Here is a 57,671-nt window from a genome sequence, read left to right as displayed (position 1 = left end):
TCGCCAACGCAATGCCAACGTCCCGATTTTTTTAATGGCCGACCGCGCCGCAAAACAAACGCTCACCGTTGAAGCGATGGAGCTGGCCGATGAATTTGTGTGGACGCTGGAAGACACAGCACCATTTATTGTTGGCCGCGCACTCGCCGCAGTAGATCGCTACTTTGATAAACTCCTGCCGCCCTTTACCGATGCACTCTTGCGTTACAGTCAAAAAGACGAACACTCCTGGGCGGCACCCGGCCATCAAGGTGGAATTGCCTTTACCAAATCACCCGTTGGCCGTGTCTTCTTTGATTTTTTTGGCGAAAATTTATTTCGTACTGATGGCGGAATCGAACGCGAGGCGTTAGGTTCTGTACTCGATCATACCGGGCCAGTAGAAGAGTCAGAAAAATTTGCTGCGCGTGTTTTTGGCGCACATGAATCCTATGCCGTTCTCAATGGAACTTCCGGCTCCAACCGTACCATTTTTATGGCTTGTGTCGGCGAAAAACAATTTGCACTCTGCGACCGCAATTGCCACAAATCCATTGAACAAGGTTTAGTGCTCTCCGGTGGTATTCCGGTTTACCTAACTCCCACACGCAATCGCTACGGAATTATCGGGCCGATATTGCCAGAAAAATTAGCGCCGGAAACTATCGCCGCCAGCATCGCCAATCATCCATTACGCAGTCAGGCCAAACACGAAAAACCTGTATACGCCGTAGTAACTAATTGCACCTACGACGGTATTTGTTTGCATGCTGAGCGCACTGAGGGAATTCTTGCTGAATCAGTAGACCGCATTCATTTTGATGAAGCCTGGTACGGCTACGCGCGTTTTAATCCTATGTACCAAGGCCGCTATGCGATGCGCGGCGATCCGCGCAGTCATGCAGAAACATCGCCCACGGTGTTTGCTACTCACTCAACCCACAAATTACTCGCGGCTTTATCGCAAGCGTCTTACATTCATGTGCGCAATGGTCGCAATCCGATTGAGCACAGTCGTTTTAACGAATCCTTTGTGATTCAAGCTACAACATCACCGCTCTATACCTTGTTTGCATCGAACGAAATTGGTGCAGCGATGATGGAAGGCGCGAGCGGTTACAGCCTCACACAGGATGTGATTCGCGAAGCAATTGATTTCCGTCAAGCACTCGCGCGTGCACATCGCGAATTCACTGAAAAAGGTGATTGGTTTTTTCAGCCGTGGAATACACCGGAAATACGCGATGCAAAAACCGGCAAATGGGTTGCCTTTGCCGATGCAGACCCTGAGCAACTGGCGACTGATCCTGAATGCTGGATACTTGAACCCGGTGCCGCATGGCACGGCTTTGAAGGACTGGAAAAAAATTGGGCGCTGCTCGATCCCATCAAAGCTGGAATCATGGTGCCCGGCATGGGTATTGATGGGCAGATGCAACCTTTCGGAATTCCTGCACCGGTGCTGAGCGCATTTTTATATCGCAACAATATTATTCCATCGCGCACCACCGATTTTATGGTGCTGTGTTTATTCAGCATCGGCATCACCAAAGGAAAATGGGGCACGCTAATTAATGTGCTGCTCGCATTCAAACGCCATTACGATAAAAACACCTTACTTGAACAGGTGCTGCCAGAATTAGTTGCCGAAGCACCCGCACGCTATCGCGATCTGGGGCTGCGCGATCTCGCTACCGAAATGTTCGACTACATGGGCACCAGCCATATGGATGCACTGCAAGCCAGCGCGTTCGATAACCTGCCAACAATTGCTTGCACACCGCGTGTAGCTTTCCAGCAATTACAAGCGGGCGATGCTGAATTATTGCCACTCAAACAAGCGGCAAATCGTGTTACTGGCGTGGGGATTATGCCCTACCCACCGGGGATTCCGATTGTAATGCCCGGTGAAAATCTCGGCCCAATTGATGGCCCTTGGTTGGGTTACATTGAATCAGTACAAGAGTGGGGCAAACGTTTTCCCGGTTTTGAAAAAGAAGTAGAAGGCGTGGTGCGCAAAGATGGCGACTACCACTTCTGGTGCTTGAAGTAACCACAGGTAATGTATTTGATGTGAAGATTGTAGTGAAATGTTTGTGTGACGTTGGTACGTGACATGTTGGTGCGTGACATTTTGTCTGTAAACAAGAGCGGAACAGGATGCAGGGAGTCTTATGAAGCAGCTTAAACCTAAGATATCTGACAATGCGGTTAATAGCATCGCTAAACCAGTTAATCAAAAAAGTGCTGCCACTCTGGCAAGTGAAGAAGCGGAGAATATTGCCAAGCACTTTTCCAATTATTTAAAACCGCAATTAGCATGGAACCCACAACTCAAGCAGCAGGTTTACCAACTGCGCTACCAAGTGTATTGCGAAGAATTGCATTTTGAAGAGATTAATCCCGATCACACTGAGCAGGACGAGTTCGACTTACGCTCAATCCATTGCTTTATTCGTCACCTGAGTTCTGATGCGCTTGCGGGAACCTTGCGCTTGATTACTACGCGCAATGAAGACGAATTATTGCCAATGGAAAAATTCTGCCCCCATGCCATTACCGACGAAAAACTTCGGCCGCGCAATTTTTTACCGCATCAAATTTGTGAATTATCGCGCTTGGCAGTACCGCTCGCGTTTCGCAAACGGCAAGTAGACCAATTCAGTGGTGGCGCAACCGGTGCCATTAACGAACAGGCATTTTCCACGCAGGAGTTGCGCTTCTTCCCCTACATCGCCATTTGCCTTTACATGTCAGCGGTGGCCATGTGCTACAAAACCCGCCGTGTGCATATTTTTGTGATGATGGAACCGCGCCTTGCGCGCAGTTTGAGTTTTGTAGGAATTAAATTTACCCAAATAGGAGCGCCGATTGAGTACCACGGCAAGCGTGCGCCTTTTTATATAGACGCACGCGAAGTTCGCAAAACCTTGAGCACTGGTTATCGCAAACTGCTTTCCATGATTGAGAAAGAATTATTTCGTTAAATACCTTGGGGTCATCGGGTGCCTGACAAAACAACAGACTCCCGCCATACCCAATAGAATCAACATTAGCAATCCGATGCTTCCACCACCTCCCCCTCCACCGCTGGAGCCTCCTCCATTGCTAACACCATTACCTGACTTTACTGAACTGGTGGACGCGCTTGAAGCAGCTTTTGAAGATTGAGGAACAGGATCAACAGTTACTATCTGGATTGCACTTGCCCGATTTCCCGCTTTATCTGTAGCAGCCCATGTAATCTGATGAGTTCCTACCGCAAAAGGCCCTACATCGCTTATATAAAACATGAGCGGTCCGTCAACCAAATCAATAGCACTCGCTTCACCTAACAGCACCTGCGTCAGCTCGCCTGTTGCAGATACACGAATATCTGATGGAATATCTAGTGTAGGCGGCGTTGTATCACGAATTGTCAGCCCTTGGATTGCACTCGCTTTTTTACCTATTGAATTGGTTGCGCTCCAACGAACCACATGATCACCAACACCATAAGGGCCAAGGTTATCGGCCTCCGCCACTATTTTTCCATCCACCTTATCGTTGGCAATCACAGGAGGCAAAATGTAGTTCGTCAGCAGCCCTTCAGCTTCAACAACAAGATTTGGTAAATTTTCAAAAACTGGTCGTAATGATTCAGCGGTGGGAACATCCGTACCTAAAATAGCAATAGAATTGAGTATTTGCTCAACTTTAATACCATTGCCATTATGTAACACAACTCGCAACGAGAGTTTATGGGCACCCGATACCACCGGAAGTTTGGCAAAATACTCCACACCTGATCGAGCAGCGTTAAGTTGAATCCAATTTATATCATTATCTAATTTATACTCAATTGTCGCTAATTCTGGTGGGATATCTGCAAATCCGTAACGACCGGCCCGAGCCTTAAAGCGCAACTCAACGTCATTACCATTTAACAAACGTGTAGCAATACCATCACTGAGAAAAATCAATTGCTCTAACAGAGGTGATTCAGCAAGATAATGGTTTTCTGGATTTGCAACATTGGTATCAATGGTTAGATGTACTTTCGAAGTATTTTTTTCTCGCTGAAAGCGAGTGGCCATTTCAAGCTCGATTGATAAAACCGAACATTCACCCACCTCAAAAGTAGAGCTAAAATAGACACCTCGTGTTTGATCTTCTTTTAATACCCGACCATCACATAATTGCTTGTAAGGCATCGAATCATAGAAGCTATTTTGTTCGTAGTCTTTTTGCACATTAGAACTACCAAAACTATTTGCAGAATCAGCTACTACAAAGTTTTTTGTAATTGGATCAAAAATAAAATAACCAGAAAAAAAATAACCATTATTTTCAATTACAAGATCACGATTTGAACTGCGGTAGGCGCTCTGCTGTAAAGACGTAAGTGGACCTTTTAATTTTGTGTACGATTCCTTATCTTCAAAGGCTATCAGACCACTGCGAAAGTGCTCAATTTCCCAAGCAAATGGATCATTAGGATTTGCTAAATTAGTACCCACCAGTGGATAGGATTCACCGTTGGCAAAGGTTGAGAGCGAAGAGTATACGGTTACCTCTACAGGTTTGTAGCGCGGTGCGATGGATCGTGTAGACAAGAGCCCAATTGATAAGTGAGGACTGGACAGTGAGCGAAGCTGCTGATAACCAATACTAAAGGTTACTCCTTCGGCCAACTTATCAACATCAGCGTAACGAAAATTAAACCCACCAGATTCACGCAGATCAAGCTGAACAGATTTTCCCGCTGAAACTCCTGATGGAACAGAATCCTGAATAAGGTAATAAGTTGATGGATCAGCATCGTATTTCGGAAACTCATAAAGCAATGCTGTAATATTCATCGCAATTTTTTCCGAGGTATTCGAAACCTTCATGATATTCGAGGTCATACCACTTGATGATATAAACTGCCCAACAGACGCAGCCTTGTGCGCCCAGCTAATTTCTTTAGCGGTAACGCCGAGTTGGTTAACGTCGATTGGGGTTCCTGCCTCAGAGATTATTTCCGCCAGCTTCAATTCATGCACAGCCATCGAAGCACTTAAATCAAGTTGAGTGATGTGATTGACGTGAAGATTTTCTTTAAAAACCAGCGCAGTTGTAGCACAGTAATCACTCACAAATGAAACCGCTAATTGATAAGTGCCTGGTTTTACATCAACAGAATAAGCAGATTGTGGTTGATCGCAGAAAAAAGAAGTGCTGTGAAAATAAGTTCCATCTTCGTTAAAAATCAACAGTGTATAAGGCTGGTTAGCAAATCGAATATCAAGTAAAGCAGACTTTGAAAAAATTAACGGCAACCGCAGTGAAGAGTTATCGATACGTAAACTCGCGACGGATTGATGATAAAGTGATTTGGAATCTGCATAGGGCAAGCTAGCCGTGTCAACATCCAGCTGCAGAGAAAACTCAAACTCTTGCCCCACAGCCAGCATCTGTGTGGATGACGCTGGACTGACTTTTGCGCCCGCAGGTAAATTAACTGGAGCTGTCAGCTCCACAGGCAAGGACATGCGTGAAATATTTTTTACTTTAAAAGGTACTTGTGCGCTGAACTGAGGAACGGATATATCAATCCGGCCAGCGGATAAAAGCATAGGTGTAACCAATGCTTTTGCCGTCGCAGCAGACATCAACTTCATCATACCCGCACCTTGTGCAAAAAGATCTTTACCAAGATCCGCTGCACTGGAAATTAATAGCGCTTTTATGTCCGACGCAGTTAGCTCAGGCTTTAATTGTTTAATTAATGCCGCACCACCGGCAACATGCGGTGCCGCCATACTGGTTCCGCTTTTGCGGATGTATCCTCCACCAGGAGCAGCGGAATTAATTTCTACACCAGGTGCAACTACCTCTGGTTTGATATATTTTTTCCCTGCAATCGGGCCACGTGAACTGAAATCGGCAATTTCACCCATATTATTGCTGGCACCTACCGTCAATACCTCCTCGGCATTACCGGGGGAGCCGATTGTGGAATAATTGCTTCCCGAATTTCCAGCAGCAACAACAATCAAGGTTCCGGCTTCCATTGCATTATTGGCTGCTTCAGACAAAGGAGAGTCAGGAACACCCACCCCCCCTAAACTCATATTGACAATATCAATCTGGTCGTCGGTCAATGGATCGCCATCAGGATCTACTGCTTTTTCTAACGCAGCGATAATTGAGCTATCCATGCCGTTGCCATAGTCATTCAGCACTTTATAAGCATATAGTTGTGCATCTGGTGCAACACCGGTCAAGGTGCCCTTTGCAGCGACGATACCGGCGACGTGCGTACCGTGACCATTTTTATCCATAAAGTTGGCCGAATCTTCACCGAGGATAAAATTATATCCCGCAACAACCTTGCAGCCGGTGCCGACACATCCACCCAAATCCGGATGCGTGTAATCAACCCCCGTATCAAGAATTGCGATAGTAATACCTTTGCCTGTCACAGCATTACCTTGCAAATCCCGCATGGCCCACAGGGATGGAGCTTCAGTCAGTGAAACGCTATCCGTCAGCGATGCCGAAACCTTATTATCAATAAACACAGCGGCTACTTCCGGCAAGCGTCGGATTGCGTCGACACTATCGGCGGCGGCAGTGACACTGAGGGTATTGGTTAATTCGGTAAATCGATAATGGACATTTACCAGATGCTGCTGGCGATGCAATTGATCCAACACCTGACTCTGGCTTTTTTGCAACCGCTGGCGATAGTTAATAGAAGTCTTGGAAAACTGTTGCTGCGCTGCGCGGGACATTTTATTAGTTGCCCCCATCTGCGCACGCAATTGTTTCAGCTTCGGCTGCAATGCAGGATCCCTCAATCGGATCAACAGACGCTGAGTTTGTGCTGGCTGGGTAGAAGCTATGATTGGGGACTGGTTGCCCGTTGTAGTAACAACAGCATTAGCGGATATATCGATTACTTGCGATTCAACTGTGGAGGTTGATCCTCCGGCGGCGCCTTGCAAGTATATTGATCGTGTTGTTATAGGATTTGTCTGATTACCTTGCTGATCTGCAATTGCTACTGAACTCAGAACCAGCGCCGAAAAACCGAAAACGTAGAACCCCTTGCGCATAATAACTCCATTATTTGCTTTATTTTGTCGCTTAAATTTTTGTTATCCAAGATAGCAGAAACTTGTACGCAAGGAGAAATAAAATCTGAAACGCCACGCTATATTGTTTAGTTGTATTTTTACAGATGAATTATTAGCCTAATAATCTTCGCACTTGGCTTAGCTGCAGGGCTATCAACCTATTTTCCCACCGCTACATACCCCTGAATCTCATCAATCACTTTCAACGCATAATTACGCCCGGCATCAATCGCTTCAATATCCAAGAAGGGTTTTGCCTCAGCCCCTATCGATGAAAACTCCTTATTCAAAGCGCGCTCAAAACGAGCGTAGTCTTTTTCGTAAAAAGAAAGTGCTTCATTAATTTTATCAGGGCTGAATCGGGCAAGATCGGTATGACCTTGCAGAAGGCTATGGAGTGTCGCAGCTGAGCCCAATACCGATAGATTATTTGTCTGGAGGGCATTCTGGTATTGATAATTAAAGTGTTGCGCCGCAGAACCCAAACGTAGGTTTTCGCGCACAGTAGCGCCGTGGATGGGATGATTTGCAAACGCGCTAGCTTCAGACAACACTTTGGCTTGCGTCTTTTTTTGGAAGTTAATGCCTTCCTGCAATAAATTACTTAATGCAGACTTGAGATCATCAGGTGCATCAAAAAAATTTATAGCATCGCGCGCTTTTTGGTGTACGTAATTGAAATAAAGAACATCGTCAGCCGAATAAAAAACATTTCCTGACTCAGCAAGGGCATTGGCTACAGAGCCAAATAAATTAGCCCGGTCTTGCGCCCCTAAAATAGTTGCCGAGTTGTTTTCTAATGCATCAAGCCGGTCTTTGAACGGCTGTAGATTCCCCTGACTTGCATGAATAAAATTATCATTGTCATCAAGACGGAAAATATGGGTTGTTAATGGGCGAACAATGACAGCCGTTGATTCATCCAGGACAAAACCGGTATTCAACAACTCAGGCCCTTTGAGGTCTGGATTATCCTGCAACACTATGTTCAAACCGATCAAAGGCTCTTGGACTTGCTTAAAGTGTTCAGCTGCTTTCTGTTGTAGCGGATCGCTGCCTTGTGAGAGATACGCAAGAACCTCCGCGCGCTCACTGTGCTCAAGCCCCGAAAGATACTTATTTATCTCAAAAAGATATTGAGCTTCCGCGCTGATATTTAAATTGGATTTGGGCGGATCATTAGGCACATCAACAGATTCCGACCGCACTGGAGCAGCCGATGCTACCTGATGATGAAGATTGCTAACACTGGAGGTCGTCGCTTGTATTTCACTCATAAACTGCTCCTTTCTAACACTGCAATAGTGCGCTGGTAAAATCCATCTACTGAATATCGGCGTTATCAAGAAAACCTTTAGCCTGCGGCAAAAATCATCAGGCGCCCGAAAACTTTTTAGCTAATTCCGCCTGCCGAAAATGCTCCACAATAAAATCGACAAAGGCGCGGGTTTTGGCTGGCAGCAATTTTGAACTCGTAAAATATATCGATAAGGGGCCGACATCACCGTACCACTTGGGCAGCAAGCGCACCAAACTGCCGTCTTGCAAATAGTTAAAGGCATGGGGTGTTGGCACCAGAGCAGCCCCCAAGCCCATTCTGGCTGCATCGCATATTGCTTCCGGGTCGTTAAGAATCAGCCGCGCTTTGGGTTCAATCAACATTTGTTCGTTTTGTTTGTCGCGTAGCTGCCAGGGTTGGATGCGCCCTGTGTTGGAAGAGCGGCGCACTATGGCATCCCAGCCAGCAACATCGGCAAGGGTCTTTGGCAGTTTTTTATCCGCGAGAAATTGGGGCGATGCCACCAACACCAGATGTGGCCGCGCCAGTTCACGAGCGACAACACCGCGCGCTAATTCGATACCACCGCCAATCGCAGCGTCTATCCCTTCGTTGATCAAATCGACCTGACGGTTTTCGAACCGCCAATCAGGTTGGATGTCGGGGTAGCGCCGCATAAATTCCGTTAGCAACGGCAGTATGTATTGCCGCCCGAATCCGAATGCGAGACTGACCTTGAGCGTACCCGAAGGCTGGCCGCGATGACTGCTGGCGTTGGCCAACGCTGCTTGCACGGTATCCAACCCGCCACTCACCTCCAATAAAAAGGCTTCGCCCGCTTCGGTTAAGGTCAGCCGGCGGGTGCTGCGCTGGAACAGGCGTATGCCCAGTTTTCCTTCCAGGGTCGCAACATTTTTGCTTACCGCCGCAGGTGTTAGCCCCAACATCCGTGCTGCGGCAGAGAAACTGCTGGTCTCTGCACTGCGTACAAATGATTCGATACTGGCCAGAGTCTCCATGTTTCCTCACTGTCTATATTCAACTTTTAGTTGAAAATGATTGTACAAACTACCCACTACAAGTAAAGCAATAAAAATAACAAACTGGCTCCGTACTAAAGACTTCCCCTAACAAATTTACCGGAGCAAATATTATGAGCACTCAATCAAACATCGCAGTTCAAGCTAATCAATCACTGTCTGGCAAAGTAGCGCTGGTTACTGGCGGATCACGCGGTATTGGCGCAGCTACAGCCAAACGCCTCGCCAGCCAAGGCGCTGCCGTCGCCATCACTTACGCAAGCAACAGTGCCAGTGCAGAAGAAGTAGTTCAGCAGATTCGTGACTCAGGTGGCAACGCAATTGCGATCAAAGCCAACAGCGCCAAAGCCGATGAGATCCGCCATGCAGTAGCAGAAACCGTAAAACAATTGGGCGGGCTAGATATTCTGGTCAACAACGCCGGTGTGGCGACCATGGCCGCGATTGATGATTTTGCGGAGGCCGATTTCGATCAACTAATCGCGGTTAACGTCAAAGGGATTTTTATTGCGGTACAGGAAGCAATTCGCCACATGAAGAGCGGCGGACGCATTATCAATATCGGCAGTATCAACGCGCAGATTGTGCCCTTCCCCGGTATGTCGGTGTATAGCTTGAGCAAAGGAGCCGTCGCAACTTTCACTCGCGGTCTTGCGCGGGATTTAGGTTCACGCGGGATTACCGTTAACAATATCCAACCAGGCCCGGTGGATACCGATATGAATCCTGCTGATGGTGACTTTGCTGATACATTGCGCGGCATCATGGCTTTACCACGCTACGGCAAAGCAGATGAAATTGCCGGATTGGTTTCGTATCTGGTGAGCGATGAAGCAGCCTATGTGACTGGCGCAAGCTGGAATATTGATGGTGGATTTGGTTTGTAAAATGATGATGTAAACACATCGGATAAAAGAGTGGATTGCCGTAGGCTCCACTCTTTTTTATTGCGTCAATAATTGTGCATTAATTTTTCGGAGCAAAGAAACGCTTGTAGCACTTCTCGAATAGTTTAGGCTGGTACAAAACCCAACCGCCGATAAAGCCAATAAAACTGCCTAAAACAATATCCAGTAAGCGCGCATCCAAGAGCACATCAGGGCTGATTTTTATTGGTGATGCCTCGGCAAACAAAACCGTTAAAGGCGTAATAAAAATCACTGCCAAACCATAATTGCGTACTACCAAAAATTCCACGATAAAATTCAGCACCACAATTACCGCCACCATTTCCCAAGCGTTCAATTGCAGTTTAAAAATACTCCACGCGAGCCCCATCCCAACCAGAGTACCGACGATGCGATGAATTTTGCGTTGCCATACCATTCTGAAACTAACGCCTTGCATAATGGCAGCGGCAGAAATCGGCACCCAATACGGATTATGCAACCCTAATAACAATGCGATTAAATAAGAGCCACCGACAAAAATGCCGATCACCGTAGCTTCCATTACCAATACCGGCGTGCGCTGTTCTTGTTGCACATCCGGCACAATTACTGCGACCCGGCGAATCGCCCATAAGCTGTAAAAGAAAACCATCAGGCAAGATAAAATTCCGCCCAGCGTCATCAAGCCCACGCGCATCGGCAAGATCGCCAAATCAAACGGCAAAGTAATGCCCATCACTGTGACTAAAATAAAAAAGAAGCTCGCCGGTGGCGGCATCGCATACAGGCGTGTGATGAATGCAGCCAAGAGCGCAACAAATGCCAATACCACTGCGCCGAGGTAAGGTGAAAAGCCGACGCTTAACCCCAGCGCAAAACACACAGAAAAACCAAATGAACAGACGACCATAGTCGCCATGCGATGGGGAATGCTGGTTGGGCGAATGTACAAAAAAACCATCGAACCCAAACAGCCGATAAGCCCTAAATCCAATCGTCCGAAATAAGCGCCCAATAACGCGGGAATACCCACGCAGAGCGATGCCATAAAAGGAACATGCCAGGGGCGGTTTGCCTTTTTTAGCGCGAGCAATTGTTTAAGGTGCAGCAACACAATACGCACAATCATGATTCCTGATTAATCAAAACAGATTACTTCTTCTGGTTTTGCAAAATAACGCGCGGTTCAGCTACGGGCACCAATTTGCCATCGCGCAATTGAATTGCCTGCGAAGCACCCATGGTCGGCCAAATTTTCAAATCGTGACCTTTTTTCTGTAGCGCTTGCTGGATTTCTGCAGGAATAGCAGCTTCTACAAATAACAGGTTCGGATTCCATTGCTGATGAATACGCGCTTGCGCCATGGCTTTTTCGACCGGCATGGAATCATTGAGTGAATACAAAAGTGTTTGCACAACTTGCGAAATAATCGTCGGGCCACCTGCCGCACCGAGTGCCATTACCGGTTCATTATTTTTAAACACCAAGGTCGGGCTCATACTGGACAGCGGACGTTTGCGCGCCGCAATTGCGTTCGCATCCGACCCCACTAAACCAAATGCATTAGCAGCACCGACTTGCGCGGAAAAATCGTCCATCTGGTTATTCAATACCACACCGGTTCCCGGAATAACCACTTTGCTGCCGAAACTGGTGTTCACCGTCGATGTAATCGCAACCCAGTTACCGTCTTTATCTGCTGCGGCAATATGGGTGGTGTGTTTGTTCATTAAGTGTTGTATATCCACATCCGGATTGCCGTGGGTGATATCAGCAGTGGTTTTATCAAGGCTAATTTTTTTCGCAATTGTTTGGGCATAACGTTTATCAGTGAGTGCAAGTGGCACTTTGGTGAAATCACCATCACCCAACCAATAAGCGCGATCCGCAAAAGCGAATTTCATTGCTTCGGCAATTAAATGGTAGCGCTCGGCAGGCGCTAATTTATCCAGATCAAATTGCTCAAGAATATTCAGAATCTGCGCAACATGGACACCGCCGGAGCTGGGCGGAGGAAAACCGTAAAGTGTATAACCTGCAAACTCCGACACTATAGGCTTGCGCATTTTGACTTGATAATTTGCAAAATCTTTATCCGTGATAATGCCGCCGTTTGCGGCCATCCAACGACCGGTTTTTTTAGCAAAATCGCCCTGATAAAAATAACGTGGCCCCTGCTTCGCGATTGCGCGATACGTCACCGCTAAATCTTTTTGTTGCAAGGTTGAAAAAGCAGGTAGCGGTTTATTATTTTTATCTAAAAAGATAGCAGCGCTTGCAGGAAACTTTGCCAAATTATCCGCCGTCGCTGCGATCCGTTCAGCTAATGCTGGCGAAATAGAAAAACCTTTTTCCGCTAAATCAGCAGCAGGCAAAACCACATCGCGAAATTGCAATTTACCGCCCTGCTTTTGCAATCGTTCAAGTGCAGCAACAGAACCGGGAATACCTGAGGCCAATGCACCAGTCCGGCTTAATTCAGGATTCGCTTTACCATCCACTAAAAACATATCGCGCGATGCAGCTGCAGGTGCCATTTCACGACCGTCAATTGCCAATATTCGGCCATCTGCCGTGCGAACCAAAATAAAACAACCACCGCCGATTCCGGAATTGTGACCATCGACAACCCCCAATGTAAAAGCTGCTGCAATTGCGGCATCTATCGCATTACCACCCCGTGCCACAACGTCCATGGCAATTGAACTTGCATAAGGATTTACCGTAGCGACCGCGACACGCCCGTCAGGGCTGGTTTGCGCGTAATCACCGACTGATCGAGCTGCTTGAGAAACGCCAGAAAGCAAAAAGAAAAACAAAATAGCAGCTGTTTTATTCATAGACTTTTCCAATACTTGTTATCGTGAGCGGTGACAAAAACGGCAAAAATAATTAGGGGTATTAGATTTTTTACAATTTACTACCACGGAGTCCTTTACAATCAGAGCAGACACAACAAACATGAAAATATAAAGTTGTTCCGCAACCACCTCAGAAATCCCATCTTCCACTAAGGAGGTGCTTTTAATGGTTGTTACCTTTATGACCTTAGCTATGACTGTCTTGAGCAAGGGTAATATAATGAAGATCAGTGCAATGAAGTAATAGTGTTAATTGAAATAGCACAAGGTTTTACATTCCCCCACATGATAGCCCCGTCATAATCACCCATCAAGAAATCAAACCCTTAAAAAGAAGGAGAAATGCTATTTACCTAAATTCCCCTATCCAAGCTGTTAAACCTACCATCCTGCTGTTAACACTAAATTTCGAATTATTAAATCTTTTTACAATTCAAAAATTTTCATCAAATTACAATTGGCGCCGTCATATTTGACACTCATAATTGACATAAACATGGAATTGAATTTATGAAAAGACTTATCATAGGACTAGTTGTATCAACCTTTTTAACTGCCTGCGGTGGCAGCGGTAATGGTAATACATCAAAATCGTCGAGCTCTCCAGCGTCCTCTAAACCTGCCAGCTCACTCGCTTCTTCCAAACCAACCAGCTCACAAGGTTCATCCGCTACCACCTCATCAAGCATTGTTTCGAGTACAAGTAGCACAGCAACATTGAGCAGCAGTAAATCCTCAGCGTCATCAAATATTTCATCCGCCGCAACCAGCAGTGCAGCCAACTCAAGCTCGGGTAATGGCAACGGCAACTTAGGCCTACTTCCTACAGGCGTCAACTCTATGACCGCCAAAGATGTCATATTGATAAACCCCAAAAATCCAACATCTCCACTACAAATTGCATCATCAATCCAATCAACATTTCTTACACTGCCACAAGCTGACTACAACAGTACATCAGGTTTGAGCAATTTACGGCCTGCTTACGTTGTATTTATTAAAGATGGAAAACTTTATAAAACAGATCTTAATACCACTACTCCTACACCAGTACAATTTAGCAACGAAACTCAAGTAGCAGTAAGTTGCGAAGATGGCTCATCTGGCAGCGGGGTATTAACCAGTTTCCCGGATTATGTCCCAACCTCATCCGTAATATTTTATAGCGCAAAATCGGGTAACACTTGCACCAACAAAGCAGTAACAGTAGCAATGGATATAAATAGTGCTCCGATTAATCTGGGAACAAAAGAGGTATTAGCTCCGTACATGAATAGCGATAGCGGCAGAATAGCCGGATTCATTGTCAGAGACGGCAGCAACTACGGTTACGTGAACACGCAATTTAATAATTTTGTATCTCTAGGTAGTGTTGTTGATGAAGTTAGCGTCATTAACGGCAGCAGAAAATCACTTCTTATCGCTGTAGATGGAGCAATCAAACGCTTTGATTATTCAACAAAACAACTATCCTCTTCGATCATTACCTACCCCGACAATAATTCTACAATCGGAATAAGTGATAATTCAGATTACTATTGGTCTGCCCCAGAATTAAACTCCCAAGGCGCGTCGACAGGAAAAACCACTATCAATAAGTTGACAGATACTGCAACCCCACAATTATCAACACTTTTTACCAGTAATCAGCCATTCATGACATTGCTTGATTTAACAAATACCAAGCTTGTACTGAGCGACCCTACAGGATACTCAACGTTAAATAAAACTGGCGGATCTCTATCAGCTTTAAATATACCTGCGAACGCAGTAACACTTGGTGCAAATAATGAACGTGTATTTTATTTATCAATTAACGTGACAGACCAGTCACAATCAACCTTCGGATCGATACTCAGTAATAACACTTCCAACATCGAACACAAAAATACTGGATTGATCTCACTCTACGGTGCTGCAATAAGTTTGTACGATTCACTAAGTATCGATAGATATGTTGTAGTCAAATACGCAGATGACCGCTTAACCATGGCTAAAGGTACGGTTAGTATGATTAGTGGCACCACAGGCCAAAGCCTCAATACCTTAGGTTCATTGCCAGATGTGGGCTATGACTTGGCAGATGCAGACACATTCCGCTTTGGTGCTACAAGCCTGTGCAAAACAACCACGATGAAATGCGATGCTTTCTATTACAACGATCAAAGCAATAGCTTAGTTAGAGTTACTAATTTGGTTCAATAAAACCTCTTGAAATATAGCCACCAGCGCTCTAACTGTCGCCGGTGGTTATTTTATTTATAGAATCTATTCCACTAATCAAGACGTGATGAATTTATAGGTCTTGAATCATCTTATAAACTACACTCCAGCAAGAGATTCTATCCATCACCAGCAGGAGTTTGATTATGCGTTTAATGACAAGGTTATGTCTGTTAGCAAGCGGCGCATTGATGTCGCTGCCATCAACCGCAGCAGAAGGCATGTGGACATTGGACAATCTTCCGCTCTCCACATTGGAGAAAACCTACGGTTTCAAGCCCACGCAGGCATGGCTGGATAAATCCATGCGCAGCGCAGTGCGTTTGGCAGGCGGATGTTCCGGCTCATTTGTATCTGCGCAGGGTTTGGTACTGACCAATCATCACTGCGTAGCCGGTTGTGTAGAAGACTTATCCAGTCAGGCGCAGGATTTGGTGAATAATGGCTTTCTCGCAAAAACAACTGGCGAAGAAAAACAATGCCCCGGCGTGGAAATAAATCGACTCGAAAAAACAGAAGATGTCACTGCACGCATGCAGAAAGCACTTGAGGGTTTATCAGGTAAAGCATTTAGCGATGCAAAAAAAGCTGAGCAATCGCGTATCGAAAAAGAGTGTGTTGGTGAAACAGGTGATCAACTGCGCTGCGATATAGTCGAGCTGTATGGCGGTGGTCAATATCATGTTTATCAGTATGCGCGTTATCAGGATGTGCGCCTGGTCTTTGCACCTGAATATGCGTCAGGTTTTTTCGGTGGCGATCCCGATAATTTTAATTTCCCCCGCTATAATTTGGATATGAGCTTGTTGCGTGTTTACGATAAAACAGGCAAGCCGCTCGCGAATAAAGATTGGTTCCAAATCAATCCAAAAGGCGCGCAAGAAGGCCAACTGGTGATGACACTCGGCCACCCGGGCTCAACGCAACGTTTATTGACCATGGACGAATTGGAAACCCAACGCGATTTGGTGTTGCCATTCCGTTTATTAATCGCGGCGGAATATCGCGGACTTTTGCTGCAATACTCGTCAGAAAGTGAGGAGCACGCGCGCATCGCCCAAACTGAATTAACCAATGTTGAGAATGGAATTAAAGCGCGTACCGGCATGTTCCAGGCGCTGTTATCCAAACAAGTCATGCAACAAAAACGCGAGCAGGAAAGTGCCTTCCGCAATTGGGCGACGAGCGATGCAACTCGCGTAAGCACTTACGGTGATCCGTGGAAAACCCTGAGCGATGTGCAAACTAAATGGCGCAACCTCTACGTGGACTACATGATGGTCGAGACCGGCTTTGGAGCCATGTCGCAACACGTGCTGTGGGCGCGTACTTTAGTGCGTGGCACAGCCGAAAAAGAAAAGCCGGACAATCAGCGCTTGCGCGAATTCTCTGACGCAAGCTTGCCCACAGTGCAAGCAGGATTATTTGCAGAATCACCGTTATACCCGGATTTTGAGCGCATGAAATTAGGCTGGTCGCTGAGCAAACTGCGCGAAAGATTGGGCGTGGATAATCCTGCGGTAAAACGTATCCTCGGTAAACAATCTCCGGAATCGCTGGCGAATGACATAGTGTCAAACAGCAAACTGGGTGACATTGCGACGCGCAAAAAACTCTGGGAAGGTGGTGCAACTACTGTTAAGGCCAGCGATGACCCTGCAATAAAACTGGCATTTTTGATCGATGAATACGCTCGGCAGTTGCGGACTGAATACGACCATAATATCGAGCCAGTACAGAAAGCGGCGGCCAATCAATTGGCAAAAGCCCGCTTCGCATACCAAGGCACTCAAGTAGCACCGGACGCAACCTTTTCGCTGCGCTTATCCCACGGTGTAATTCGCGGCTGGGATGAAAATGGCAAAGCGATCAAACCCTTCACCGACATTAACGGATTGTTTGAACGTGCAACAGATTACGCCCCCTTTAAACTTGCTGATAGCTGGGTTGCTGCCCAGAAAAAGCTCGACAAAAAAGCGCGCTTTAATCAGGTTTCAACTAACGATATCGTCGGTGGAAATTCCGGTAGCCCGCTGATCAACGCAAAAGGCGAAGTAGTCGGGCTGATTTTTGATGGTAATATTAAATCACTCGGCGGCACTTACTTTTTTGATGAAACCGTTAACCGCGCTGTATCAGTACACCCCGCCGCAATCAGTGAAGCATTAAAGCGAGTGTATAAAGCGGATCATTTAGTGAAAGAATTAAAACTCTAGCGAAGGGTAAACTTCTGGCACACATATCAAACACGTAAAATAAAATGGGGCAGATTAACTGCCCCATTTTTATTTGTATATTTGGTTTAACTATTGGGAGCAGGCATTAGCGGTAATTCTGCCATTATGTCGATACTGGAAAGTTTAGTGCGCGCTTTATCGCTCAGGTTTTGTAGGTTGCTAATCACATCGTTTGCCAGCCAGCTCACAGCGGGATCAGGATCATTAACCAGCTGTTCAACCACACCGATATGGCTTTGATTTCCCGTTGCACGCAGCGCTAATAATGCATCCAACTTCACGCTACTGTCACTATCCTGCAGCAATGGTGTGATTGCATTAGCAGCACTGACATGACGGGTTTTCGCCAATTCAATCAGTGTTTTTTGTCGCACCGAAGGACTCTCGCTACGCAACCCCGCTTGCGCCTCGGCAACTTGTTTTTCCATTAGAATGTTATCGCCACGCGCGGATGCTACTTGGGCAACAACCCGCTTTATATCCGGATTGTTTTGCCCATGGTAAAGCACATCCAATTCAGAATCGGACAAGGTCTCGCGACTCTCTGCTAAATCAAAAACACTCTTGCTAACAATGGCAATATTTTCTGCGCTGGAATTGGCTGCGAGAAGATCATTTACTTTTACCGAAAAAGAACGCGGGTCGCGATCAGATTGGGTAATCAAGTCTCTCTGTATTTGCTCACTCGGTGTTGGGTTGCTCATGCCCAATGCCTGGTTAACATCATCGGATTGCTTACCACTTTCCTGCTGCGCCGCCTGAGCCTCTACAGTTTGTTTAGGCTTGCCAGAATTACTCATGTTTAATGATGATGCACGGGTCAGCTCGGCATTTTTCTGTGCGAGTAATTCTTCAAGTTGCTGGACTTTGTTTTCCAGTGCAACAACGTCTTGATTCTGACCAGATTCTTTGTCCGCCATCCATGTGAGAAAACCGTAGGTTATGGCTGCACCTATAGCAGCGGATAGCAGCAGAGGTTTTGTGCGTTCAAAGGTAATGTTCATTTGTCAGCTCTCGTTATTATTTTTTTAATCTTATCGATCAAATTTAATGTCGACTAAATTTGTTAACGATTAATCATTTGATTAAAAAGAGGCGGATAGCCCGCCTCTTTCTTTGCGAACTTACATCTACAAATTGAGCGAGAGATTAAAGGTTGCCGTAACCAATAGCGCCATTGCAATGCAACCATTCGCTCATACCGTTACCACCACCGCAGGCTCCACTTTGGTAAACACCGGTGTTGTGACTCTGCGCTTCCGATTGACGAACGCTGCCGTTAACACTGATGTAATCCACTTGCACATCGCGACCAGTTGCATCATTGGTGTATTCAACTAACGAGCCACCAGATAAATTAGTGGTCGCGGTGTAATTGGCCATGCTGGTAGTCAATGTCCAGGTTTGCACAACGGTGTTGTTTACTTTGAGGCTAATACTTTCCTGCCCGGTAACACCGCGTGCGCGCACTACTATCGTTTTGCTACCGGTTGATGGTGCAGAACTGGAGCTACCACCGCCACTGCCGCTACCTGCGCTTACAGTGATATCTGAAGTACCCGTGCTTTGATAACCCTCAGTCGCCAATACTTGATAATTATGGCTACCCAAATTCAAACCTTTGCTCGCCCAAAAATTAACGTGGTTCGCAAAAGTAATGGTGCCGGAGATATTGCCGAAACCTTTTTTCGGATTTCTCACACTGAAGTATTGATAGAAGGTTTGATTACCATCGATTGAAGGTTGGTTGACGCGCTGGCAGCGACGCACATTGTAAGTAGCACCATCACTTTGAAAGCTGCCGTAGTCAGTGCCGCCGGAACAGCTGGCAGGATTGTATGAACCGTAGCTCTCGATAATGTAGTACTCAATCAACGGGCTTCTGGTCCAACCATAAAATGCCAGGTAAGAGTTTTGGCTAGCGGTAACACCGTAGTTGCCGGAATAACTGACTACACGTGAACTCGTCCCCGGATTCCAGCCTTTGCCACCTACCCAGTTGTTAGTGCCGCTATTCCATTGCGAGGTGTAACGACCACCGGATTGCAATGTCATTGAGGCATTACCGGAATCTTTCCAAAAGGTGTAATAAAAACCGTTGTTAGTGCCAGTTGAATTGGAAGTTAACGTCTGTGCACTTACTGCTGTTGCACACAGAGCTGCAGCGCCGATAAGCGCGGTAAACATAGTTTTGCCGGTGTTGGTTAATTTCATTATTAGTCTCTCTGGATTTTAGCCTTTCAACCAATACCACCTATAGAGGAGGAAGGACTGTTGGAAGGTTGATCCTGCCCATTGCAAGCAGGCGTTTATCGAGCGCCATATAGCATTGCTGTTATTGTTAAAAACGGCGTGGCCACTCAACGTATACTTGTATACATCCAGATCTATTTATTGTCAAATAAACCATAAGCATATAGTCACATAAACCATTTATCGGATTTTTATCGCGTGCTTAGTGAGTAGATGGGTATCAGCCCTATCGCTGGCGATGAAAGCCAAAGCAGATAGGACTTGATGGAAAGAAGGGATTTAGAGCGAGTAAATTAATTATCGAGGTTGTAAGCGAGAACCTTATCGATACGACGGCCATCCATATCGACAATCTCCAATTGCCAGTTCTGCACTATCACCTTGTCGCCAGTAGCGGGAATACGCCCCATCAACATCATGATCAGGCCATTCAGGGTTTGGTAATCGCCCTCTTCGGGGAGATCTTCAATTTCAAGGCAATCCTTCAAATCTACAATTGCCAACATGCCATCCAGCAACAGCGAACCATCATCGCGGCGAATCACGTAGGCATCTTCACCCTCGCCCATTACAAATTCGCCGGTGAGTGCTTCGAGCAAATCCTGCAGCGTGACTATGCCTCTGAGCTCACCGTATTCATCGACTACAAATACCATTTGGCTGTGCGATGAGCGGAAGAATTCAAGCAGCTCCATACCAGTCAGCGATTGAGGCACAACATGACACGGTTGCGCCATGGATTCGAGATCGACCGAACTGCCGCGAATCGCTTCGGCCAATAATTCTTTTGCGTTGATCACACCAATTAAATTATCGATTTGTTTGGTGCACACAGGAAAACGAGAGTGAGGTGACTTGGTCACGCGTTGATAGTTTTCAGCGAGCGATAAAGACGTATCGAGATAAATAATATCTGCACGCGGCACCATCAACGACACTATGCTGCGCGCTTCAAGCCGCAATACATTTTTCACCATCGCATGTTCTTGCTCTTCAATAACGCCAGAGCTTGAACCTTCATCGAGAATTGCGTGGATATCTTCCTGGGTGACTTGCGAGCTTTGCGTTTGATGAAACCCCAGCAAACGCATCAACGTGCGAGTGGAACCTGATAATAGATACACGAAGGGTTTAGTAACGATCGCCAGTATTTGCATTGGCTTGGCAACATAACAAGCAATGCGCTCCGCACTGATCTGGCCGATACGCTTGGGCACCAATTCACCGACAACGATGGATAAATAAGTCACCACTACTACCACCAAAATCGTGGCGAAGTTATCGCTGAAGTGTACTGGCACACCAAAGGTTTGCAGCCATAGCGCAAAAGGTTCAGCAAGGATGGACTCACCGAAAATACCGTTCATGATGCCGATGGACGTAATGCCGATTTGAACCGTGGATAAAAACTGGGTGGGATCTTCTGCAAGTTTCAGTGCAGCTTTGGCTGAGCCATTACCTTTGCTGGCGAGCGCCATCAAGCGGGATTTTTTTGCGGTAACGATGGCGATTTCCGACATCGCAAAAAGGCCGTTCAAGACAATCAGGCCCAGCAATATAAAGATTTCCATAAGGTCCTACTGACCAAGGCGCATGTGCGCGGGACGCCGAGTATAGCATTGGGATATGCGGTCAAAACCAGTTTTACTGACGACAATTGTTATAAGTGCAGAAGTTTTATACGTCAGTGGCGCTTAATCGATTGCCTAAATCAATGAGAAACATTATCATTAGCGCCACCTAATTATTCGCAGCTTCATTCGATTCTCATAGCAGTAGCCAATGCAATCCAAACATTCTCCGTTAATTTCCTTATTGATAGTCATCGGCGCTCATGCCGCTGTATTTGCTGTTGTGCTACTTGCACCTTCAGCACCCAAACCCATTGAAATTGTAATGCCGACTATTCAGGGGACGATTGTGATGTCCCAACCTGAAGAAACACCGCCGCCGCCGGAGCCACCACCTCCACCGCCGCCGGAACCAAAACCCGAACCGAAACCATTACCAAAACCGCCACCGAAAGCACCACCGTCGGAGCGCGCAGTAAAAGCACCAGAGCCACCGCCGCCTCCGCCAGTACAAGAACCAGCGGAACCCAAACAGGCTGAGCCAGCACCACAACCGGTTTTACCACCGCGTGCTGAAGCAGGACAACTCAGCAACCCGGCGCCGGTATATCCAAACTTGTCACGTCGTTTACGTGAAGAAGGAATTGTAGTGTTAGAAATCCTGATCAAAGCCGACGGCACCGTAGGCGAGATCAAGATAAAAAGTTCCAGTGGTTACAAGCGCCTGGACGATACCGCAGTAAAAGCAGTGAAACAGTGGCGCTACCATCCGGCCACCCAAGGCGGTAGCAAAATCGATTTTTGGTACGAACAACCAGTTGAATTTAATTTGCACTGATTTGGTTGGTCACTTTTTGTTTTAGTAATTTTTATTTTTGCATTTTGAGGTTTATATGGATTCTTCCCCCTACGGCATTGCTTCAATCTGGGAGCAAGGCGACTTTCTCATCAAAAGCGTCGCGATTATTCTGTTAATTATGTCCATCGCCAGTTGGTGGGTTATTGTTGTGCGCGCCTGGGGTTTGTGGCGTTTGCGTCGCCCGGCGCAAGGCCTGAATGATTTCTGGCATGCACAAACTTTCGCTGAAGGCTTGCGCACTCTGGGTGAAGACCGCAGCACGCCATTCCGTCATTTGGCAGAAGAAGGCCAGGCAGCGCTCGACCATCACAGCAACCATAAAGATGACCTGCACGGTCACTTGCCATTGGCTGAATGGCTCACCGCTTGTCTGCGCGGCTCTATCGATGAAAGCGCAGAGCGTTTGCAGCGCGGCTTGGCAATTTTGGCATCGGTTGGTTCTACTGCTCCGTTCGTAGGATTGTTCGGAACAGTATGGGGTATTTACCATGCGTTGGTAGGTATCGGCGTTTCCGGTCAGGCGAGTATTGATAAAGTAGCTGGCCCGGTGGGTGAAGCACTGATCATGACCGCGTTTGGTTTGGCAGTAGCGATTCCAGCAGTATTGGGTTATAACGCCCTTTCACGCGCGAACAAAGGTGTGCTGAACAAGCTCAACCGCTTTGCTCATCAATTGCATGCTTACTTTATTACTGGCAGCCCAATGCAGAATAAAGGCATCATCACCAAAATCACTCCACGCAAAGAGAAAGAGGTGTAAGCCATGGCTTTCGGCGGTGGACTCGACGATGACGTCGATGTAATGAATGAAATCAACATGACACCACTTGTGGATGTCATGTTGGTATTGCTGATTATTTTTATCATCACTGTACCTGTATTAACCCACTCGGTAAAAGTCGATTTGCCGCGCGCGGATAACACGCCCAATGAATTAAAACCGGAGACGGTCAATCTGGCAGTAAATGCCGATGGACATGTTTACTGGAATGAAACCCAAGTGACAATGGAAGAATTGGAGTTGCGTTTGGCTACCGAAGCAAGCAAGCAACCGCAACCGGAAGTGCATATTCGTGGTGACAGAACAGTAGACTACGAACACGTCATCAAGACGATGGCTGCAGTGCAACGATCCGGTATTTTAAAATTAGGATTTGTTACAGAACCCGGCGCATAGCCGGGTTTTTTATTTCTCACTTAGGCTCAGGTCGCATCCACAACCAGGCAAGCACCACTGCCATCACCAAGCTAATCACTTCCGCGATCCATAACTGCGGCGCGGTAAAAAATAAAATAACTGCGCACAACAGCATAGTCACTGTTGCACTCCATTTTGCTTTGCGGCTCACACTGCGCGTCTCGCGCCAATTGCGTAGCATAGGGCCGAACAGTTTATGGCTCTCAAGCCAATGGGAAAATCGCGGCGAACTTTTTGCTGCTGCCCAACCCGCCATCAGAATAAATACCGTCGTAGGCAAACCCGGGACAAAAACTCCAATTATTCCCATCGCCAAACAGCACCAGGCAAAAATCAACAACAGATAACGCTTTGCTACAGACAAAGGTCGCTTCAGCATTGCGGTGGAAATATTTTCAGGCACATTCATAAGGCAATCCAATTCGCCGTTAATCAATACATTCGAACACACTATTTAATGTTCGCAGATGTATTGTAGTTGCAGACTAAATCTTCTCCAATGCAAACTTATCTATAATCCCAATATAGAAAACCAGAGCCTCGATAAAGTGATCCCCCAAGCAACCAGCCATCGCGCCATTATCCACATGGCGATTCCGATTATTCTCGCCAATGCCGCCGTACCACTACTCGGTCTCGTCGACACCGCCGTAATTGGCCACACCGGAAATGCTGCCGCTCTGGGCGCGATTGCATTGGGCTCGCTGATTTTCAGTTTTGTCTATTGGGGTTTTGGATTCCTGCGCATGGGCACTAGCGGTTTTACTGCGCAAGCTGCAGGCGCTGGTGACCAGGTGCAAGTGCGCAGCGCATTTACGCGCGCGCTGTTACTCGGCATCGCCATCGGAGCGATATTGGTCATTGCACAATATCCATTGGCATCAATCGCCTTCTGGTTATTGGATGGTAGTGAAGCCGTTGAACAAAGCGCGCGCGAATATATGCAAATCCGCATTTGGGGTGCACCAGCTACATTGGGCACCTATGCGATCATCGGCACACTGGTTGGGCTTGGGCAAACGCGCCGATTATTGTGGCTGCAATTATTGCTTAACGGCCTCAACTTATTATTGGATATTATTTTCGTCGTGGTATTGGACTGGGGCGTGCGCGGTGTTGCGCTAGGAACCTTAATTGCAGAGTGGATCAGTTTTATTGTGGGCTGCATGCTGCTATTTAAATCGCTGCATCCGGATGCAGCAACCAAAGATATGTTTTTCCATTGGGAAAAAATTCTGGATCGCACTGCCCTTATCAATACCTTGAAAACCAATAGCGACATTATGTGGCGCACGCTATTTTTATTGACCGGTTTCGGTTGGTTTGCCAATGGCGGTGCACAATTTGGTGATGTAACACTGGCAGCCAACCATATCCTGCTGCAGTTTATTTCCTTCTCTGCTTTCTTTCTGGACGGTTTTGCATTTGCGTTAGAGTCACTAGTAGGAAAAACAATTGGTGCGCGCAACCGCGTTTTATTTGATCGCGCAGTAATTGTTTCAACCCAAATTGCGGCCGCTTGTGCGCTGGGGTTAATGGGCTTAATTCTGCTGTTTGGCTCGCCTGCGATCGATGCACTCAATCCACTGCAAGCAATCCAACAGGAAGCTAAAACTTATTTACCTTATGCGGCAATTTATGTGTTGTTATCCTTCGCTGCATTTCAGTTGGATGGGATTTTTATTGGGGCCACGCGCAGTTGTGCGATGCGAAATGCATCGCTGTTTTCGCTGCTGGTATTTTTAGCGGCGGTGTGGTTGTTGGCACCGATTGCAGGCAATCATGGACTGTGGATAGCCTTTATCATTTACGTAGTCGCGCGTGCGATTTGCCTAGGAATTTATTTCCCATCGCTGCAAAAAAGCGTAGGCGATAAATAAATTACCAACAGCTATCCAGACTAATTCGCGCGATATTCTTTATATTGCGCGAGATGCTTTTTGGTCAGCTCCATGAATCGTGGAGTAGGACCTACATCCTCGTAAATAGCATCACCCATTTCATCGGTCGCAACTACAGCGGTGCCCTGCACATAGGGAAAGCTTGCTTCCAATTGGCCGAGCGCCGCCGATAATAATTCGCAGATCAACTGCTCCTTCGAGCGTTTGGGATACATCTCTGCCAGTGCATCAATTTTTGCGGCATCTTCCGCGCGCAAATGAACTGCGTAGGTATCTTTTGTCAACACACCCTGGGCATGGGATTCCCACTGATTTACCAATTCTTTCAAGTGCATAACTAACGCCTCCACCAAACTAACTAATACAGAAACTTTTTGCTGCTGATCCAGCTGTTTCCTGATTTAAGTGTAGTCCAGAGTTTAGGCGCAGATACAAAAAAACAATGTGCGCAGGGGCACATTGTTTTTTCATTAACCCGAGAATTAATTATGTATAAATCGATTAATTACAGCTGGTTTTAATATCGTTTAATGCACTACGACTCATGCCGGAACGCGATGTAAGTTCAGCCGGGCATGCGACTTCTTTATATTTAAGTGCGGGGTTATCAGCAGCCTGGAACCAATCGGCATACCAGGTACAGGCGCGCTGCAACTCGGTTAATCCACGCGAACCAAATACGCTATTGCAGCGATTGGTCAAACAGGATTTGTACTGCGCAAGGCTGGCGTTATAACCCAGCTCTTGTTTGCATGCCGCCAGCAATCCACCGTATTGCGCACCCAATTCCGAATTGGAAACACCCCACTGCGCCGAGCAGGCATTAAACGCCCCAACGCCACCGCCCGGTACAAGAATATCGAACTGCCCGCCACCTACGTCGTAACCAATGTTGGTAGCTTGCACGATCATGGTTTTACCGGCGAGCGCCGCCGAGCCAGGATCACCCGGTGAGTTGTGTGAGCTGCCCGTAAATTGCAATTGATAACAGCGGCCACACACATCGCCACTGGATGTAGCAGCAAAGCCGTAAGCGAGCGTATCGCTCACTGCAAACGGTGCCATGCCCCAACACATATGTGCATTGCCACCGTCGCAACTGCTCGGCAAGGTTAAATCACTCAAGCGCGAATTATTCGCCGCACAACTTTGCAAAGGCGCAACCAGTGCCGGCACATTGCCCGACCATCCACAATGCGGTTTGCAACAATCCCAATAGCGCGTCGCGTAACCGTCGCATCCACCAACAATAGGCGGAATGCTGCTGGTTGAACTGCTCATTGCACTGGATGAACCGCGCGATGACGAACCCGGTATTGATGATGGCGCAGAGCTGGCAAGGCTCGATCTACTTGAAGATGTTACGGCGGAAGAAGCGATACTCGATGTCGCACCAACAACGCCATAAGGTGCCGGTTGCGCGCTACAAGTGGAAACTGCAACGCAACTTTTGCCGTTCTCATAACCCCAGCCGTTGGCGGTAGTTGCGCAGAGTGGCGTGAGCGTGCCATACCAATTACACGCTTGCCCCGCTGCCGATGTAGCAGTGGAACTACGAATGGAAGAAGCAACGCTGATACTTGAAGATGAACGTAAACTCGAGCTCGGTACCACTGACGATGGCGCACTGGAACTGGATCTAACACTTGAACTCGCTGGCACACTACTGGGCGCGGCGATGCTTGATGTTGCAACGCTTGACGTAATCGCGCCGGAACAAACTGTGCCAGCAACTGTTGGCACTTGCGCCCTACTCGCACCATTGGTTCCCTGCACACCGAATTCAACACTCGAACCCACTGCAATATTGCTATTCCAATTCAGCGGCGTAGCAGCGTAAGCATTGGCGCCAGACAATGTGGCATTCCAACTACTGGTGACACGCGAACCATCGGTGTAATTCCAATTCACCGACCAGCCAGATACAGGTGCGTTACCATCATTAGTGATGCGAATAGTTGCGGTAAAACCACTGCCCCAGTCATTTGCAATTTTGTATTCGCATTTGGCTGCCAATGCAGTATTGCCATAGAGCGCTAGCAATACACAACATCCCGTTAAAATCCTACCCAAGGATAGCTTCACAAATAGTGGCTTTATAAATAGTGGTTTTGCAAATAATAGTTTCATAAATAATTCCTCCACGAAAAATAGAGTATGCAGCCAACAAAAACCCGGTGCGCAAGGCGCAGTGGTTGTTGGTAATCATACGAATCAATCCCCTGTTCTATTCGTCACGCAAATAAACAAGGAACATCAAAGGGTTGATATTTAACGGAGAGATTTTTTATAAACTTTATTGTTATGGTTTTACTACAGAAAAACTGATTTTTAGTGCGGTAAGACTACAACAAATTAACACGCAAGAGTAAAGCCGGTATCACACTTGGCAAAACGAGTTGTTTGACAGTAACAACCGTGCTCACCCACCGAGAAGAGTGTGTGAATATTTCACAAATCTCCGCGCTCATTCCTCACATCGGCATTTTACCTATGGATGTAATCTGAAAATCCCGGCGCTCATCAAATGTACTAACGATAAACGCGGGTAGCCATTAAGGAGAAATGCTATGAAATCGCTCAGAGATATAACAGGAACTTTGCTCACACTACTTTCATCGCCGGTGATATCGACGCTGGTAATTTCATCGGTGGTATTGCCGTCACTGGTGGTTTCGCTATTGTTACTAACGTCGTTGTTATCATCGCTAACAGCAGCACCGATAGTAGCAGTCTAAATAGCAACTGTATCGGTAACCTAACAAGATTAAGAGAAATGAGCGCATAGGCGCGCTCATTTTTTGCTGGCATTAATTACCGCCGCCAGAGTTGCAATGTGCTGATCCATTTCGCCCTCATGCACCTGTGCATAGCCGAGTAATAAACCGTTACACATAATTTCACCCGTTGCCAGACGACTTAATGGTTGGGTGTATATTCCCTGCGCTAATGCAGCAACGCTGATATCCACATCATTCAAGGCTTCCGGTAAAGCGATGGTGATATGTATGCCGGATGATCCACCGCAAATAGTAGCAACCTGCGAAAGATATTTATCAATTGCCGCTACAAGCGCATCGCGACGCACAGCGTATAAACGGCGCATCTTTTTAAGGTGCGTAGCAAAATGACCCGCGCGTAAAAATTCCGCCAGTGCAAGTTGATCGGCACTGCGCCCGCGTAAATGCCCGAGCTTTAACATTCCCGCGAAAGGTTCAGCCAATCCTTTAGGTACCACTACATAGCCAATCCGCAAAGCTGGAAACAATGTCTTACTAAAAGTACCAAGGTAAATGACCGGCGCATCGGCAACCAATCCTTGCATCGCTGGCAGTGGCGGCCCATCACGGCGAAATTCGCTGTCGTAATCATCTTCAATAATTAACGCCCCGTACTTTTTAGCTGATTCGATTAATGCAATCCGCCGCTCAATACTCATCACACTGCCTAATGGAAATTGATGTGATGGTGTGGTGTAAATTAATTTCGGCGTAAATTTTTCCCAATCACTTTCACTGGGCGCAATACCATTAGCATCCACTGCAATTCCACGCACATTTAGCTCAGCAGCTTTCAAGGATTGAAACGCACCACCGTAACCGGGATTTTCCATCCACACAACATCACCCGCGCTTGCCAATGCGTGAGCGCAAATACCGAGACTCTGCTGTGTCCCATCGGTAATAAAAACTTGCGCGGCAGTACACAATACTCCGCGCGTACTGGTGATGTGCTCGGCAATCGCCGCACGCAACACCGGCTCACCCGCAGCATTGGCATAATCGAGTTGCTGAAAATTTATCTCTCGCCAAACGCGATCCAGGCAGCGGCGCCATTGCGCGATAGGAAAATGCGAAAGCGCTGGAGCACCTGACATAAATGCCGTAAATGAACCATGCGGATCAGACGGCCAAGGGGTGAGCTGCGCACGCGCAGACAATTGCAGGGGTTTGTTCGCCTCCGCATCAGTTGCAGCCGTTGTTAAGCTGGGCAAACCACTGGCGACAATGGTGCTGCGACCGGAGGAAAGCAATAAACCTTCCGTGATCAATTGCTCGTAAGCGTAAAGCACGGTATTGCGCGATAGTTTAAGCTCCGCCGCCAAACTGCGGCTGCCGGGCAAAGATGTTCCCGCTTTGCACTGCCCGCGCAAAATCGCATCGCGCAGGCAGTGATACAAACGGCGCTGTTGCGATTGCTTTGTACCAGATTGCTTGGCGTTGTATTGATCGAACAGGAACTGGTAATCCATATGGCCCTAAAAATTTTATTGAATGTGGATCTTATTATAGAGCCAGCAGCAGGCTAATCTACACCTTCAAACCGTGTAATTTATCCATTCAAACAAGGACCACAATGAACCAGCAGTCACCCGGTGCACCATCCAAACGTACGCGCGTCCGCCGCTTGGCCGAGCGAGCGCACTACGATCAGAAAACACTTTATGAGATTATCGATGCAGCCTACTTATGCAACATCGCCTTTAACGATGGCGAAAGTACGCATTGCATTCCCACCGCTTGCTGGCGACAAGAAAATTATCTGTATGTGCATGGATCAAACGGCGGCCGCTTGACCAAAGTGTTAACCGCTGGAATACAGGTTTCAATTGCGATTACGCATCTGGATGGATTGGTATTGGCGCGCTCTGCGTTTAATCACACGATGAATTATCGTTCTGCTGTTATCTACGGCACATTTGAAATTGTGGATGGCAGCCAACAAAAAATGGCAGCGCTGGATGCATTTATGGACAAAATTGCCGCTGGCCGCAAACACGAAGCGCGCCCCGGTGATGCCAATGAATTAGCAGCTACCAGTGTGTTGCGAATTTCGCTTGCTGAAGCAGCAGCAAAAATTAACAACACAGGGCCGGAAGATAAACCGGAAGATCTTGATCTGCCCGTGTGGGCCGGAATATTGCCAATGTCCGTCAAATACGGAGAGCCAATACAGAGCAATGCAGATCAACATAATTCTGGTGATATACCCACGCCCGCTTATGTGCAGGAATGGACAAATAGATCCTAACGTATTTTTCAATGCTCAATTAATTTCCCAGCAGCTATCAAACATATTTGCTAACTGCCGGGATTTATTTGCCACTCAACGTTTAAATAAAATTAAATTTTAATAATCCCTACGCTTATCGCGCGCTCGTGCCGCAGCAGCTTTGTGTAGCACTTTCCATTTCGCACGTTCATCGATGCGATCCAATGCGGTTTGTTGGCTACGGCGAATTTCGCGCAACAGTTTTTGATAGTTCAGCAATCGATCCTCATCAATCACATCCCGCACTGCACAACCTGGCTCTTCTTTATGCTCGCAATTGCGAAATCGGCAATTCTGCGCAAGCGTTTCAATATCATCAAATGCAATTCCCAGCGATTCTTCATCTGCATCCGGACTCCAGCTGCGCAAACCCGGGGTATCAATAATGCATGCTCCATTCGCACACTGATGCAGTGAACGCGCCGTAGTGGTATGTCGCCCTCTGCCGTCACCTTTGCGAATGCCGCCGGTTTTTTGTGTGCTGGAAGCAAGGATATTTGTCAGCGTTGATTTGCCCGCGCCCGAGGAACCGAGCAGGACCAGCGTATGACCGGGATTCAACCATTGCGCCAACACTGTTGCCGTGGTTTCACTGAGTGCATTCACCGCAACAATAGGAATGTGTGCTGGCAACCGCTGTTTTATTTGTTCCAGTTTTTGCGCAACATCGGTAGCAATATCTTGTTTGGTAAGCACGATTACCGGCATTACTTGCGCCGCTTGCACTATGGTGAGATAGCGTTCCATGCGGCGTAAATTAAAATCGTGATCAAGCCCCATAACCAGTAATGCAGTGTCAACATTGGTCACCAATAGTTGGCGATTACCCTCCTGTGAGCGCCTTGCAATTTGTACCACCGGCTCCATACGCTGGCTGATCCAATATTCGTTGTTCGCATGAAGCTCAACAATTACCCAATCACCCACCGCGAGAAAAATTCCCGGCAATGCACGCGCGCGAAATTCACTTTCGCCGTTGTGCAGCAACATCCACTCGCGCTGGACTTCAATGACGCGAGCAGCAAACTCGCCAGTGTTAGCAGTATCTAACTGCAGCAATTGTTGCGCGATGTAGGGTGTAAGCCCAATAAAACGCAAAGAATCAAAATCGATTTCGATCATGATAGAAAATCTTCCAATTTCGTTAAGCTCGCAGGCACGAGCCAATGCATCGCAATTGTCTGTTACAACAATGATGCGACAGTAAAGAAACGAACTGAAAGTCGGCGCGCGATTATGCGGCCATTAAGAAACCCGAAAAGGAAATTGGACGCGGGTAATCAGGCAGCCGACAGGAGTGCAATATCAAATGCGGTCATAATTGAGGCTCCTGTAGGTTGTGGAAATGCAGGTGAAATATATGGGTATAAAACAGATGTCAGTCTGTCACTGGAATCACAGCGAGTCAACGGTGAGTTACAACTATTAACAACAATAAAAAAACCGGAGCCAATTTTCATCAGCTCCGGTTTTCCATACATCAATCAATTACTGATTAATTATCAGGATTAGTTACCCCAGAGTAATTTCAGCAGCGCAGTTTTGCGTGCATCAAAACTCAACCAGGTGCCCCAACCGGATTCATTGCTAACGGGATCGTAAGAGTGACCATACCAGCCGTGGGTATCACCCGATTCAGGGTTGATAGACCAATAACATGCCTGGATATTTTTCTCTTTCATGTATCCAACAAATGCTTGTTGCCATTGTTGATCCACGTTGGTGGTGATGTGGTTCCACTTGCTACGATCAGAGATGCTGCCTTTTTGTGGCCAGTCCATATTACCGCCGAACTCACCCACAACCATTGCATAACCTTGCGCACGCAAGTAACCGAAGTGCTCATCCCAACCCGCTCTGAGTTTGGTTTCGTCGATCACAATATTACAATCGGCGTTGCCCGCTGCATCACCTTCCAAACCTTCACAAGCTGGTTGACGTGGGTCCATGAAATGCTTCTGTACAAATACAGATGGACCATAGGTGTGTGGCGAGTAAACCAAACGGCTCTTCGGAATGTTGAGTGGGCTGGTGCCAGCTTCAAACAAGTTTTCGCCCCAGTTTGGATTGTATTCTTCCGAACCGTGCGGAACCTGGGTAATGGTTTCCGGTGTGCCGTCTTGGTTATTTGCGGTTGCGGAAATACCTTCTACGAAGATCAGCATATTCGGATCAACCTGGCTGATCGCGGTGTACGCATTTTCAGATAATCTTTTCCAATCTGCCCAGGTGTAATCCCATGGCTCGTTGAAAATATCGATACCGATAATGTTGTCCACGCCCAGCTTGGCAGACAGGCCTGCAATTTCACGCAGGTTCGCTAACCATTTGGTTTCGTTATATTCCTGCACCACTACGCCTGGAGTATTAACCGGTGCGCAAGAATAACCTTCGCGAGTGAACTCGTAATTTTCGCGAGTTGCATCAACATAAGGTGGGCGCGCATCCAGACGGCCTTTTCTCCAACCAACATAGTTAGAGCAAGAGTGGATATCGATCAATACTTCGATATTGTTTTGGTCAGCCAGCTTGATGAAATCTTCCAGCGCTTGACGCGCATTGGTTTGACGCACTGACGGGTGGTTTTTCAACACACCGCCTGCACGGATATCGCCTTTACCTTGCGGATCGTTTGCATCAAGAGTTTGCGGAGCAATTGGCAAGCGGATAGTGTTAATACCTTGCGCTTTGATTTCAGTCATCGTCTGCTGGATGGTACGGCCGGTATTAGCCCACCACATGTTGCCTACGTACAATTCCATCGGTGCGCCATCTTTATTGTTTTCCGCATCTTTTGGTTCATGCTGGCCTTCAAGACCGAACCAGTTTCCGCAACGTACCGGGAAGACTTCACCATTTTTGGTGATGTTGCCGGTTGCATCAACAGCGAATACACCGCCAGGGCCACTCACCGAACTGGTGCTTGATGAAGATCTGCTGGATACGCTGGAAGAGCTAACAGAACTGCTAGTCGTCACAATGCTTGATGAGCTGCTGGATGGAGGCAACACCGAGGATGAAGAGCTTGAACGGCTCGACGGTGTAACGCTTGAACTTGAAGATACACCGCAACCCGCTGCCGCAGTCAAACCAAATGGTGACGGTTGTGACGTACAAGTAGATCTGGAAATACAGCTCTTATTGTTTTCATATCCCCAACCACTTTGAGTCGTCACACACACAGGATAGAGCGTACCGTACCAATTACATTGCTGCAGACACGCTTGCAGCGAACTTGAAGAAGAGCTCACAGAGGCGCTTGAGCGCGATGAGCTGGTTACCGCAACAGAAGATGATGACACCGCTGGCGTCGATGAAGTATTGCCACCGGAACAGATTGTGCCGTTCAAGGTTGGAATCTCGGCAGTCGCACCATTTTTATTCAACTGGAAACCAAAACTGGCAGACTGGCCAGGTTGAAGTGTTCCATTCCAATTGAGATTGCTCGCAGTATAAGGGTTGCTGCCAGACACTGTGGCATTCCATGAACCGCTTAAACGGTTAGCGGCGTATTGCCAGTTTACTGACCAACCATTGATCGCTGTACTGGTAGAGTTAGTAACAGTGATCGTGCCTGTAGCACCTGTGTTCCACTCGTTATCAATCTTGTAAGTACAGGCAGCAGAAGCCGCACTGCTGTAACCCATCGCCATAGTGCAGAGGCTCAGCACTGCTAGCAGGCTCAGGTTCTTTTTGGGCGGAGTAATCATTTATTGTCTCCTTGATTCTTGAGGAAAAGGGTTAAATACCCTCGTTATTGTTGATTTACCCTTCTCAGGGCGAGTCGTTATCACACACTCCTGTCGTTTGCTCAGTCGCAAACAAAGACACAGCCGCATAGATACAACTCGCAGCCGCCTCCGTGATCCAATCACATTCGATGTAAAAACAAGCTATTACGGTTTTGAAAACGCCCGTGATTGCCAATTGCAAATCCGGGTGCCGATGATTTTTGTATGGAGAGATGTCGCGTAAAAAAACAAAAATATTATTATTGTTATTTGTCTGACCCATTAAGACAGCGCTGTCATTCTCATTTTTATTCGAGGAAGATTCTGAGAACCAATTAACACATGTTGATATCGTTTTATAATTAGAAGAGTAAATTTCCGACAAATAATAAAAATAAAGGAATAACGATATTCGTGCGCAGATTCAGCCGCCACGCACTTTCACCTATGATTTCCAGCTCCTTTTATCTCACTGTCAAGAACTCATAAGAAATGACATGAAGTCAAAAAAAGTGGCGTTAGGGGCAACATTAGATGATAATAATTCTCAATATTAAATGAGCTGTAGAATTATGGTTAGTCTGTTGATCATTGATGATGACGTTAAGTTAACCCAGATGCTGGGTGAGTATTTTTCTGACGGAAATTTCACTGTTAATACCGCACATGATGCCGAGTCAGGCTTGGCATTTATCGGCAAGAACAATGTTGATCTCATCATTCTCGATGTCATGTTGCCTACGATCAGAGGCTTCGATTGTTTACGTCTCATCCGCAAAAAATCATCCGTGCCAGTCATCATGCTAACCGCACAAGGGAGCGATTTTGATCGCGTTATTGGCCTTGAATTGGGTGCCGACGATTACATGGCCAAACCCTTTAATCCACGTGAACTGCGTGCACGCATCAGTGCGGTATTGCGTCGCCTGAAGCAATTACCTGACTCACAATTGGTCGATAATGTTGTAGTCGGGCCGTTGAGTTTATCGCCACTGACACTGGAGGTTTGGGCAGACAATCAACCTGTTGCGCTAACCTCTGCCGAAATTCGCGTTTTGGAATTATTGATGCGTTCAGTGCGACAAATGGTTTCGCGCGAAGATCTCACCGAGCAGGCGCTAGGCAGAAAACTGGTTTCCCATGATCGCAGTATCGATACACACGTATCCAATCTGCGGCGTAAATTGGGATTGGGGCAGCAACAAGGACGCCCGAGCATTCGCAGCTTTCGCGGTTTGGGTTACATGCTATTACCCGGTGAACTCACTGAAGACCGGGCAATAAATTAATATGTTGAAGCGCCCCATCACTTTATTTTTGCGAATTTTTATTTCGTTTTGGCTAGCTGTAGCATTAATCCTGATCTTTGGTGCGGCCTTAACAACCTGGTTGTACGCCAGCCGCCATCACTCGCTCGACAATGTGCAAGTACTTCCGCTCATTACTGAAGCGCGTCAGGCGGCACAAAATGATGGTGAAGACGGATTAAAAAAATGGCGCCGTGAAAAAGAAAATTATTACGGCGCGCTGCAGATATTTTTAATCGATAACGAAAATCTTCAGGATCTTGAAAAAAGAGAATTATCGACGCGCTTGGTTGAAATGCTAAAAGTCTATCGCGGCCTCACTTACGAAAAGCCGGAATACGATATTGATGGACGCTGGGGCTGGTGGGATATGCCCAAGATAAATATTTCCAACGGTAAAACCTACACCATTATTTTCCAGCCATTTGATAACTCGCGCCTGGAAATTATCGCCCTGCCCTACATGCCTTATTTTTTATTGCTGATCAGCATACTGATCAGTACACCTATTTGCTGGATACTCGCTCGCTACATTAGCACCCCCGTGCGTCATCTACAGGAGCAAGCGCGCATGCTGGTGGAGGTCGGAGAAAACACGCCTGTTGGCGAAAAATTTACTTCACGCAGCGATGAATTGGGCGGACTCGCGCGCGATTTTGATCATATGGTTAATCGCATACATACCCTACTTGCGGCAAAGGAAGAGCTATTACGCAATGTCTCTCATGAACTTCGCTCTCCTTTAGCGCGCATAGATTTAGCGCTGGAACTTGCGCGCCGCAAAGATCAACACATGGATTTGCAGCTTGAACGTATCGAGCAGGAATCCGCAAAACTTAACAGCTTGATTGGTGAAATCATCGAGCTGTCAAAATCTGTTGATCAATCGTCTTCAAAACATCATCAAATCGATCTGATTGCGCTACTTGAGTTAGTGGTCGACGACGCAAACTTTGAAGCACAGCAGTATGATACCCAGGTTATTTTGCAAGGCGCAAAAAATGCGTTTGTCCAAGGGGATGAAAACGAATTGCGCAAAGTGTTCGATAATATTCTGCGCAATGCGGTAAGTTTTACTGCGCCATCTACCACTATCGACGTGACCATCCGCCAATCATCCGAACAGAGAAAGAATGGAGATTACTGGGTTATCGATATTGCGGATCACGGCCCCGGTGTGCGCGAAAAAGAATTGCCGCAACTGTTTGACCCCTTTTTCAAAGCAGCCTCAAACATTCCCAGAAATAGCAGCGGCTTGGGATTATCTATTTCCGCCAATATCGTTGCTGCGTGCAAGGGCTGGATAACAGCACGGAATCGATCCAACCAAGCCGATACGGAAAATAAAACAGGCTTGATTGTTACCGTTGTTTTGCCCGTACTAACACCGGATATACATTAAAATTCCCGCAATTTTTCATTGCAGCAATGTCAAGAAATCAAAAGAAAAAGCGAAAAAATAAAAGATTATCTCAATGACAATTGAGAATGGATACCATTTAGCCTTTACTATTACCATCAAAAGAAAGGGCTAAGTCGTGGGTTATTTATTTTCATCATCGCGTCAAATAGATCGTGATAATCAAACATCTGCACAATCATTATTTGCACACAACAAATTGGTACATGCCATTAAATGCGCAATGCTGTTCTCTACATTTGCTTTGGGTGCAAATGTTCATGCAGCAGAACAAACTGATAGCAACGCCAATGCAAAACAGAAAACAGTTTTGTCCTCGGTTAAAGTCAATGCAGCAGCGATAGCCACTCCTTACGAATCGGGCAATACGGATATTCCACGCACCGAAGATGATGTGCAACCCTACAAAATTATTGATCGTGATGTTATTGAACGCTCCGGCGCAACCTCTGTTGAAGAGTTACTGCAACAGCAACTTACCATGAGCACATCAGCACCAAGCGAATCCGGTGCTGATGGCTTTGGTGGCGGTGCAAGTAAAATTAATTTGCGCGGCTTGGGTGCGAACCAAACACTGGTATTGATTAATGGTCGCCGCGCTGCAGGTGTGGGCAACCGCTCAACATCAGATGTCACCGATCAACCCAACTTGAATAATATCCCTCTAGCAGCTATCGAACGTATTGAAGTATTACCAACATCAGCAGCAGCCATTTATGGCAGCGGTGCAATTGGTGGTGTGGTGAACGTAATTTTGCGTCGCGATTATGTCGGTACTGAAGTAAACCTGCGCTATGGTGATCGATTTGACGGTAATCAAGTAACAAAAACCGCATCACTAGTCACTGGTTTCGCACTTGAAGAAGGCCGCACGCAAGTTTTATTTACCGCTCAAAAACAAGATGCAGATGCATTACTTTCCGGTGACAGTGATTATCGTCGTGACGGCCGCCAACTAATTGCGAACAATAATCCAAATTCTATTTATGGAATGAATGGCACTAGAGCTATCAACCCACCAGCGGGCGCATTGGTCAATATCAGAACCGTCGATGGCTCGCCAATATTTGGCACTACAGGATCAAGTTTTACTCACATACCCAAAGGGTACCAGGGTGCAGCAATTGATGGGCTTGCACCACTAATAGCGAATGCGGGCACTTACAACCTTGATTTAGCTGGCGAAGGTTTGATTGGGCAATTCGCCGGTGATGTACCACTTATTCCTGCAATCGAATCAGAAGCATTAAGCTTGTCAGTTAATCGCGACATGACCGATAAGTTGAATGTATTTATTGAAGGAGCCTACAACAGCCAAGAAGCCGAGGGCTTAGGAACTTATTACGGTACGGGTACAGCTACACTCGCTGCGAATGCACCCAATAATCCTTTTGGGAAAGCCGTATTAATTTCTTATCCTTTGCGCATGAGCGATATGGGAATTCGCGGCAAAAGTTTTGGCGAAACTGAAACCAAAACTGCAGCAGTTGGTTTCACTTACAAACTACCGCAAGATTGGATTATTTCGGCTGATCATTCCTGGAGCAAATCCTACGTAAAAAGTTTGTACCAGCGTCAATTCGGAACACCTACCCTTGCACAAGCAATCAATGCAGGCACAGTAGATTTACTGCGCGATACAACTTCATTTGCAACAGATGTTACCGCTTACGCAAACTTTCCGGTCACTTGGACTGAGGCAGAGCTAAACGATACAACTATACGCGGCACAGGCACCCTGACTAGCTGGTATGCAGGAAAAATTACTCTTGCCACCGGTATTGAACATCGTGCAATCGAGAGCGCCGGCGTGCCTGATTACACATCACCACCACCACCACCCACCTTGCGTGAACAAACAACAGACAGTATTTATGCGGAATTGGATACGCCCTTTATTTCACCGGAAATGGGTTGGAGTTGGGCACATTTATTAGATGTGCAAGTCGCATTGAGACGCGAGAGCTTTGATGTAAAAACCTCTGGTGCAAAATTTGACGCGACCACTCCTACCGTCGGCTTCCGCTTTGCTCCTGACAAACAATTAATGTTGCGTGCATCTTACAGCGAAGGTTTTGTCGCACCCACTTACTCTCAATTGGCAGAACCAACATTGTCTGCAACGCTGAGTACAATCACTGATCCCAAGCGTGGCAATGAACAAAATACTGAGGTTGCAGTGTTATCAGGTGGTAACCCGGATTTGCAACCAGAAGAATCTGAAAGCATTAATGCCGGTTTGGTCTTCACGCCTGATTTTGTGCCCAACCTGCGCTGGTCATTCGATTATTATCACATCAAAAAAGACAACAACATTAGCAGCCTGAGCGCGCAACAAATTCTGGCTGATGAAGTCACCTATGCCAACCGTATAACACGTGCTGCAGCTAGTAGCGATGGATTCAATGTTGGTCGTGTAACGCAAATTTACACCGGCCCAACAAACGCATTAAGTTTGGAAACCAAAGGTTTTGATACCAGCATCAGTTATGTAATCAATACTGACGAGCTAGGCAGCTTTACCTTGAGCAGCGGCTACACCTATGTTGAAGAGTATTTGCAACAAGCCGCACTGGGGGCAGCACTGATCGACCACGTGAATATTCCATCACGCAATAGTAATGGCGCTCCGCTATCGCACAGAGCCAATGCATCTATCCAATGGTTTGTGAACGACAGCTTGAATCTTGGTTGGTCAACGCAGTATTACGGTGCATATGATCTTGATCCTGCAAGTGTTGCAGCAATATTGAATCAAGGCAGCGACAAAATCGACAGCCAGATTTATCACGATCTTTATGTGCGCACCGCATTGTTTCCATCAGTAGTGAAATCGGCAATTGATGGCGATGCGGAACTTACATTGGGTGTAAAAAATGTATTCGATAAGAAAGCAATCGATATGTCCCAGGGAAATTACTACAGCCGTTTTAATGATCCACGCTTGCGTCAATTCTATGTGAATTTGAAAGTCAGTTTTTAATACAAACCGGCGTTAACCTAACAAAAAATGCCTGCAGAGTGCGGGCATTTTTTCCTATTTTCAGAAACAGAACTTTTATTGCCTATGAATACAAAAACCAGAAGGGGAACAGGTGAACAACCCCACTACCGGCTGTTAGTTCTCTCCCGAATTGTCGCCGCTGTGGCAGGTGGATATACATTTGCAACGGTGATGATATTGGTACTGACCTATCTATTACCGCTACCGCAGAAAGATGCGCTCATGCTCTCCACCATGTTGAGCTACGTCATTTATTTATTAGCGATTATTTGGGTATTTTCGGTAAAGACGGTGCGCAAGGCATGGATTGGTATTTCAGTCGCAACAGGCCTACTGGGCGCTTTAGCATTTTTATTACATAGCATTCAACAATAACATCAACACATAGCCATCTAATCACAGAATTTATTATGAAAGACAATTTCCATTTAAGTATGACCTGGCTACACACCTGGACTGGTTTGGTCGTAGGCTGGGTATTATTTTTTATTTTTGTCACCGGTACCGCCGGATACTTTTATATGGAAATTGATCGCTGGATGCGACCAGAACAGCCGCTGCAAAGTAAACCCGTCGCCGCAGATTTTGCGGTAGCAATGGCAGAAAAACATTTGCAATCACGAGCGCCCGATGCAGACAGCTGGACGATCAACATCCCCGGTGCACGCGAGACGCCATACTTAAATGTTAGCTGGCGCAATCCACCCAAACCCGGTGAAGAACCACCCCAAGGCCGCGGAGGTGGTGGTCGATTCGGAGGACCGTCTGACATTCTTGATACGCAAACCGGTGAAGTCCAACCAAGTAAACCACGTGAAACCGGTGGCGGCTTATTGTTATATCGCATGCACTGGGCGCTGCACTACATGCCGTATGTTGCTGCCGCATGGATCGTCGGTATCTGCACCATGTTTATGTTTGTTGCCATTATTACCGGCGTAATTATTATTTATAAAAAAATATTTAAAGAGTTTTTCACTTTCAGAAAAGGAAAAGGAGCACGCTCGTGGATGGATATGCACACGGTTATCAGTGTCACCTCCCTGCCCTTTTTTATCATGATTACCTTCAGCGGTTTACTTTTTTATCTTTACACCTATATGCCACTTGCACCGAAAATTTTATTTGGCGATGAAGGTGTGCAGCGCGAACGACGCTTTTTTGGTGACCAAGGAAAACGTGACGGCAATGCAGTGCCTTTATTTTCTTTGGTAGAAGCTTTAAAACTGGGCGAACAGGAATTTGGCAAGAACCAGGTACGCAACATCAACGTGCAATTTCCGGGGGACTCAGCGGCAACTATTACGATCACCCCGCGCTATGACCGCTATTTAAATGAATATCCACAATTAAAATTAAATGGTACGACAGGTGAAGTGCTTGATAACCCGGCAAGAAAAGTCAGTGCAGTTGAAAAAACCAACAACGTTATTCTTGCACTTCATGAAGGTGTCTTTGCCAATACTCTTGTACGTTGGTTGTATTTTTTGGCGGGAGTACTCGGCTGCGCCATGATTGCAACAGGACTAGTGCTCTGGACTGTAAAGCGTCGCCCCAAAGCAATGAAAAATGGAAAATTTTCGTTTGGCCACAATCTGGTTGAACGGCTCAATATTGGCACAGTGGCAGGCCTGCCCGGCGCTGTAGCAATTTATTTTTTAGCGAACAGGTTAATTCCGGTAGATATTGTGGGTCGCCGCGAATGGGAGGTACATGCCATGTTTATTGGTTGGTTGCTCCTGCTGATTTACCCTGCATTCCGTTCAATCAAGCGCGGTTGGATCGAAGTATTTTGGGTTAGCTCTGCACTTTATCTGGCACTGCCCCTTGTGAATTTATTTACAACGGAGCGTCATCTCGGCGTATCACTGGTGTACGGCGATTGGGTTCTTGCCGGAATAGATTTAACCTTCTTCGCACTCGCAGGAACATTTGCCTATATCGCAATAAAGATAAAACGTCATCCATCCGCGGTGACTAAAGCAGTAAAAGTAAAAAATACAACCGACGATTCAACCCTGGCAACTAATGAGGTGCTGTCATCATGAACAACCTTATTATTATCGCCAGTTTCGCTTGGGCAATAACGGGATTTTTATCACTGTCGCTCACAATTGAACGTCATTATCACGATGTATACGGAAAAACGGCAGTGGCTTTGAATAAACGCTATCTAAATGCTTTACATGGATTGGGTTGGAGCACTCTGCTCATGTCATTCGTCAGCGCCGTTATTTATAAAGGCTGGTTTGTCGGCCCGGTTGCCTGGATGGGTGTGCTCGCCGTCACCGCGTTTGGATTGATGTTATTGCTCACATACAAACCCTCATGGGTAATCAAAACAACCGCGTTCGCATTGATCATTGCCGCCAGCTGCATGCTGATTGTGTTGATTCGATAATTTTTTATAAAGCAAAACGAAGATGTAAGCAGTATGAAATTAGTTAAGAGAGAAAAGAAAAACAATTGGAGCAACAACCACCTTATTACATCGATGCTACGTAATGCGGGGCTGTCAGTTACCCATTCGCGCGTCACTGTGTTGAGTATTTTTATTTACGATAAAAGTATTCGCTTAACCGCTTGCGATGCATTCAAGGTGCTAATGAGAAGACAGGAAACAGTTTCGCTTTCCACCCTGTATTACGTGCTAAAAAATCTGGCGGAAGTTGGCGTATTAGTAGAAACCAGCATTCATGAGTCCGCAAAGCATTACTCGTTGAAGAGTGAAGACCACAAATCTTAACCATGGGTGAGCAGGGAAAGACATAGATAATCCGCCCAGAAATAGCTATCTTTAGCTGCTCAATAATCTATTGACTAGAGATAGCAGCAATGACAATAAAATCGTCTTCACTTCGAATGAAGTTACCTTCATTACTAATCGGTATTGGTCTGATACTAGGCACCCAGAGCACTATTGCAGCAGAAAAAGCGTTTATCTGGCCTAACGGCGCTAAAGCAGCGGTCAACCTCGCGTATGACGACGCCCTTGATAGCCAGCTGGATAACGCCATTCCTACCCTGAATAAGTACGGTATTAAAGGCACCTTTTACTTAAACGTTGTCAGCCCTACCCTTACCACTCGCTTGGGCGATTGGCGCGCAGCCGCCCAAAAAGGTCATGAATTAGGCAACCACAGCATTTTCCACCAATGCTCAAAAAGCGGCGAAGGACGTGAATGGGTTACCGCAGATCGCGATCTCGATAAAGTCAGCGTAGTTCAAATGCAAGACCAGGTGAAAGTGACCAATGCCTTCCTGCATGCAATTGATGGCAAAACAGCGCGCACCTATACACCGCCGTGTATTGACTTGAATGCCGGTGGAAGCAATTACATCGATGGATTAAAAAGCGAATTTGTGGCGATCAAAGCTAAAAGCGGCGGCGTCACACCGGATATGAAAACCCTTGATCCTTATGCAGTGGGAGTCGATTTTCCCAGTGACGTAACAGGTGCACAATTAATTGCGATTGTGAAAGAAGCTGCGAAAAAAGGGACTATGGCCAACTTTACGTTTCACGGCATCGGCGGTGACCACATTGTGGTTTCCAAAGAAGCACATGAAGAATTGGTAAAATATCTTGCCGAGAATAAAAAAATCTACTGGACCGATACTTTTGTAAACATCATGACCTACGTAAAACAACAGCAAGCTAAAAAGTAATTTATCCCCATAAAAAAACGCCCCTGTCGGGGCGTTTTTTTATATCTTGAGAAACAATTGATCTTTGCTCGACATCAACAATTCTTCTACTGCTGAATGCTGATTATTGCCGTTGTATCGTTTCAGTAATTCAGAAAATTCCTGCAGGCGACGATCCGAATAAGAAGATACATCTTCATCTACTACTTGATAGTTTTGATAGCGGGTTTTCTTTTCATCTTTGCTCGCGTCCTGCTCAATCCAGAGATTGTTTACCACATCATTAGTCATTGACAGCATGCGACTCACACTACCGGTTTTATGCTCAGTGACATAAGTGTAATTGCCACCCAAATGCTCAAGCAGCTTACCTGGATAACCTTGAAAATAACTGTTGCTAAAATCGTAACTGGATTCTTGTTTAATCAGTTTATTCTCGCCGTTTTTTTCAACAGTAGTCTTTTGTTCCAGAGTCAACATCATTGACTCTACTTGCCCACGATTGCCAGGGTTGTGATAAACCGGAGAGCGAAATGCTGCTTTAAAATCAGGCAGGCCAGAATCAAAAGCCATTAGGGTTGTATCGGTGCGATTAGTGCTCTTGTCTAGCTGCTCGCTCGTCACGCTTAGAAAGCTGGAAAACATACTTTCAAATGCATCCAGCATAAAACGTTTGGAGGCGTTGGGACTTTTACCATCTTCACCAGCACGGTTAATCAAATCAAGGTACTGTTTTAATACCTCACTTTCAGCATTATTCCCTTTTACCATGGTTTGCAATTGCATGGAAACATCCACGCTATAGCCTTCAACATCAGTTGCATTCAAGCTCTGGGTTTGCGCAACTTCATCGAAGTTGAAATCATAGCTATGTGAAACATAGCTGTCAGTTTTAGGATCAGGTCGCTCTAATTTGAAACTAAAATGGCTGATAACATCAGTATCAATATCTTTTATTCCGCGTAACTCGGTGGTATCCGTACGAAAAAATTCATCGCCCATAACGCCCAGTTTTTCAGCGAGCGCACCAATCGCTTTTTGTTCCTGCTCGGATAATTTCCCATCGACCACAAAGGAAAACTCTAAACCTTGACCACCATTGGAAACACGGCTTAGCTGAATCTTGATGCTATCTCCATCTCTGGTTCTGATGTTTAAAAAAGCAGATTCAAGACGGCTACCGCTACTATTCCCAAAATCCGGCGTAAATTTTTCTATTGCCACTTTCGCGGGAACCTGAAATTGGCGCGCCTCATTGCGATACTCACTCGTTTCCCGACTAAGCGCGCCTATCTGCCCAAACAAACTGCTAACGGTAAACTTGGTTTTTTTCTCCGCAACTTGATTGAGCGAATGCACCATTGCCTGTGAGGCGGCAGAAGCAGCAGCACCTTTATAACCAGTTTCACGCACATAGGTAGAAACAGTAGTAGGCTCCTGATAAACCGCAGGAGGATCAATGGGGCGACTAATGGCCACGATTACCGCTGGGTTGTTGGCCGGTGCAGGAGCTGGCGTGCTAACAGGTGTTGACGATGCCTCAGATGAGACGGCGGGCATTGGCTCAAGCGCCACTTTACGGCTGGCGATTGCAATATCCTGGGTAGGTGAAATAGATACTTCCATAAGAATTTCTCCATAGGTTCTACCTATTATCGGCCGATAACAGAAAAACTTGGGCCTTAAAATGTAAAAAAGCGTATAGGTCGCCCTACGCGCTTTTTTGCAGAAGATAACTTATAGAGTTATAGCGGGGTTATTAATGGTGTCCGTGATTGTTATCGTGCTTTAGCTGCTCAAATTCACCGGTAAAGTTTGCACCGTAAACATCACCATTTGAGGTCATCAGCAGAAAAAGCGTCTTTTTTTCCGCTTCATTCGTCACGGTTACTATGTAATAACCATCACCGTTCTTGAGCAATCTGGCATTGGCGATGGGAAGATCGCGCCAGCTTGCAGGCAATTTTCCAAACCCGAACCCAGGGTCGTTCTGGGTAAAGTGAGTCGTGGTATCCCTTCCAATTGTTATGGCTTTAGTTTCAGTCACATAACTGTGGTCATGCCCCTCATGAGCCAATACAGCGGGACTACTGGATAAAACGCCAAGTAACATGGCAGATAACAAACTTGCCGATAACAAATTCTTCATTGTTATGTCTCTCTCATGGTTGATATTTATTGGTCTAATAAAAGCAAACAGCGCCCGTAGCTTATGCTTTTGCTCACTTAATGACAAATAGTAAATACCAGATTAACGCTTTGCTTCTGGTAACTATCCAAACAAGTTAAAGAATAAACCTATTAAGAAAATAGCTACATCAAGGGAGAGCCCTATCAAATATAGGGGCTATCAAAAATCAATCACTCCCAACCTCCGTTATAGCCAGCAGTAGGATTATTTTATTAAACAAGAAAAAGATGAGTGTTAAAATGGGATTATGATTTTAAGAAAAGAAAAACCAAAGCAGTTTTCCAAAAGGACAATCAAGGAACCACCAATAAATGCCACGATCACTTAAATTTTTAATTATTCTAACAAGCATTTTTATATTACTTTTATTGCTGGGGATCAGGATAATATTTTTAATGCAAGTCTCTTCAAAACTCATTATTCCAGAGTCAGTAATGAGTTCTCCTTGGGAATATCTGGATTGCGCTTCCTGTGAAGAAGCCATCTCCAAAACAATTGATGAACAACTTACCAAGGAGTTAAAAAACCCTTTTAAAAGATTCAGCTACTGGATGCATTCAAGAGCGAGCGGGACTGTAATACAAAAGGCAACATTGCATAGCAACAAAGGCTACCTAATGATAGAGAGTTCAGTAGAAAATAAGAATTTCAACGTTAAAGTTGATCGAGTAGTTGATATTAACGGAAACAACATACCCAAAACAAAAAAAGATGCCGAAGGTGCAAGAATCAGGGTAATAAGCAGCGAACAAAAGCAGGAAATAAACTATCACCTGAGAAAATCAGGCTTTTATGCTAAAGGAAAAAATCAAATTTACACGATATTCAAGGAGCAAGATAAAACCAATCAACAATAACGCCTCAAAAAAATGGCTGGCAATCTTCATTGCCAGCCATTAAAACTATCACAAAGATTGATAACGGAAACCGTAAGTACCTGATGCTCCCGCTCCAGCGTAATAAGTCACGATCTGGAATTTATAGGTAGCAGTTGCCGTTTTAATCAAGTAAACCTGGAATTGTGAGTAGAGGTAGTGAGGCAAGCTCGGGTTAACATTGTATTGGTACCATGGGTAGGTGCCAAAAAATAACACACTGGAAACATTAGGTTGGAAACCCATAAAGTTGTGAGCGGTTTTATCAATACCTGTGTAGCTTGGAGTAGCATCTGCTATTGCAGTTGCATCGCTTGCAAGGTTCAACTCGAAGCTTGCGCCAGTGTCTGCACCGACGGTCACGCAGGGAATCGTGATATCCCAATTGTCGTTTGCAGTAACGGTTTTTTGTGTATCAAGATCAACGTATAAATCACCGGTACAAGCAACAGCGTCAACTGTTACATCTACTTCAGCCATAAAAGTAGTATCGCCGCGCGCTACGTCCTGGAAAGAAACACCCAGCGTAATCGAGCTCATGGTACGACCAGCACTGGTCAATGCCTTAGCGCGGACTTTACTGTAGTTGCCATCAGAGAAAACGATAAAGGCTTTGGTAGGGTCAGCAGTAACGACATGGGTAGTCATGTTGTAGCTGTAAAATTTACCACCGATTGCTTTCTCATCTTTATCGGTAGTAAATGACGTAGCCGCTGGAATTGATGCAGCAACTACCGCATTAAAATCCGGTAATTCGCTATCGGAAGTTGCATTGATAAACTTTTCTGCGATGGGCGCTTTGCTCGCGTCAAAAAAGTCCGCATTGTTACCAGTAGCATAAGCTTTAACAGGAGTAGTTGCTTTTGCGTTCAGATAAATTTTGTCACGACGAAATGCAATATCCCACTCTTTATTAGTAGCTGCTTCCGCTTCAGTCAGGGTTAACTTAGTGCTGGTATCCAGATCGTAGTATGCAAACGCTGGCGCAGCAGCTGAACCAGTCCCAAGCTCAACATTGGTCAACGGAATTGGAGTTGCACTGCTGGAAGAGGAAGAAGCTGGCGCAGAGCTTGAGCTCGCTTCAATACTTGAGCTGGAAACAGATGATGGCGCCGAACTAGAAACTGCCGAGGAAACTGCAGCAGAACTTGCCACCGAGCTAGAGCTGCTGGCAGGCTTGGAAGAACCACCACCGCCGCCACCGCAAGCAACCATTGCCAAACAACCGGCAACTACAGCTGTTAATTTAAGTTGTTTTTCAAACATACGAATCTCCATAAATTGTTAACTTATCAAAGCCAACATCAGTTAATAAATTATTTACATCATCTAGAAAAAATTAAGCGTTACACCCGCAAATACACGGCGACTACTCACTGCACGCTGATCAAATTCGCCTGCACTTACCGCTTTCGGGTCTTGATGCTCATCAAAAATATTGTCTACCCCAACACGCCAGCTGAAATAGCGCGTAAGGTTTTGCGATAAATTGAAATTAACACTGAGGTAGTTATCACTAGCGACGGGTTTGCCTGCTGTACCTGAATATTCGTCCGCTTCATAAACGAAATAGAGCAAGCTATCCAATTCATATTCTGGAAAGCTGTGGCCAAAATTTGCTTTAACTTGATGACGCGGGCGGTTGGGTAAGCGCTCGCCAGTGATTTTATTTTCTGCATACAGATAGCTGTAATTCAGCTGAACATGCCAATTTCCATATTGATATTTACTGCCCAGATCAGCACCGTAGATTTCAGCTTTGGCAAAGTTGGCATAACGGAAAATATCCATTTGCTGTGCGACCGACGCTTCGTCATCGCGCACAGTTTCCAATAAATTTTTAGCTTCTGAATAATGGATATTGAATTCATTTTCGAGGATGCCGGCATCGTCTTTGAATGGCAGTAACCAACTGGCGCTGGCATTACCCGATACAGCAGTTTCTGGTTGCAGGTCGGGATTGCCCAATACCATATACCCCAGATTACTGTGATCAAAAACGTAGAAGCGCTCTTTGATGGTAGGCACGCGATAGCTCTGCCCTACTCCACCGCGGAAATGCCACTGACTATCGCCGCTACCATTTACTTTTTTCATTCCACTTACACGCACAGCGGAATGCCAGTCAAAATCAGAATCGTGCTGAACGCGCGCGCCACCTAGCAATTCGTGATCAGCGGCTAAATGGCTGTACTGTACAAAACCTTCATAACCTTGACTGGTTCGGTCATCCACTTCGGCGACATCGCCTTTAGTTTGGTTTAACAAATCGCGGCGCGCGCTCAAGCCACCAACAACCTCATAATGTTTTCCGACCCAGGCTTTTTGGCTGTCTATTTCAGCAAGTCGAATTTCTGTATCGCGCAAGCCATTAGAATCGCCACTGGTTTCATCATGAGTGGTATAGCGACCATTAATTTTCCAACTGCCCACTTGTTTGCGATCTTCTTCCGTTGCAGGACGATCGCGAAACTCCAAGTCATGCTGTACTTGCTCGACATCGGACATGTAATAAATAACGTCATTTCGACCGGGCAATTTGAAACTATCGCGGTATTTTTCTTCATCAAAAATTTGCGCGCGATAGTCGGTACTAAAACTGGAAAAGTCGCGACCCAAAGATAATTGGCCGAACGTTTTTTTCACATCGGCAGCAGTTTGCGCAACGGTTTCGGGTTGGTAATCAAAACCGACATCATCAATATTTTGAATATTGAGTTTGCCCCGCCACTCACCCAACTTGGCACTGGCTTCCATTCGGTGTTGATAACCGAACTCGTCGCCTTCAATTTCGTTACCGACATAAGAAGATACTTCAGAGGTGAGACTCAGGTGATTACCAGTATCCTGTCGCGTGATGATATTGATAACACCACCCATTGCCGAGCTACCGTAAAGCACTGAACCCGCGCCACGCACAATTTCAATACGCTCAACATTGGCGACACTGATTTGATCCAGATCCACCGCTGCACCGGTCGGTGCAATCATGCGGCGACCATCAACCAACACTAACACCCTGTCGCCATCAAAGCCTTGCATGTAAACGTTGTAACCATCTTTGGTACTGCGCTTTACCACTACACCGGGTAATAGATCGAGCGCACGAGCAACGGTTGTCTGCGATGCTTTACGCAGAGTTTCACCATCCACAACTTCTACTGACACCGGCGAATCCACCAGCAATTTAGGTGTACGCGTACCGGTAGTAACAACCTTATCAAAACTGATCAGTTTTTCTTCGTCCTTGGCAACTTCGGCCACGACCGTGGCTGATGCACAAATTGCACTCGTAGCCATTGCCAATACCAAACGTGCAGGCAATGTTGAAAAAGCAGATTTTTTACTCATGATGTGTTCGCAAGGGTTGCAGTGAAAATAATAGATACAGGTTTAATTCAAACCGAGACTCACACGGCCGATTTCATTTGTACCTTTCGCATTTGCCGATACAGTTTGACCATTCAAAATAAACGGCAGCAACAGCAACTCATGCTCGCCATGCTCGCGCGCTACTTCGATGTGCAATTCATAATTCCCTTGCGCTACTGTTTTTCCCTGTGCATCGCGGCCGTCCCACTCGATCCGGTAACGACCAGGTTTGCGCGTTGCTCCTGCCAGCGCATCTACCAACGAGTCATCGCTACGCCCAACCTTGCGCCACCAGAGACGCAAATCGCGCAGCCAACGGTTTTCGCCCAATAATTGCAATTGCCGAACTGAATTGCCCTTATCATCGGCGATCCAAATGGCAACATAAGGACGACGATATTCCGCAACATCCAGTGACGGAATTTCATAATCCACCGTAAATATTTTTTGCGCAGACCAAGGCGCATCAGCTGCACGTGTAGCGCCATACCAGTCCTTGCTAGCGAAAAACATCCCTGTTTCGGTGATAGCCAAAGCTGTCACGCTCGTCATTTTGTTAACTTGCTCCAGCGCATCATGTACCGACACACTGATCAGCGCTTGCGCCATTACACCAGCCTCAATTGCACTACTAGCGCGAACCAAAAGGGACGGCGCGAGTTCAACTGGCCATCCTTCTTTGGGCACTAACAAACTACTCAGCGGGTAATGCGCAACCTTGCGTAAATTTTGCTGGCGATCCAATACTGCAAGCGTTTGGTCTTTCAATGACACGGGTACAGAAGCTACATCAGCAACCTTGATTTGCTGCACAGTCGCTCCTATCACCAGAGTCAAATTTCCGTACTCAACGTTGACTACACCAGTTGATGACTTTTGCTGCGCAATAACGGCCTTAATATCTTCAGCAACACGCTCCAATACCCAGCCTTGCCAAAGCCCGTGTAAGTCAAGTTGTAAACCGTCTTTAATCGCTTGCTCACTGAAATAAACCGCTGCGCCTTCCGTTTTCCATTGCAGCTGCAAATGCAGGCGCGCTTTTTGACGCAAGGATGCGCGATCAGGCAATTCACTTTTGCCAACCGCCGCATCCCAATCCCGCTGCAATGCACCAAGACGACAAGTGAAATTGCTATGAGTCTGTGTTTGCCATTGTTCGCACAATTGCAGCAGCGCTTTCACATCTGCAGAAGGATTTTGTAGTTTCCCCTGCTTATTCAATTGATCCAGTTCTTGCGCTACAGCATCCAGCTTCTGCACTAACGGAGACAATTTTTTTTCGACTTGACTCTGCAGCTGCGCATCATCCATGTGCAGCTTGAGCGGCATTTCCTTTACCGTTAATGCAGAGACAGGGTTTGCAAACAACAACGCGCTAATACAAAAAATAAAAGACCACATTTGCATCCAGTACTGATGCAAGTTAGCAACCCTTTGCATTAGTGACTCGCGGTTTTTGCAGTTGGTTTAGCTGCAGCGGTTTTGGGTTTTTCTGCTGCTTTCGCTTGTGGAAGAGGATCAGCTACCGATACCACTGCATCGTCATTTAAATCCCAACCACCAAAAATGCGTGCACCAGACACACCAAACTCTTCCAGACTGATGCCTGCATCTTTGTTGGTATTGAGTACTTCATAGCGAACTTTTGCTTGTTTCATTTGACCGGTGCGCGCTTGCTTAGCCTGACGATCCAGACGGTTGGTAAACTCAAGCGTGTATTCTTCCGGACTCACCCAACCATCTTTATTGGTGTCGGTAGAATCAAAAATGCCGCGACGAATTTGTTTAAATTCAGCAGCAGTAACTTGGTGGTCGCCATTCAGGTCATTGATATCAATAAACCCTTCGAGCGAGTGAGAGCTAGGCATACGAATGATTGAAGGACGAATAGGATCAGCAGCGGGCGTTACGCTTGCACCTTGCTCCTGACTAGCACCGGGAGCGGCGTCCCATTCTTTATCTTTCGCATTCAGCGTTACTACGCCATCAATACTTTTTGCAAAATGGGTAAAGGTTTTTTCACCGGAAGCCCAGTATTCGTCCCATGTCATTTTGCCGTCGGCATTGCTATCGATGGATTTAAAACGAATTTCGGTTTGCTCAACCTGACCTTTGCGCTCACTGCTGATTTTCTTTTCCAACGTCTGGGCGAAATGATCCAGGTATTCAGTTTCATCTACCAAGCCATTGCCATTTGCATCCATTGCTTTGAGATTAGCGGCGCGCACAGCATCAAATTCTGCGCGAGAAACTTGTCCGTCGCCGTTCGTATCGTAGTCTTCAATAAATGCAGCGCGATGACCTGCGCTTGCACCGTGATCCGCTTGATGCTTGCTGCGATCAGCAGCTGGCTTATCGGCAACCGGCGCGGTTGACTGACAACCAACCAATGCCATGACTAAAGCCAGTGAACTAAGAGCGAATGTTTTTTTCATTGTTTTAATTTTTTTCATAATGGCTAACCCGGTTTTGATATTCGTTGATCTTAAAAAATTATTGCGCGTTAACTGCAAAGGTCAGCGTGTAAACGTAACCGTAATTGGGAGCATCAGCACCTTTAGGTGCTGGTGCGCTTTTGCGCGCATAAAGCAAGTAAACGCCGGTGTTATCCAGTTTTACTTCTGCTTTGCCGTCTTTATCGGTTTTCACTTTCAGTGTTTCTTTTTCGTGTTCATTGCCGTCATAACCAGTGAACAAACTCACTTCGTTATCAGCCAATGGTTTGCCATCGAGCAGTACTTTGAACGCGAATGCTTCACCGGCGTAAACGTCATTCGGGTGAGTAACCGGAACAATTTCCAGACCTTGGTTGTAAGGTTTGAGTGCAGTTTGGGTTGGCGCTTTGAGCGTTACGTATGTTTCAGCCAAGGTGACTGACTGGTAGTGGTCCAACAGCTTGGCGCCTTTCGGCAACACCTCTTTCGGATCACGCGAGTGTTTGCGCTCACCATTCAATTCATACATGCGGAAAATGGCTGCCTTGCGCACACCGGAAGAGAAACGGTAGGTGCCTTCATCTTTGGTTTGATACTCAACCAGGCTACGAGTGGTAAATTGTTCAAGGCGCGCTGGTGCAACCCACTCACCCTTTGGAGTCAGCACCTGAAAATTGCCTTTATCAAAAGCCACTTCCGACTGGAAAAAAACCTCGGCAAAGCCTGCATCCAAACTTACCCAACCTTGGTGCAAAGGCTCAAAACTGGTCGGCACCAAGAACGGTGTGTGCGCATTTGCTAAAGGTGCGCTCAAGGCAAGGCTACAAACTAATGGGAGGCAAAGACGGGCAAGGGATTTCATTGGCAGGCTCCTTAACGATCAGCCATTGCGGCCGATTACTATTGATTTAGATGCCAATAGTATCTTTATTGATAACAATTATCAATAACACATAGAAGACATAGCCAATTGAAATAAAATATCTATAGCACCGAAATTGCATTTACCTTGGATGGCAAGGAATTAGCAGGAGCAGCTATAAGCAGCCCATTGACTCACTGTATGCTGAGCCATTGTTGCCAAAAAAGTTGCTGAGAAAGTTACTGGAATAAAACCAAATAACGGAAACCATCTATGACCGGAAATACCAAGCCCACACGAAAAACACGTCGTTTTCTCGGTGTGATTCCCCGCCGCAACCCTATCGCCAAAATGATGCTGTGGATTGGCAGCCGTGAATTGCCGGTGCTAATTGCGCTTTTTTCGATCATGGCGTCGCTGTGGGGATTTACCTTACTGACCGAAGTAGCACTACAGAATGAGCCTCACGAATTTGACCGGGCTTTGCTGCTGAGCATGCGCAACCCTGCCGACTTGAGTGACCCTATCGGCCCCGGCTGGGCAGAAGAAATCGGCCGTGATTTCACCGCATTGGGCGGTAATGCCGTGTTGATCTTCCTGACTACCGCAGTGATTGGTTATCTACTATTGGACAGAAAACCGCGCATGGTTATCGTTGTATTGATCGCTACACTGGGTGCATTAGCGGTGAGTAGCACGCTGAAAAAGACAATTGATCGCGACCGCCCCGATCTGGTTCCTCACGGCAGCATCGTCTACACCGCCAGTTTTCCCAGCGGGCACTCGATGCTATCCGCCAGCACTTATCTCACCTTGGGCGCGCTCCTCGCACAATTGCAGCGACGAAAAGTTATCAAGGCTTACATCCTAATGATTTGCGTCACCATCACTCTGTTAGTGGGATTAAGCCGGATTTATTTAGGCGTGCATTGGCCCACCGATGTATTGGCGGGCTGGACTGCCGGTGCAGGATGGGCGTTGGGATGTTGGTTGTTGGCGCGTTGGTTGCAACTGCATAAAAAGATTGAGACTGCCGCCACTCCAACTGACGACAAGATCGCAGCGAATGCCGGAGAAAAATCGTGATGCGCAAAAAATCGCGCAGGAATAGCGGTGGACTCAGGAAAATACTACAAAACCCCGTGTAAAAACGTGCACAAAATGAGTAGCAAAATGGGCTTGGGAATAACGGCTTTATTGATCTTAAACGGCAATAGTCGCAATGGTGCGGATGCCGATATTGAAGAAGGCTTGGCCGCACTTGAGAACGCAGGTATCACGCTTATCCAGAAAAATTCTGGCAGTACCGAAGAGACCACCAAGCTAATAGACGAACATCGCAATCTGGTGCAGTTGGTTATTCTGGGGGGTGGCGACGGCACCATCAGTTCCGCCGCACCAGCGCTGTACAAACATCAACTTACCTTCGCTATTTTACCGCTCGGCACGGCCAACGATTTGGCTCGCTCACTTGGGATTCCTAATAACTTATCCGATGCCTTCCAGACGATCATCGATAACCACCGCGGCAAAATTAATCTCGGTGTTATTAACGGCCACTACTTTTTTAATGTGGCACATATCGGCCTGGGCGTAACTGTCACTCACGAATTAACACCCGAAGTGAAAAAGAAATGGGGCGTATTCAGTTATTTGAAAGCCGTATTCTCCGCGTTCAAACACAACAAGCCATTTCACGTCACTATTGTGGCAAACCAAAAAACCTATAAGTTGCGTTCAATCCAATTAGCTGTTGGCAATGGCCGTTACTATGGCGGCGGTAATGTGATTGATGAAAAATCTGAAATAGACGACGGCCGACTTTGCCTTTACAGCTTGCCACCATCAGGTTTCTGGGAGTTATTAACCCGCGCACACTTATTGCGCTACGGCAGACACCGGGAAATGGAAAACACATTTACGCTGTTTGCCCAACGGATTGAAATCAAAACCAAACGCCCCAAAGAAATTCATGCAGACGGCGAACCAGTCAGTAAAACGCCAGCGGTGTTTGAGGTTATTCCCGAAGCATTGGAAGTTATTCGCCCGTTGCCTATTCCCGATTAATCAGGAGTTCACCATGTTTCATTTACTGTCGGACACAGAAGTCGCGCTCAATGAAATTCTCGTCGCCTGTCGCGAAAGTGTGGATCATTATGAGGATGCAATTCAGTTAGTTGAAAATCCCGCTGTAACCGAACGTTTCCAACAGATTGCTGCGCAGCGAAAATTGTTTTTCAAACGCTTGTCCGTCGCAATTCGTGAATTGGGCGATTTACCATCTGTGCCCGATCCCGATAAAGAAACCGGCGAAATGATTCTCCATCACCTGGGCGCAGCTTTCACACCAGACTACACCAACGAAGTGCTGGCACAACGCATCGAGCGGGAACAACAATTATTGGAGTTGATTCGCAATGCACGCGATACCGATGCCAACGAAAATTGCCGCACTTTGTTAGATGATTTATCAACCCAGGTCACTGACGCGATTCATTTACTCTCCAGCACAAAGTAAACATATAGTTATCTGCCACTAGCAAACCCAAAGGTTTATTAGTGGCAGATATCGTAAAGTACGCGCCGCAAACTAACAATTTTAATCAGAGATTCTTATTTATTTTCTGCGCCGACAAGCTGTCACGTGCAATGGGTTTGCCCTGCAAAATCACCCAGCTAATAGTGTCGTAGGCAGTAATATCCTCCAACGGATTTTTACCTAACAGCAACAGATCCGCCTGTTTATGTTTAGCCACACTGCCAATGTCTTTTTCCAAACCCATGCGTTTTGCATTGCCAATCGTCAGCGCTTTAAATAAATCCGCGAGTGGAATTCCCATCGCCAACCAACGATCCATTTCCATGCGCCCGTTTAATCCGGGGAATTGAGTGTAAATAGGTCCACTGGGTGTATCGCTACCAAACACCAACAATGATTTTTGGTTGAGCGGCAAGCTGACTTTCCTAACCCGATCAAACAAGGGTTGATAGACTGCTTTGACCTTCTGGTATTTTTGCTCATCGCTGAGTACCGCATCCTTACCAAAATAACTGCCGATGTCATTACTCATCCACTGCCCTACCGGTGTTTTATACCAGTTAATTAATTCAGCAAGCATATAGTGGCGAATTGCCGGTTGCTGCAGAAATTCTGGGTTCAATAATTCCTGCTCACCATAAATAACTTGTACCGATGGCTGTACCGCAATCTTGGCTTTTATCAAACGCTGCGCAATGTTTTCCAATTCCGCTGGTGTGGTTGAGGGTGGCGCATTCCACAATCCATGCACCACCATATCGACACCTGTCGCCAAGGCAAACTCGTACGATTCCTGCGAATTACCGTGAAGGAAAACCGGCAAATTCTTTTTATGCGCTTCCGTTACCAACTCGCGCACAATTGCCTCGCTTGGAACCGGTAGATTTTTTACTTTCCCAAACCCTTTTTCGTAGAAGATTTTTACGCATCGCGCGCCGTCCGCTTTCATGGCAGAAACAAGATGGCTTGGTGTGTGCAGTTCGGGATCAGCAACTTCCGGATGCAAGTGCGAATGGCGGTCATGCAAGACGTAACGGGCAGCATCCGTAGTTTGCAGAGCCTCGTCTGGAATCAGTGCAATCGGGTAACCTTTGGGAATCGGAGCCGGAGCACAAAAGTGGGCTTTTGGTGCTAGCGGCTGGCTATTCCAGCCATCGATAAACGTTTTGGTATTCACCAAATCCAGCAGCGTAGTAAAGCCGGCATAGAGATAACTTTTGGGGATTTGCGCTACTGCTTGTTGATAAAACTCTGCCTGCTCCAACTCTCCCTCAGGAACACCGGGCACTCCGCGCAAGTGAACATGAGAGTCAATCAATCCGGGAATCAGGTACTGCCCGCTGCCATCAATAATGGTTTCAGCTTTAAATTGTTGTGTACCTATGGATTGAATTTTGCCGTGCTCAATAAGCACATTCTGTGGTCGTTTACTTAAGGTGGCATCCGCAGTTATCACCGTGACATTACGAATTAGCAAAGAACCAGAATCAGCGCTTCTGGCTTGTGCAGGTGTTATTACCAAAGAAAGTACGCACCAAAGAATTAAAATAAAGGGGTTAGTTTTCATACCAGGCTCCATCAATGAATTGAACATCTGGGCCGGAGTTTGGTGATAAACCACCTCTTCAACGACCTAAAACGCGATTGAGGACATGAAAACCGTTAGAATCTGGCAAAATTGCACAATAAAAATCCATTCAATGCTTGGGAATCGGCATGCACGACAGTTTTGTTCATATCTATTTATCGTCGGCAATTATTTGTTTGTTGCTGGCGTTAGGCTTTCTGATTTCGCCCAAACTGCAAACGCTGTCCTCGCGCTTGCTCGGCATCAACT

The 57,671-nt window shown here is 46.4% G+C and carries 46 protein-coding genes (1 of these 46 running past the window's edge); 23 read left to right on the top strand and 23 right to left on the bottom strand.

The window, feature by feature from the left end:
• On the top strand, window positions 1-2,032 hold part of the coding region annotated (locus AAGC78_RS12515) for an Orn/Lys/Arg decarboxylase N-terminal domain-containing protein (protein ID WP_435784422.1) (this coding region is incomplete at its 5' end). 88 nt of the annotated region lie to the left of the window's left edge; 2,032 of 2,120 annotated nt are visible.
• Between the two features lie 121 nt (window positions 2,033-2,153).
• Window positions 2,154-2,966 (top strand): PEP-CTERM/exosortase system-associated acyltransferase, encoded by an 813-nt coding sequence (locus tag AAGC78_RS12510; RefSeq protein WP_435784421.1) that lies wholly within the window; start codon window positions 2,154-2,156, stop codon window positions 2,964-2,966.
• Here AAGC78_RS12510 and AAGC78_RS12505 read toward each other — a convergent pair.
• The 3 genes from AAGC78_RS12505 to AAGC78_RS12495 all read right to left on the bottom strand — a co-directional run bounded on the left by AAGC78_RS12505 (window position 2,955) and on the right by AAGC78_RS12495 (window position 9,383).
• Window positions 2,955-7,064 carry a S8 family serine peptidase gene (locus AAGC78_RS12505; protein ID WP_435784420.1) on the bottom strand — a complete coding sequence of 1,370 codons (4,110 nt, stop codon included), beginning with the start codon at window positions 7,062-7,064 and terminating at the stop codon, window positions 2,955-2,957. The genes AAGC78_RS12510 and AAGC78_RS12505 overlap by 12 nt on opposite strands.
• Before the next feature lie 179 nt (window positions 7,065-7,243).
• Window positions 7,244-8,362 (bottom strand): hypothetical protein, encoded by a 1,119-nt coding sequence (locus tag AAGC78_RS12500; RefSeq protein WP_435784419.1) that lies wholly within the window; start codon window positions 8,360-8,362, stop codon window positions 7,244-7,246.
• Between the two features lie 97 nt (window positions 8,363-8,459).
• The gene (locus AAGC78_RS12495) at window positions 8,460-9,383 is read right to left on the bottom strand and encodes a LysR substrate-binding domain-containing protein (protein WP_435784418.1); all 924 of its coding nucleotides are present in this window, start codon (window positions 9,381-9,383) and stop codon (window positions 8,460-8,462) included.
• Window positions 9,384-9,517: 134 nt separating this feature from the next.
• On the opposite strand from AAGC78_RS12495, the gene AAGC78_RS12490 reads away from it, so the two are divergent.
• Complete coding sequence (locus AAGC78_RS12490; protein ID WP_435784417.1) at window positions 9,518-10,291, top strand: 3-oxoacyl-ACP reductase family protein; 774 nt, start codon at window positions 9,518-9,520, stop codon at window positions 10,289-10,291.
• Between the two features lie 79 nt (window positions 10,292-10,370).
• Here the strand turns inward: AAGC78_RS12490 and AAGC78_RS12485 are convergent, their stop codons facing one another.
• The 3 genes from AAGC78_RS12485 to AAGC78_RS12475 all read right to left on the bottom strand — a co-directional run bounded on the left by AAGC78_RS12485 (window position 10,371) and on the right by AAGC78_RS12475 (window position 14,016).
• On the bottom strand, window positions 10,371-11,417 hold the full coding sequence (locus AAGC78_RS12485; RefSeq protein ID WP_435784416.1) for an FUSC family protein: 1,047 nt from the start codon (window positions 11,415-11,417) through the stop codon (window positions 10,371-10,373).
• A gap of 29 nt (window positions 11,418-11,446) precedes the next feature.
• On the bottom strand, window positions 11,447-13,135 hold the full coding sequence (gene ggt / locus AAGC78_RS12480) for a gamma-glutamyltransferase (protein WP_435784415.1): 1,689 nt from the start codon (window positions 13,133-13,135) through the stop codon (window positions 11,447-11,449).
• Window positions 13,136-13,635: 500 nt separating this feature from the next.
• Entirely contained in the window at window positions 13,636-14,016 is a 381-nt protein-coding gene (locus AAGC78_RS12475; protein ID WP_435784414.1) for a hypothetical protein, read from the bottom strand.
• Between AAGC78_RS12475 and AAGC78_RS12470 the strand changes: the two genes are divergently transcribed.
• Entirely contained in the window at window positions 13,997-15,361 is a 1,365-nt protein-coding gene (locus tag AAGC78_RS12470) for a hypothetical protein (RefSeq protein ID WP_435784413.1), read from the top strand. The two genes, AAGC78_RS12475 and AAGC78_RS12470, sit on opposite strands and share 20 nt — an antisense overlap.
• A gap of 164 nt (window positions 15,362-15,525) precedes the next feature.
• Window positions 15,526-17,595, top strand: coding sequence for a S46 family peptidase (locus AAGC78_RS12465; protein WP_435784412.1), 2,070 nt, complete (start codon window positions 15,526-15,528; stop codon window positions 17,593-17,595).
• 86 nt (window positions 17,596-17,681) lie between these two features.
• On the opposite strand, the gene AAGC78_RS12460 is transcribed toward AAGC78_RS12465, so the two are convergent.
• The 3 genes from AAGC78_RS12460 to AAGC78_RS12450 form a co-directional block, all read right to left on the bottom strand.
• Window positions 17,682-18,620, bottom strand: a complete 939-nt coding sequence (locus AAGC78_RS12460; protein ID WP_435784411.1) for a HEAT repeat domain-containing protein — start codon at window positions 18,618-18,620, stop codon at window positions 17,682-17,684.
• A gap of 145 nt (window positions 18,621-18,765) precedes the next feature.
• The gene (locus AAGC78_RS12455) at window positions 18,766-19,830 is read right to left on the bottom strand and encodes a glycoside hydrolase family 11 protein (RefSeq protein ID WP_435784410.1); all 1,065 of its coding nucleotides are present in this window, start codon (window positions 19,828-19,830) and stop codon (window positions 18,766-18,768) included.
• 332 nt (window positions 19,831-20,162) lie between these two features.
• The gene (locus AAGC78_RS12450; protein WP_435784409.1) at window positions 20,163-21,440 is read right to left on the bottom strand and encodes a hemolysin family protein; all 1,278 of its coding nucleotides are present in this window, start codon (window positions 21,438-21,440) and stop codon (window positions 20,163-20,165) included.
• Window positions 21,441-21,651: 211 nt separating this feature from the next.
• Here AAGC78_RS12450 and AAGC78_RS12445 point away from each other — a divergent pair, with 211 nt between their 5' ends.
• Genes AAGC78_RS12445 through AAGC78_RS12435 form a run of 3 tightly spaced genes read left to right on the top strand, consistent with a single transcriptional unit; the run spans window position 21,652 to window position 23,476 of the window.
• On the top strand, window positions 21,652-22,278 hold the full coding sequence (locus AAGC78_RS12445; protein ID WP_435784408.1) for an energy transducer TonB: 627 nt from the start codon (window positions 21,652-21,654) through the stop codon (window positions 22,276-22,278).
• 55 nt (window positions 22,279-22,333) lie between these two features.
• A complete protein-coding gene (locus AAGC78_RS12440; RefSeq protein WP_435784407.1) occupies window positions 22,334-23,059 on the top strand; it encodes a MotA/TolQ/ExbB proton channel family protein in 726 nt (241 codons plus the stop codon).
• 3 nt (window positions 23,060-23,062) lie between these two features.
• Window positions 23,063-23,476, top strand: coding sequence for an ExbD/TolR family protein (locus tag AAGC78_RS12435; RefSeq protein ID WP_435784406.1), 414 nt, complete (start codon window positions 23,063-23,065; stop codon window positions 23,474-23,476).
• Window positions 23,477-23,492: 16 nt separating this feature from the next.
• On the opposite strand, the gene AAGC78_RS12430 is transcribed toward AAGC78_RS12435, so the two are convergent.
• On the bottom strand, window positions 23,493-23,906 hold the full coding sequence (locus tag AAGC78_RS12430) for a YbaN family protein (protein ID WP_435784405.1): 414 nt from the start codon (window positions 23,904-23,906) through the stop codon (window positions 23,493-23,495).
• A 139-nt stretch (window positions 23,907-24,045) separates the two neighbouring features.
• Here AAGC78_RS12430 and AAGC78_RS12425 point away from each other — a divergent pair, with 139 nt between their 5' ends.
• Entirely contained in the window at window positions 24,046-25,377 is a 1,332-nt protein-coding gene (locus AAGC78_RS12425; RefSeq protein ID WP_435784404.1) for an MATE family efflux transporter, read from the top strand.
• A 20-nt stretch (window positions 25,378-25,397) separates the two neighbouring features.
• Here the strand turns inward: AAGC78_RS12425 and AAGC78_RS12420 are convergent, their stop codons facing one another.
• Together AAGC78_RS12420 and AAGC78_RS12415 are read right to left on the bottom strand one after the other, a co-directional pair.
• Window positions 25,398-25,733 carry a type 1 pili tip component gene (locus AAGC78_RS12420; protein WP_435784403.1) on the bottom strand — a complete coding sequence of 112 codons (336 nt, stop codon included), beginning with the start codon at window positions 25,731-25,733 and terminating at the stop codon, window positions 25,398-25,400.
• Window positions 25,734-25,899: 166 nt separating this feature from the next.
• Complete coding sequence (locus AAGC78_RS12415) at window positions 25,900-27,528, bottom strand: cellulose binding domain-containing protein (RefSeq protein ID WP_435784402.1); 1,629 nt, start codon at window positions 27,526-27,528, stop codon at window positions 25,900-25,902.
• A gap of 440 nt (window positions 27,529-27,968) precedes the next feature.
• Between AAGC78_RS12415 and AAGC78_RS12410 the strand changes: the two genes are divergently transcribed.
• Window positions 27,969-28,136, top strand: a complete 168-nt coding sequence (locus AAGC78_RS12410) for a hypothetical protein (protein ID WP_435784401.1) — start codon at window positions 27,969-27,971, stop codon at window positions 28,134-28,136.
• Window positions 28,137-28,192: 56 nt separating this feature from the next.
• Here AAGC78_RS12410 and AAGC78_RS12405 read toward each other — a convergent pair whose 3' ends face one another.
• Window positions 28,193-29,650, bottom strand: a complete 1,458-nt coding sequence (locus AAGC78_RS12405) for a PLP-dependent aminotransferase family protein (protein WP_435784400.1) — start codon at window positions 29,648-29,650, stop codon at window positions 28,193-28,195.
• Between the two features lie 104 nt (window positions 29,651-29,754).
• Here AAGC78_RS12405 and AAGC78_RS12400 point away from each other — a divergent pair, with 104 nt between their 5' ends.
• A complete protein-coding gene (locus AAGC78_RS12400) occupies window positions 29,755-30,429 on the top strand; it encodes a pyridoxamine 5'-phosphate oxidase family protein (RefSeq protein ID WP_435784399.1) in 675 nt (224 codons plus the stop codon).
• A gap of 99 nt (window positions 30,430-30,528) precedes the next feature.
• On the opposite strand, the gene rsgA is transcribed toward AAGC78_RS12400, so the two are convergent.
• Together rsgA and AAGC78_RS12390 are read right to left on the bottom strand one after the other, a co-directional pair.
• Window positions 30,529-31,572, bottom strand: coding sequence for a ribosome small subunit-dependent GTPase A (gene rsgA, locus AAGC78_RS12395; protein ID WP_435784398.1), 1,044 nt, complete (start codon window positions 31,570-31,572; stop codon window positions 30,529-30,531).
• Window positions 31,573-31,958: 386 nt separating this feature from the next.
• Complete coding sequence (locus tag AAGC78_RS12390) at window positions 31,959-34,160, bottom strand: cellulase family glycosylhydrolase (protein ID WP_435784397.1); 2,202 nt, start codon at window positions 34,158-34,160, stop codon at window positions 31,959-31,961.
• 593 nt (window positions 34,161-34,753) lie between these two features.
• Here AAGC78_RS12390 and AAGC78_RS12385 point away from each other — a divergent pair.
• From AAGC78_RS12385 to AAGC78_RS12350, 8 genes are all read left to right on the top strand, one after another.
• Window positions 34,754-35,470, top strand: coding sequence for a response regulator (locus AAGC78_RS12385; protein ID WP_435784396.1), 717 nt, complete (start codon window positions 34,754-34,756; stop codon window positions 35,468-35,470).
• A gap of 1 nt (window position 35,471) precedes the next feature.
• Window positions 35,472-36,890 carry a sensor histidine kinase gene (locus AAGC78_RS12380; protein WP_435784395.1) on the top strand — a complete coding sequence of 473 codons (1,419 nt, stop codon included), beginning with the start codon at window positions 35,472-35,474 and terminating at the stop codon, window positions 36,888-36,890.
• Between the two features lie 136 nt (window positions 36,891-37,026).
• Window positions 37,027-39,891, top strand: a complete 2,865-nt coding sequence (locus tag AAGC78_RS12375) for a TonB-dependent receptor domain-containing protein (protein ID WP_435784394.1) — start codon at window positions 37,027-37,029, stop codon at window positions 39,889-39,891.
• An 84-nt stretch (window positions 39,892-39,975) separates the two neighbouring features.
• Entirely contained in the window at window positions 39,976-40,287 is a 312-nt protein-coding gene (locus tag AAGC78_RS12370; RefSeq protein ID WP_435784393.1) for a DUF3649 domain-containing protein, read from the top strand.
• Window positions 40,288-40,322: 35 nt separating this feature from the next.
• The gene (locus tag AAGC78_RS12365) at window positions 40,323-41,960 is read left to right on the top strand and encodes a PepSY-associated TM helix domain-containing protein (RefSeq protein WP_435784392.1); all 1,638 of its coding nucleotides are present in this window, start codon (window positions 40,323-40,325) and stop codon (window positions 41,958-41,960) included.
• Window positions 41,957-42,313, top strand: coding sequence for a DUF3325 domain-containing protein (locus AAGC78_RS12360; RefSeq protein WP_435784391.1), 357 nt, complete (start codon window positions 41,957-41,959; stop codon window positions 42,311-42,313). Before AAGC78_RS12365 ends, AAGC78_RS12360 begins: the two co-directional genes overlap by 4 nt.
• Window positions 42,314-42,346: 33 nt before the next feature.
• The gene (locus AAGC78_RS12355; RefSeq protein ID WP_435784390.1) at window positions 42,347-42,658 is read left to right on the top strand and encodes a transcriptional repressor; all 312 of its coding nucleotides are present in this window, start codon (window positions 42,347-42,349) and stop codon (window positions 42,656-42,658) included.
• 116 nt (window positions 42,659-42,774) lie between these two features.
• A complete protein-coding gene (locus AAGC78_RS12350; protein WP_435784389.1) occupies window positions 42,775-43,581 on the top strand; it encodes a polysaccharide deacetylase family protein in 807 nt (268 codons plus the stop codon).
• Window positions 43,582-43,620: 39 nt separating this feature from the next.
• Here AAGC78_RS12350 and AAGC78_RS12345 read toward each other — a convergent pair whose 3' ends face one another.
• A complete protein-coding gene (locus tag AAGC78_RS12345) occupies window positions 43,621-45,186 on the bottom strand; it encodes a hypothetical protein (RefSeq protein WP_435784388.1) in 1,566 nt (521 codons plus the stop codon).
• A gap of 133 nt (window positions 45,187-45,319) precedes the next feature.
• Window positions 45,320-45,709: a DUF6488 family protein gene (locus AAGC78_RS12340; RefSeq protein ID WP_435784386.1), complete on the bottom strand. Its 390-nt coding sequence runs from the start codon at window positions 45,707-45,709 to the stop codon at window positions 45,320-45,322.
• A 437-nt stretch (window positions 45,710-46,146) separates the two neighbouring features.
• Between AAGC78_RS12340 and AAGC78_RS12335 the strand changes: the two genes are divergently transcribed.
• Window positions 46,147-46,608 (top strand): hypothetical protein, encoded by a 462-nt coding sequence (locus AAGC78_RS12335; RefSeq protein ID WP_435784385.1) that lies wholly within the window; start codon window positions 46,147-46,149, stop codon window positions 46,606-46,608.
• A 48-nt stretch (window positions 46,609-46,656) separates the two neighbouring features.
• Here the strand turns inward: AAGC78_RS12335 and AAGC78_RS12330 are convergent, their stop codons facing one another.
• From AAGC78_RS12330 to AAGC78_RS12310, 5 genes are all read right to left on the bottom strand, one after another.
• Window positions 46,657-47,892 carry an HmuY family protein gene (locus AAGC78_RS12330; protein ID WP_435784384.1) on the bottom strand — a complete coding sequence of 412 codons (1,236 nt, stop codon included), beginning with the start codon at window positions 47,890-47,892 and terminating at the stop codon, window positions 46,657-46,659.
• A 63-nt stretch (window positions 47,893-47,955) separates the two neighbouring features.
• A complete protein-coding gene (locus AAGC78_RS12325; RefSeq protein ID WP_435784383.1) occupies window positions 47,956-49,977 on the bottom strand; it encodes a TonB-dependent receptor plug domain-containing protein in 2,022 nt (673 codons plus the stop codon).
• Window positions 49,978-50,019: 42 nt separating this feature from the next.
• Window positions 50,020-51,399, bottom strand: coding sequence for a DUF2271 domain-containing protein (locus tag AAGC78_RS12320; protein WP_435784382.1), 1,380 nt, complete (start codon window positions 51,397-51,399; stop codon window positions 50,020-50,022).
• Window positions 51,400-51,437: 38 nt separating this feature from the next.
• Window positions 51,438-52,451, bottom strand: a complete 1,014-nt coding sequence (locus AAGC78_RS12315; RefSeq protein WP_435784381.1) for a hypothetical protein — start codon at window positions 52,449-52,451, stop codon at window positions 51,438-51,440.
• Window positions 52,452-52,491: 40 nt separating this feature from the next.
• Window positions 52,492-53,295 (bottom strand): DUF4198 domain-containing protein, encoded by an 804-nt coding sequence (locus AAGC78_RS12310; protein WP_435784380.1) that lies wholly within the window; start codon window positions 53,293-53,295, stop codon window positions 52,492-52,494.
• A gap of 273 nt (window positions 53,296-53,568) precedes the next feature.
• Here AAGC78_RS12310 and AAGC78_RS12305 point away from each other — a divergent pair, with 273 nt between their 5' ends.
• The 3 genes from AAGC78_RS12305 to AAGC78_RS12295 all read left to right on the top strand — a co-directional run bounded on the left by AAGC78_RS12305 (window position 53,569) and on the right by AAGC78_RS12295 (window position 55,813).
• The gene (locus tag AAGC78_RS12305; RefSeq protein ID WP_435784379.1) at window positions 53,569-54,381 is read left to right on the top strand and encodes a phosphatase PAP2 family protein; all 813 of its coding nucleotides are present in this window, start codon (window positions 53,569-53,571) and stop codon (window positions 54,379-54,381) included.
• 75 nt (window positions 54,382-54,456) lie between these two features.
• Window positions 54,457-55,362, top strand: a complete 906-nt coding sequence (locus AAGC78_RS12300; RefSeq protein WP_435784378.1) for a lipid kinase — start codon at window positions 54,457-54,459, stop codon at window positions 55,360-55,362.
• A gap of 13 nt (window positions 55,363-55,375) precedes the next feature.
• The gene (locus AAGC78_RS12295; RefSeq protein ID WP_435784377.1) at window positions 55,376-55,813 is read left to right on the top strand and encodes a DUF2383 domain-containing protein; all 438 of its coding nucleotides are present in this window, start codon (window positions 55,376-55,378) and stop codon (window positions 55,811-55,813) included.
• An 85-nt stretch (window positions 55,814-55,898) separates the two neighbouring features.
• Here AAGC78_RS12295 and AAGC78_RS12290 read toward each other — a convergent pair whose 3' ends face one another.
• Window positions 55,899-57,401 carry an amidohydrolase family protein gene (locus tag AAGC78_RS12290; protein ID WP_435784376.1) on the bottom strand — a complete coding sequence of 501 codons (1,503 nt, stop codon included), beginning with the start codon at window positions 57,399-57,401 and terminating at the stop codon, window positions 55,899-55,901.
• Between the last annotated feature and the right edge of the window lie 270 nt (window positions 57,402-57,671).

The sequence above is a fragment of the Cellvibrio sp. genome (genome assembly GCF_039207905.1).
Taxonomy (GTDB): Bacteria; Pseudomonadota; Gammaproteobacteria; order Pseudomonadales; family Cellvibrionaceae; genus Cellvibrio.
Note: the sequence above shows the minus strand (reverse complement) of the source record. Positions and strands in the feature narration are given on the sequence as shown.

What these genes read in the sequence shown, in the direction of transcription:
- AAGC78_RS12490 (WP_435784417.1), top strand. Translation starts at nt 9,518, where the DNA reads ATGAGCACTCAATCAAACATCGCAGTTCAAGCTAATCAATCACTGTCT.
- AAGC78_RS12385 (WP_435784396.1), top strand. Translation starts at nt 34,754, where the DNA reads ATGGTTAGTCTGTTGATCATTGATGATGACGTTAAGTTAACCCAGATG.
- AAGC78_RS12465 (WP_435784412.1), top strand. Translation starts at nt 15,526, where the DNA reads ATGCGTTTAATGACAAGGTTATGTCTGTTAGCAAGCGGCGCATTGATG.
- AAGC78_RS12500 (WP_435784419.1), bottom strand. Translation starts at nt 8,362, where the DNA reads ATGAGTGAAATACAAGCGACGACCTCCAGTGTTAGCAATCTTCATCAT.
- AAGC78_RS12430 (WP_435784405.1), bottom strand. Translation starts at nt 23,906, where the DNA reads ATGAATGTGCCTGAAAATATTTCCACCGCAATGCTGAAGCGACCTTTG.
- AAGC78_RS12475 (WP_435784414.1), bottom strand. Translation starts at nt 14,016, where the DNA reads ATGACATCTTTGGCGGTCATAGAGTTGACGCCTGTAGGAAGTAGGCCT.
- AAGC78_RS12505 (WP_435784420.1), bottom strand. Translation starts at nt 7,064, where the DNA reads ATGCGCAAGGGGTTCTACGTTTTCGGTTTTTCGGCGCTGGTTCTGAGT.
- AAGC78_RS12415 (WP_435784402.1), bottom strand. Translation starts at nt 27,528, where the DNA reads ATGAAACTATTATTTGCAAAACCACTATTTATAAAGCCACTATTTGTG.
- AAGC78_RS12420 (WP_435784403.1), bottom strand. Translation starts at nt 25,733, where the DNA reads ATGCACTTGAAAGAATTGGTAAATCAGTGGGAATCCCATGCCCAGGGT.
- AAGC78_RS12510 (WP_435784421.1), top strand. Translation starts at nt 2,154, where the DNA reads ATGAAGCAGCTTAAACCTAAGATATCTGACAATGCGGTTAATAGCATC.
- AAGC78_RS12435 (WP_435784406.1), top strand. Translation starts at nt 23,063, where the DNA reads ATGGCTTTCGGCGGTGGACTCGACGATGACGTCGATGTAATGAATGAA.
- ggt (WP_435784415.1), bottom strand. Translation starts at nt 13,135, where the DNA reads ATGAATAAAACAGCTGCTATTTTGTTTTTCTTTTTGCTTTCTGGCGTT.
- AAGC78_RS12360 (WP_435784391.1), top strand. Translation starts at nt 41,957, where the DNA reads ATGAACAACCTTATTATTATCGCCAGTTTCGCTTGGGCAATAACGGGA.
- AAGC78_RS12345 (WP_435784388.1), bottom strand. Translation starts at nt 45,186, where the DNA reads ATGGAAGTATCTATTTCACCTACCCAGGATATTGCAATCGCCAGCCGT.
- AAGC78_RS12390 (WP_435784397.1), bottom strand. Translation starts at nt 34,160, where the DNA reads ATGATTACTCCGCCCAAAAAGAACCTGAGCCTGCTAGCAGTGCTGAGC.
- AAGC78_RS12330 (WP_435784384.1), bottom strand. Translation starts at nt 47,892, where the DNA reads ATGTTTGAAAAACAACTTAAATTAACAGCTGTAGTTGCCGGTTGTTTG.
- AAGC78_RS12380 (WP_435784395.1), top strand. Translation starts at nt 35,472, where the DNA reads ATGTTGAAGCGCCCCATCACTTTATTTTTGCGAATTTTTATTTCGTTT.
- AAGC78_RS12365 (WP_435784392.1), top strand. Translation starts at nt 40,323, where the DNA reads ATGAAAGACAATTTCCATTTAAGTATGACCTGGCTACACACCTGGACT.
- AAGC78_RS12290 (WP_435784376.1), bottom strand. Translation starts at nt 57,401, where the DNA reads ATGAAAACTAACCCCTTTATTTTAATTCTTTGGTGCGTACTTTCTTTG.
- AAGC78_RS12300 (WP_435784378.1), top strand. Translation starts at nt 54,457, where the DNA reads ATGAGTAGCAAAATGGGCTTGGGAATAACGGCTTTATTGATCTTAAAC.
- AAGC78_RS12460 (WP_435784411.1), bottom strand. Translation starts at nt 18,620, where the DNA reads ATGAACATTACCTTTGAACGCACAAAACCTCTGCTGCTATCCGCTGCT.
- AAGC78_RS12355 (WP_435784390.1), top strand. Translation starts at nt 42,347, where the DNA reads ATGAAATTAGTTAAGAGAGAAAAGAAAAACAATTGGAGCAACAACCAC.
- AAGC78_RS12315 (WP_435784381.1), bottom strand. Translation starts at nt 52,451, where the DNA reads ATGAAAAAAATTAAAACAATGAAAAAAACATTCGCTCTTAGTTCACTG.
- AAGC78_RS12325 (WP_435784383.1), bottom strand. Translation starts at nt 49,977, where the DNA reads ATGAGTAAAAAATCTGCTTTTTCAACATTGCCTGCACGTTTGGTATTG.
- AAGC78_RS12370 (WP_435784393.1), top strand. Translation starts at nt 39,976, where the DNA reads ATGAATACAAAAACCAGAAGGGGAACAGGTGAACAACCCCACTACCGG.
- AAGC78_RS12305 (WP_435784379.1), top strand. Translation starts at nt 53,569, where the DNA reads ATGACCGGAAATACCAAGCCCACACGAAAAACACGTCGTTTTCTCGGT.
- AAGC78_RS12295 (WP_435784377.1), top strand. Translation starts at nt 55,376, where the DNA reads ATGTTTCATTTACTGTCGGACACAGAAGTCGCGCTCAATGAAATTCTC.
- AAGC78_RS12340 (WP_435784386.1), bottom strand. Translation starts at nt 45,709, where the DNA reads ATGAAGAATTTGTTATCGGCAAGTTTGTTATCTGCCATGTTACTTGGC.
- AAGC78_RS12405 (WP_435784400.1), bottom strand. Translation starts at nt 29,650, where the DNA reads ATGGATTACCAGTTCCTGTTCGATCAATACAACGCCAAGCAATCTGGT.
- rsgA (WP_435784398.1), bottom strand. Translation starts at nt 31,572, where the DNA reads ATGATCGAAATCGATTTTGATTCTTTGCGTTTTATTGGGCTTACACCC.
- AAGC78_RS12410 (WP_435784401.1), top strand. Translation starts at nt 27,969, where the DNA reads ATGAAATCGCTCAGAGATATAACAGGAACTTTGCTCACACTACTTTCA.
- AAGC78_RS12335 (WP_435784385.1), top strand. Translation starts at nt 46,147, where the DNA reads ATGCAAGTCTCTTCAAAACTCATTATTCCAGAGTCAGTAATGAGTTCT.
- AAGC78_RS12440 (WP_435784407.1), top strand. Translation starts at nt 22,334, where the DNA reads ATGGATTCTTCCCCCTACGGCATTGCTTCAATCTGGGAGCAAGGCGAC.
- AAGC78_RS12470 (WP_435784413.1), top strand. Translation starts at nt 13,997, where the DNA reads ATGACCGCCAAAGATGTCATATTGATAAACCCCAAAAATCCAACATCT.
- AAGC78_RS12455 (WP_435784410.1), bottom strand. Translation starts at nt 19,830, where the DNA reads ATGAAATTAACCAACACCGGCAAAACTATGTTTACCGCGCTTATCGGC.
- AAGC78_RS12310 (WP_435784380.1), bottom strand. Translation starts at nt 53,295, where the DNA reads ATGAAATCCCTTGCCCGTCTTTGCCTCCCATTAGTTTGTAGCCTTGCC.
- AAGC78_RS12445 (WP_435784408.1), top strand. Translation starts at nt 21,652, where the DNA reads ATGCAATCCAAACATTCTCCGTTAATTTCCTTATTGATAGTCATCGGC.
- AAGC78_RS12350 (WP_435784389.1), top strand. Translation starts at nt 42,775, where the DNA reads ATGAAGTTACCTTCATTACTAATCGGTATTGGTCTGATACTAGGCACC.
- AAGC78_RS12495 (WP_435784418.1), bottom strand. Translation starts at nt 9,383, where the DNA reads ATGGAGACTCTGGCCAGTATCGAATCATTTGTACGCAGTGCAGAGACC.
- AAGC78_RS12400 (WP_435784399.1), top strand. Translation starts at nt 29,755, where the DNA reads ATGAACCAGCAGTCACCCGGTGCACCATCCAAACGTACGCGCGTCCGC.
- AAGC78_RS12450 (WP_435784409.1), bottom strand. Translation starts at nt 21,440, where the DNA reads ATGGAAATCTTTATATTGCTGGGCCTGATTGTCTTGAACGGCCTTTTT.
- AAGC78_RS12320 (WP_435784382.1), bottom strand. Translation starts at nt 51,399, where the DNA reads ATGTGGTCTTTTATTTTTTGTATTAGCGCGTTGTTGTTTGCAAACCCT.